This window comes from Actinomadura decatromicini, assembly GCF_008121305.1.
Classification (GTDB): Bacteria; Actinomycetota; Actinomycetes; order Streptosporangiales; family Streptosporangiaceae; genus Spirillospora; species Spirillospora syzygii.
Genome location: NZ_VSRQ01000004.1, coordinates 1 through 57229 on the forward strand (window position 1 = coordinate 1; position 57229 = coordinate 57229).

Annotated in this window: 54 protein-coding genes and 2 tRNA genes (1 of these 56 cut by a window edge); 18 read left to right on the top strand and 38 right to left on the bottom strand. The window is 72.5% G+C overall.

From position 1 onward, the window contains the following. The 5 genes from FXF68_RS44650 to FXF68_RS18485 all read right to left on the bottom strand — a co-directional run. On the bottom strand, positions 1-138 hold a 138-nt coding region (locus FXF68_RS44650), incomplete at its 3' end, for an acyl-CoA dehydrogenase family protein (RefSeq protein WP_187438005.1). 100 nt (positions 139-238) lie between these two features. Beyond that, positions 239-309: transfer RNA gene (locus tag FXF68_RS18475), tRNA-Gln, on the bottom strand. Positions 310-396: 87 nt separating this feature from the next. After that, positions 397-469: transfer RNA gene (locus tag FXF68_RS18480), tRNA-Gly, on the bottom strand. Positions 470-618: 149 nt separating this feature from the next. After that, positions 619-789, bottom strand: coding sequence for an LPFR motif small protein (locus tag FXF68_RS42420; RefSeq protein WP_187438006.1), 171 nt, complete (start codon positions 787-789; stop codon positions 619-621). Between the two features lie 52 nt (positions 790-841). Then, a complete protein-coding gene (locus FXF68_RS18485; protein WP_148760918.1) occupies positions 842-1627 on the bottom strand; it encodes a putative protein N(5)-glutamine methyltransferase in 786 nt (261 codons plus the stop codon). A gap of 61 nt (positions 1628-1688) precedes the next feature. Here FXF68_RS18485 and FXF68_RS18490 point away from each other — a divergent pair, with 61 nt between their 5' ends. The 4 genes from FXF68_RS18490 (at position 1689) to FXF68_RS18500 (ending at position 5166) form a co-directional block, all read left to right on the top strand. Further along, positions 1689-2399, top strand: a complete 711-nt coding sequence (locus tag FXF68_RS18490; protein WP_148760920.1) for a 2OG-Fe(II) oxygenase — start codon at positions 1689-1691, stop codon at positions 2397-2399. A gap of 120 nt (positions 2400-2519) precedes the next feature. Continuing rightward, a complete protein-coding gene (locus FXF68_RS18495; RefSeq protein ID WP_148760922.1) occupies positions 2520-3341 on the top strand; it encodes a pentapeptide repeat-containing protein in 822 nt (273 codons plus the stop codon). A gap of 107 nt (positions 3342-3448) precedes the next feature. Next, positions 3449-4012, top strand: coding sequence for a hypothetical protein (locus FXF68_RS42425; RefSeq protein ID WP_187438007.1), 564 nt, complete (start codon positions 3449-3451; stop codon positions 4010-4012). Positions 4013-4029: 17 nt separating this feature from the next. Further along, positions 4030-5166: a PrsW family intramembrane metalloprotease gene (locus tag FXF68_RS18500; RefSeq protein ID WP_187438008.1), complete on the top strand. Its 1137-nt coding sequence runs from the start codon at positions 4030-4032 to the stop codon at positions 5164-5166. On the opposite strand, the gene FXF68_RS18505 is transcribed toward FXF68_RS18500, so the two are convergent. Continuing rightward, complete coding sequence (locus tag FXF68_RS18505) at positions 5127-6545, bottom strand: MFS transporter (RefSeq protein ID WP_148760926.1); 1419 nt, start codon at positions 6543-6545, stop codon at positions 5127-5129. The two genes, FXF68_RS18500 and FXF68_RS18505, sit on opposite strands and share 40 nt — an antisense overlap. On the opposite strand from FXF68_RS18505, the gene FXF68_RS18510 reads away from it, so the two are divergent. Both FXF68_RS18510 and qcrB read left to right on the top strand, forming a co-directional pair. After that, complete coding sequence (locus FXF68_RS18510; RefSeq protein ID WP_246178793.1) at positions 6544-7521, top strand: LysR family transcriptional regulator; 978 nt, start codon at positions 6544-6546, stop codon at positions 7519-7521. The two genes, FXF68_RS18505 and FXF68_RS18510, sit on opposite strands and share 2 nt — an antisense overlap. Positions 7522-7601: 80 nt before the next feature. Beyond that, positions 7602-9221 (top strand): cytochrome bc1 complex cytochrome b subunit, encoded by a 1620-nt coding sequence (gene qcrB / locus FXF68_RS18515; RefSeq protein WP_148760928.1) that lies wholly within the window; start codon positions 7602-7604, stop codon positions 9219-9221. A gap of 7 nt (positions 9222-9228) precedes the next feature. Here the strand turns inward: qcrB and ctaD are convergent, their stop codons facing one another. Continuing rightward, positions 9229-10902 (bottom strand): aa3-type cytochrome oxidase subunit I, encoded by a 1674-nt coding sequence (gene ctaD, locus FXF68_RS18520; RefSeq protein ID WP_148760930.1) that lies wholly within the window; start codon positions 10900-10902, stop codon positions 9229-9231. Positions 10903-11090: 188 nt separating this feature from the next. Between ctaD and FXF68_RS18525 the strand changes: the two genes are divergently transcribed. Then, on the top strand, positions 11091-12278 hold the full coding sequence (locus FXF68_RS18525; protein ID WP_148760932.1) for a zinc-dependent alcohol dehydrogenase: 1188 nt from the start codon (positions 11091-11093) through the stop codon (positions 12276-12278). 58 nt (positions 12279-12336) lie between these two features. Here FXF68_RS18525 and FXF68_RS18530 read toward each other — a convergent pair whose 3' ends face one another. Continuing rightward, positions 12337-14439 carry a catalase gene (locus FXF68_RS18530; protein ID WP_148760934.1) on the bottom strand — a complete coding sequence of 701 codons (2103 nt, stop codon included), beginning with the start codon at positions 14437-14439 and terminating at the stop codon, positions 12337-12339. A gap of 244 nt (positions 14440-14683) precedes the next feature. Here FXF68_RS18530 and FXF68_RS18535 point away from each other — a divergent pair, with 244 nt between their 5' ends. The 3 genes from FXF68_RS18535 (at position 14684) to FXF68_RS18545 (ending at position 17529) form a co-directional block, all read left to right on the top strand. Beyond that, a complete protein-coding gene (locus FXF68_RS18535; protein ID WP_067885556.1) occupies positions 14684-15040 on the top strand; it encodes a histone-like nucleoid-structuring protein Lsr2 in 357 nt (118 codons plus the stop codon). Between the two features lie 17 nt (positions 15041-15057). Next, a complete protein-coding gene (locus FXF68_RS18540) occupies positions 15058-15387 on the top strand; it encodes a histone-like nucleoid-structuring protein Lsr2 (protein WP_067885554.1) in 330 nt (109 codons plus the stop codon). A gap of 300 nt (positions 15388-15687) precedes the next feature. Next, the gene (locus FXF68_RS18545) at positions 15688-17529 is read left to right on the top strand and encodes a CASTOR/POLLUX-related putative ion channel (RefSeq protein ID WP_148760936.1); all 1842 of its coding nucleotides are present in this window, start codon (positions 15688-15690) and stop codon (positions 17527-17529) included. A 10-nt stretch (positions 17530-17539) separates the two neighbouring features. Here the strand turns inward: FXF68_RS18545 and FXF68_RS18550 are convergent, their stop codons facing one another. After that, on the bottom strand, positions 17540-18544 hold the full coding sequence (locus tag FXF68_RS18550) for a hypothetical protein (protein ID WP_148760938.1): 1005 nt from the start codon (positions 18542-18544) through the stop codon (positions 17540-17542). A gap of 95 nt (positions 18545-18639) precedes the next feature. Then, entirely contained in the window at positions 18640-19599 is a 960-nt protein-coding gene (locus tag FXF68_RS18555) for an MBL fold metallo-hydrolase (RefSeq protein WP_148760940.1), read from the bottom strand. 201 nt (positions 19600-19800) lie between these two features. Here FXF68_RS18555 and FXF68_RS18560 point away from each other — a divergent pair, with 201 nt between their 5' ends. From FXF68_RS18560 to FXF68_RS18575, 4 genes are read left to right on the top strand one after another with little or no spacing between them, the layout of a single operon-like run. Beyond that, positions 19801-21147, top strand: a complete 1347-nt coding sequence (locus FXF68_RS18560) for a hemolysin family protein (protein WP_148760942.1) — start codon at positions 19801-19803, stop codon at positions 21145-21147. Next, entirely contained in the window at positions 21144-22163 is a 1020-nt protein-coding gene (locus FXF68_RS18565) for a CNNM domain-containing protein (protein ID WP_148760944.1), read from the top strand. Before FXF68_RS18560 ends, FXF68_RS18565 begins: the two co-directional genes overlap by 4 nt. A 59-nt stretch (positions 22164-22222) precedes the next feature. Next, complete coding sequence (locus tag FXF68_RS18570) at positions 22223-22459, top strand: helix-turn-helix domain-containing protein (RefSeq protein ID WP_148353329.1); 237 nt, start codon at positions 22223-22225, stop codon at positions 22457-22459. 4 nt (positions 22460-22463) lie between these two features. After that, the gene (locus FXF68_RS18575; protein WP_148760945.1) at positions 22464-23012 is read left to right on the top strand and encodes a Clp protease N-terminal domain-containing protein; all 549 of its coding nucleotides are present in this window, start codon (positions 22464-22466) and stop codon (positions 23010-23012) included. Positions 23013-23022: 10 nt separating this feature from the next. Here FXF68_RS18575 and FXF68_RS42430 read toward each other — a convergent pair whose 3' ends face one another. The 6 genes from FXF68_RS42430 to FXF68_RS18605 all read right to left on the bottom strand — a co-directional run bounded on the left by FXF68_RS42430 (position 23023) and on the right by FXF68_RS18605 (position 32904). After that, the gene (locus FXF68_RS42430; protein ID WP_187438009.1) at positions 23023-23532 is read right to left on the bottom strand and encodes a hypothetical protein; all 510 of its coding nucleotides are present in this window, start codon (positions 23530-23532) and stop codon (positions 23023-23025) included. Between the two features lie 92 nt (positions 23533-23624). Then, the gene (locus FXF68_RS18585) at positions 23625-24467 is read right to left on the bottom strand and encodes an LLM class flavin-dependent oxidoreductase (protein WP_148760949.1); all 843 of its coding nucleotides are present in this window, start codon (positions 24465-24467) and stop codon (positions 23625-23627) included. 75 nt (positions 24468-24542) lie between these two features. Next, positions 24543-25343: a carbon-nitrogen hydrolase family protein gene (locus tag FXF68_RS18590; RefSeq protein ID WP_148762302.1), complete on the bottom strand. Its 801-nt coding sequence runs from the start codon at positions 25341-25343 to the stop codon at positions 24543-24545. 17 nt (positions 25344-25360) lie between these two features. Then, positions 25361-27868: a DEAD/DEAH box helicase gene (locus FXF68_RS18595; protein ID WP_148760951.1), complete on the bottom strand. Its 2508-nt coding sequence runs from the start codon at positions 27866-27868 to the stop codon at positions 25361-25363. Between the two features lie 292 nt (positions 27869-28160). Further along, a complete protein-coding gene (locus FXF68_RS18600; RefSeq protein WP_148760953.1) occupies positions 28161-28751 on the bottom strand; it encodes an HD domain-containing protein in 591 nt (196 codons plus the stop codon). Between the two features lie 10 nt (positions 28752-28761). Then, a complete protein-coding gene (locus FXF68_RS18605) occupies positions 28762-32904 on the bottom strand; it encodes a wHTH domain-containing protein (protein WP_148760955.1) in 4143 nt (1380 codons plus the stop codon). Positions 32905-33044: 140 nt separating this feature from the next. On the opposite strand from FXF68_RS18605, the gene FXF68_RS42435 reads away from it, so the two are divergent. Continuing rightward, positions 33045-33221: a hypothetical protein gene (locus FXF68_RS42435; protein WP_187438010.1), complete on the top strand. Its 177-nt coding sequence runs from the start codon at positions 33045-33047 to the stop codon at positions 33219-33221. Positions 33222-33288: 67 nt separating this feature from the next. Here FXF68_RS42435 and gndA read toward each other — a convergent pair whose 3' ends face one another. Continuing rightward, on the bottom strand, positions 33289-34713 hold the full coding sequence (gene gndA, locus FXF68_RS18610) for an NADP-dependent phosphogluconate dehydrogenase (protein ID WP_148760957.1): 1425 nt from the start codon (positions 34711-34713) through the stop codon (positions 33289-33291). Positions 34714-34873: 160 nt separating this feature from the next. Here gndA and FXF68_RS18615 point away from each other — a divergent pair, with 160 nt between their 5' ends. Further along, a complete protein-coding gene (locus FXF68_RS18615; RefSeq protein ID WP_148760959.1) occupies positions 34874-35623 on the top strand; it encodes an HAD family hydrolase in 750 nt (249 codons plus the stop codon). Then, positions 35620-38022: a glycoside hydrolase family 65 protein gene (locus FXF68_RS18620; protein ID WP_148760961.1), complete on the top strand. Its 2403-nt coding sequence runs from the start codon at positions 35620-35622 to the stop codon at positions 38020-38022. Before FXF68_RS18615 ends, FXF68_RS18620 begins: the two co-directional genes overlap by 4 nt. Positions 38023-38047: 25 nt before the next feature. On the opposite strand, the gene soxR is transcribed toward FXF68_RS18620, so the two are convergent. The 8 genes from soxR to FXF68_RS42440 all read right to left on the bottom strand — a co-directional run bounded on the left by soxR (position 38048) and on the right by FXF68_RS42440 (position 45790). Continuing rightward, positions 38048-38596 (bottom strand): redox-sensitive transcriptional activator SoxR, encoded by a 549-nt coding sequence (soxR, locus tag FXF68_RS18625; protein ID WP_148760963.1) that lies wholly within the window; start codon positions 38594-38596, stop codon positions 38048-38050. A 39-nt stretch (positions 38597-38635) separates the two neighbouring features. Further along, positions 38636-39211 carry an HdeD family acid-resistance protein gene (locus FXF68_RS18630; protein WP_148760965.1) on the bottom strand — a complete coding sequence of 192 codons (576 nt, stop codon included), beginning with the start codon at positions 39209-39211 and terminating at the stop codon, positions 38636-38638. Between the two features lie 245 nt (positions 39212-39456). Next, a complete protein-coding gene (locus FXF68_RS18635) occupies positions 39457-41271 on the bottom strand; it encodes a phosphoenolpyruvate carboxykinase (GTP) (RefSeq protein WP_246178794.1) in 1815 nt (604 codons plus the stop codon). A gap of 178 nt (positions 41272-41449) precedes the next feature. Continuing rightward, positions 41450-42496, bottom strand: a complete 1047-nt coding sequence (locus FXF68_RS18640; protein ID WP_148760969.1) for an ABC transporter ATP-binding protein — start codon at positions 42494-42496, stop codon at positions 41450-41452. A gap of 10 nt (positions 42497-42506) precedes the next feature. Further along, entirely contained in the window at positions 42507-43307 is an 801-nt protein-coding gene (modB, locus tag FXF68_RS18645) for a molybdate ABC transporter permease subunit (protein WP_148760971.1), read from the bottom strand. Further along, a complete protein-coding gene (gene modA / locus FXF68_RS18650) occupies positions 43304-44092 on the bottom strand; it encodes a molybdate ABC transporter substrate-binding protein (protein WP_222870011.1) in 789 nt (262 codons plus the stop codon). Before modA ends, modB begins: the two co-directional genes overlap by 4 nt. A 40-nt stretch (positions 44093-44132) precedes the next feature. After that, on the bottom strand, positions 44133-44534 hold the full coding sequence (locus FXF68_RS18655; RefSeq protein ID WP_148760973.1) for a TOBE domain-containing protein: 402 nt from the start codon (positions 44532-44534) through the stop codon (positions 44133-44135). Between the two features lie 59 nt (positions 44535-44593). After that, the gene (locus FXF68_RS42440; protein WP_187438011.1) at positions 44594-45790 is read right to left on the bottom strand and encodes a nucleoside 2-deoxyribosyltransferase domain-containing protein; all 1197 of its coding nucleotides are present in this window, start codon (positions 45788-45790) and stop codon (positions 44594-44596) included. 95 nt (positions 45791-45885) lie between these two features. Between FXF68_RS42440 and FXF68_RS18665 the strand changes: the two genes are divergently transcribed. Next, positions 45886-46506, top strand: a complete 621-nt coding sequence (locus FXF68_RS18665) for a hypothetical protein (RefSeq protein ID WP_148760975.1) — start codon at positions 45886-45888, stop codon at positions 46504-46506. Between the two features lie 13 nt (positions 46507-46519). Here the strand turns inward: FXF68_RS18665 and FXF68_RS18670 are convergent, their stop codons facing one another. The 13 genes from FXF68_RS18670 to FXF68_RS18730 all read right to left on the bottom strand — a co-directional run. Continuing rightward, positions 46520-46720 (bottom strand): hypothetical protein, encoded by a 201-nt coding sequence (locus FXF68_RS18670; protein WP_148760977.1) that lies wholly within the window; start codon positions 46718-46720, stop codon positions 46520-46522. 174 nt (positions 46721-46894) lie between these two features. Continuing rightward, positions 46895-48280 carry a ribosome biogenesis GTPase Der gene (gene der / locus FXF68_RS18675; RefSeq protein WP_148760979.1) on the bottom strand — a complete coding sequence of 462 codons (1386 nt, stop codon included), beginning with the start codon at positions 48278-48280 and terminating at the stop codon, positions 46895-46897. A gap of 35 nt (positions 48281-48315) precedes the next feature. Further along, on the bottom strand, positions 48316-48978 hold the full coding sequence (gene cmk, locus FXF68_RS18680; protein ID WP_148760981.1) for a (d)CMP kinase: 663 nt from the start codon (positions 48976-48978) through the stop codon (positions 48316-48318). An 85-nt stretch (positions 48979-49063) separates the two neighbouring features. Beyond that, on the bottom strand, positions 49064-50167 hold the full coding sequence (locus FXF68_RS18685; RefSeq protein ID WP_281292220.1) for a prephenate dehydrogenase: 1104 nt from the start codon (positions 50165-50167) through the stop codon (positions 49064-49066). Between the two features lie 25 nt (positions 50168-50192). Then, the gene (gene aroH, locus FXF68_RS18690) at positions 50193-50555 is read right to left on the bottom strand and encodes a chorismate mutase (RefSeq protein WP_148760983.1); all 363 of its coding nucleotides are present in this window, start codon (positions 50553-50555) and stop codon (positions 50193-50195) included. Positions 50556-50627: 72 nt separating this feature from the next. Beyond that, positions 50628-51359, bottom strand: coding sequence for a pseudouridine synthase (locus tag FXF68_RS18695; RefSeq protein WP_148760985.1), 732 nt, complete (start codon positions 51357-51359; stop codon positions 50628-50630). Beyond that, positions 51356-52003, bottom strand: a complete 648-nt coding sequence (gene scpB / locus FXF68_RS18700; protein ID WP_148760987.1) for an SMC-Scp complex subunit ScpB — start codon at positions 52001-52003, stop codon at positions 51356-51358. The genes FXF68_RS18695 and scpB overlap by 4 nt, the downstream gene beginning before the upstream one ends. After that, complete coding sequence (locus FXF68_RS18705; protein ID WP_246178795.1) at positions 51996-52913, bottom strand: segregation and condensation protein A; 918 nt, start codon at positions 52911-52913, stop codon at positions 51996-51998. The genes scpB and FXF68_RS18705 overlap by 8 nt, the downstream gene beginning before the upstream one ends. A gap of 151 nt (positions 52914-53064) precedes the next feature. Then, a complete protein-coding gene (locus tag FXF68_RS18710) occupies positions 53065-53715 on the bottom strand; it encodes a hypothetical protein (RefSeq protein WP_148760991.1) in 651 nt (216 codons plus the stop codon). Positions 53716-53722: 7 nt separating this feature from the next. Next, entirely contained in the window at positions 53723-54589 is an 867-nt protein-coding gene (locus tag FXF68_RS18715) for a ParA family protein (protein WP_148762308.1), read from the bottom strand. Positions 54590-54790: 201 nt separating this feature from the next. Continuing rightward, positions 54791-55705 carry a site-specific tyrosine recombinase XerD gene (locus tag FXF68_RS18720; protein WP_246178796.1) on the bottom strand — a complete coding sequence of 305 codons (915 nt, stop codon included), beginning with the start codon at positions 55703-55705 and terminating at the stop codon, positions 54791-54793. Between the two features lie 194 nt (positions 55706-55899). Next, positions 55900-56529: an NUDIX domain-containing protein gene (locus tag FXF68_RS18725; protein WP_148760993.1), complete on the bottom strand. Its 630-nt coding sequence runs from the start codon at positions 56527-56529 to the stop codon at positions 55900-55902. Beyond that, positions 56526-57229 carry the 3' end of a CTP synthase gene (locus FXF68_RS18730; RefSeq protein ID WP_148353302.1) on the bottom strand. The gene runs 991 nt beyond the window's last position, so only the last 704 of its 1695 coding nucleotides appear in the window; its start codon lies off the right edge, out of view — the gene reads right to left on this strand; its stop codon occupies positions 56526-56528. The genes FXF68_RS18725 and FXF68_RS18730 overlap by 4 nt, the downstream gene beginning before the upstream one ends.

Genomic DNA, 57229 nt, shown 5'->3' on the forward strand with positions numbered 1-57229 from the left:
CAGCGCCTCGACCGGAAACCGCGACTCCTCATCCACCACCGCCGCGAAAGGAGCGATCTTGGCATCGGCCAGCTCACGCACCGTCCCCCGCAGCAGCTCATGCTCCTCCGACGGCGCGTACGCGGGATAGTCGCTCATCGTTCCCCATTTAGTTTGACGACCAATATTTGAACGCCAAAATAAAGGAGGGCGGCACGACGCGTCAAGGCCGCGCCGGTCGGCGCGGCCTGCGGACACGCTGCTGGAGCAGGGTTCGAACCTGCATGACGTGGTCCAGAGCCACGCATCCTGCCGTTGGATGATCCAGCACCGGGTGCCCGCCGACGGGCGGTGGCGTCCGCCCGCTCGGGCACGGCGGACCGGCCGGGGGTCGTTACTCCCGCCGGTCCAGTCCAGAGCCGCACCCGGGAATCGAACCCGGTCCGCCTGGTTGGAGGCCAGGAGTCTCAACCACTTCGACCTGTGCGGCGCAACGCAACACCGATAACGCGAATTCATGCCATTCGGTTTGCGTTACCCATATGGTGCGCGACAGGTGCGGAGGCGCGCAATCGAATTACGCCGCGGTGCCGCACCGGGGCCGTTCCCAGGGCGGCCCCGATGCGGCGGCGGCGGACGTCAGATGGCCCTGCGGCGGGTTCGCGCGAAGCGTCCGCGCCCAGGGATCAGCAAACGCTGAAGGACGCGGAACGGCAGTGTGACAACGGCGATGACCGCGCCCACGACGGCGCTGAGAACACCCGCGACGGTTCCGGCGACGGCGCTGAGCGCTGCACTGATGCGGCGCATGGGATTCACTCCTTCGAGTCGTCCTGACTCGCCCATACCCCGTTCCAGAGATTTACACGTTTTTTGCGCCGACGATGACCGTGGCGTGGAATTCGTCGGAGACCGCGACATCGGCGCGGAGGCCGCCGCGCTCCACGGCCGCGACCGCGTTCGGAACCTGGCGCTCGCTCGTCTCGAACAGCAGCCGCCCGCCCGGCGCGAGCCATTCCGGCGCCCCGGCGGTGACGCGGCGCAGCACGGCGAGGCCGTCCGCGCCGCCGTCGAGCGCGACGCGCGGCTCGTGCACCCGCGCCTCGACCGGCATCAGCGCGATCTCCCCCGCCGGGACGTAGGGCACGTTCGCGAGCAGCACGTCGACCCGGCCGCGCAGCGCGCCCGGGAGCGGCTCGAACAGGTCGCCCTCGTGGACGTGCCCGCCGAGCGGCGCGAGGTTGCGGCGCACGCAGCGCACCGCCGCCGGTTCCACGTCGGCGGCGTGCAGCTCGTACTCGTCCAATTGGGAGGCGAGGGCGGCGCCCAACGCGCCCGAGCCGCAGCACAGGTCGACGACGACGGGACGGACAGGCAGGTCCAGCGAGGCGGCCCGCCGGACGAGGAACTCGGTGCGCCGCCTCGGGACGAACACGCCGGGATCGACGGCGACGCGGAGCCCGCAGAACTCGGCCCAGCCGAGGACGTGTTCGAGCGGCAGCCCTTCGGCGCGCCGCTCCACCATCCCCGGCACGTCGGCGGGGGTCGCGGCCGTCTCCAGGATCAGGCGGGCCTCGTCCTCGGCGAAGACGCATCCGGCGGCGCGGAGCCTGGCGGCGACGGCGGATTCGGTGAGCGGCATAGTCATGATCGGCCAAAACGATAGCCGAGCGGCGCAACGCTCCGCCCGCCCGCGGTGTTTCGCGGACATGAGCATTTACGCGGACAGAGTCGCGGAGGCCGACTGGGCGGCGCTCGCCACGGAGATGGACGCCTACGGCAGCGCCCTGACGCCCCCGCTCCTCACCAAGGAGGAATGCGCGGACATCGCCGACCTCTACGACGAGGTGGAACGGTTCCGCTCGACCATCGACATGGAGCGGTACCGGTTCGGCTCCGGCCAGTACCGGTACTTCGCCGAGCCGTTCCCGGAGCCGGTCGGCGAGCTGCGCGCGGCGCTGTATCCGCGCCTGCTGCCGATCGCGCGGGAGTGGGCGGCGCGGCTCGGACGTCCCGCGCCCTGGCCGGACACGCTCGCCGAATGGCTCGACGAATGCCACGCGGCCGGGCAGACGAAGCCGACCCCGATCCTGCTGCGCTACGGCCCGGAGGGCTGGAACGCGCTGCACCGCGACCTGTACGGCGACCTGGTGTTCCCCATGCAGGTCGTGATCGGCCTGGACGAGCCCGGCGTCGACTACACCGGCGGCGAGTTCCTGATGGTCGAGCAGCGGGCCCGCGCCCAGTCCCGGGGGACGGCGACGCTCCTCCCCCGCGGGCACGGGCTGGTGTTCACGACGCGGGAGCGTCCCGTCCGGACGAAGCGCGGCTGGTCGGCGGGGCCGATGCGGCACGGGGTGAGCGTCGTCCGGTCGGGCCGCAGGCGGACGCTCGGCCTGGTCTTCCACGACGCGGCCTGACGGCCCGCGCGCGCCCGGTTCGCGGCGTCCGGTTCGCGGCGTCCGGTTCGCGGCGTCCAGTTCGCGGCATCCCCGAGGCGCGGCGACAATGGAGGGTCGCCCAAGACGAGGGGTTGCCGGTTGTCTCCGACGCTCGACCTCAAGGCCGACTGCGCGAACTGCTTCGGGCTGTGCTGCGTCGCACTGCCCTTCGCCCGGTCGGCCGATTTCGCCGTGGACAAGAAGGCGGGCGAACCGTGCCGGAACCTCCGCGCCGACTTCCGCTGCGGCGTCCACGCCGAACTGCGCGAGCGCGGGTTCGCGGGCTGCACGGTCTTCGACTGCTTCGGGGCCGGGCAGAAGGTGTCGCGGGAGACGTTCGGCGGACGCGACTGGCGGAGCGATCCGGGCCTCGCCCGCGAGATGTCCGCGGTGTTCCCGGTGATGCGGCAGCTCCACGAACTGCTGCGATACCTGGACGAGGCCGTCGCGATGCCCGCCGCCGAACCCGTCCGCGACGACCTGCGCGAGGCGTTGGACCGCGTCGTCCGCCTCACCGAGGGCGCACCGGCGGAACTCGCCGCGCTGGACGTCCGGGAGGTGCGGGGCGAGGTCAACGTCCTCCTCCTGCGCGTCAGCGAACTGGCCCGCGCCGACGTCCCGCGACGCGGAAAGGACCGGCGGGGCGCGGACCTCATCGGCGCGAAGCTGAAGGGCGCCGACCTGCGCGGGACCGACCTGCGCGGCGCCTATCTGATCGCCGCCGACCTGCGCGGCGCGGACCTGCGGGGCGCCGACCTGATCGGGGCGGACCTGCGGGACGCCGACCTGCGCGGCGCCGACCTCACCGGAGCGATCTTCCTCACCCGGCCCCAGCTCGACGCCGCCCGGGGCGACGCCGGCACGCGGCTCCCGGCGGCGCTCGGCCGCCCCGCCCACTGGCCGGGCCGTCCCGCCCGCTGACCCGACCGGCCCGCTGACCGGACCGACCGGACCACCCCTTGACCGACATGCCGGTTTAGCCCCGACGACCAGGGGAATTTCCGGGGCGCACGTCATCGGGGGGCTGCGTGACGCAGGTGAGATGGTGGGGCACGGGGACGGTGGCGCTCGCGCTGCTGGTCCTCTGCTCCGTGCCGCCCTTGCTGGACCGCGCGCTCGGCAGCGGCGGACGGCGCCTCGCGCCCGGCACGGTCGTGTCCATCGGCACGGCGCAGAACGGCGTCCGTCCGGTGACGGTGACCGTGCTTCGCGCCGGATGGGTGCTCAGCGAGGCGGACACGTCGCTGACCAGCAACGCCAAGCTGCTCAGCGACGACGTCGTGTTCAACCTCAGCGTGGTCGTCCCGCTGTCCTCGCTGGACGCGCGGAAGCTGTGGGACGGTCTCGGCCGCATCGTCGCCGCCGGGGGCCGCGCGCGGCTCGCGACCGCGCCCGTGCCCGTCATCACGGCGCACGGCATGACCGGACTGACCGGGCGCATCATCGGACGCGACCGCGCCGGAGTCGCCGCCGTCTTCGCCACCGACACGCTCGGCGCGACGGTCACGGCGGCCGGTCCGCCGCCCGCGTTCCGCGAGGCGGCCGCCGAGGTCGAGGCGATGGCGCGGACCGTCACGGTCACGGCGCCCTAGCCGTGACCCACGAGGCCGTGGACGACGAGTCCCAGACCACGCGTCCGGCGCGCGGCGGCGTGCCGCTGACGCGGCGCCCGGCGTTCTGGCTGTGGGCGGCGGTCTGCCTGATCGGCGGGTGGATCGCGATCACCGGACTGGACGCCGCCGTCCGCGCGTTCCCGGCGGGCGCCGTCGCGGGGGCCGCGCTGCTCACGCCGACGCTGATGATCGGGGTATGGGCCCTGCGGCGGCTGCATCCCGTCCGGACCCGTCCGATCGGGTACTCGCTGGTCGCCGTGGCGTGGGGCGCGTTCGCCGCGTTCGGGCTGGCGCTGCCCGCGAACGCGGCGTTCCAAGCGGTCCTGTCGAAGACGGCGGGGCCCGGCTTCAACTCGGAATGGGGCGCGGCGATCGCGGCCCCGGTGAACGAGGAGACCCTCAAGCTGCTCGGCGTGCTGACGCTGGCGCTGATGGCGCCGACCTCGATCCGCGGCCCGCTGGACGGCTGGGGCTACGGCGCGCTCACCGGGCTCGGCTTCCAGATCGCGGAGAACTTCCTCTACGTCCTGAACACGATCGTGCTGACCGGGGCGACGCAGGACCTGCACGCCGCGTTCTTCTCGTTCGGCGGCCGGGTGATCGGCGGCGCCTGGTGGAGCCACTGGGCGATGACGGCGGTCGCCGGGGCCGGGCTCGGCTGCCTGCTCGGCCGCGCGACCCGGACGACCGCCGTCCTCGCCGCCGGGGCGTTCGTGCTGGCGATGGCGCTGCACGCCTGGTGGGACGCGCCCATCCTGGTGGGCCTCGGGATGCTGGTCCTGAAGGGCCTGCCGATCCTGCTCGCCGCCGTCGTCACGTACCGGCTGGCGCGGCGGCGCTACCTGACGCACTTCCGGCGGACCGCGTACGCCGAGACGGTCCGCGGCGTGTTCGTCCCGGGTGAGGGCCACGTGCTCGCGCACCGCAAGTGGCGGCGGAAGGAGCGGTGGGACGTCCCGGCCGGCGAGCCGCGCCGCCTCCTCGCCCGGCTCCGCGCCACCGAGCTGGAGCTGATCGAGGACGGCCTCGGCGGCCTGGAGCACGACCCGCGGACGGCCGACCTGCTGCGCGACGACGTCCGCGACCTCCGCCGTCACCTCAACTCCTGCCCGTCCCCGCCGCGCGTCGCCTGAACCGGGAAGCGCCTGAACCGGGAGCGCCTGAACCGGGAGCGCGCCTGGACCAGGAGCACGGCGCCGCACACGGCGGCGGCGAGGAACGGCGCGACCGCCGACCCGCCGGACGCGAACGCGCCCATCGCGGCGACCCCCGCCGACGCGCCGAACTGCCGGACGGCGTTGAGCAGCCCTCCGGCCGCGCCCGCCGTCCCGTCCGGCGCGGCGGCGACCACCGTCGTGGCGAGCGCGGGCAGCGCGAACGACACCCCGAAACCCGTGCACAGCAGAGCGGGGATGAGCGCCGGGTAGCCCGCGCCGTCCAGCAGCGCGACGCCGAACAGCACGCCGCCGAGGGTCAGCAGCGCGAGCCCGCCGAGCACCGGCGGCCGGGCGCCCGTCCTCGCGACGATCCGGCCGGTGAGCAGCGGGTTGAACGCGAACGGCAGCGTCATCGGCAGGAACGCGAGGCCCGTCTGGAGCGCGCTCAGGCCGAACTCCCGCCGGAACACCAGCGGCAGGACGAACAGGATTCCCGTCATGGCGAAGTTGACCGCCGCGCCCGCCGCCAGCGCCGCGCGCATGCCGCGCGCCCGCAGGACGTCCGGGACGAGCACCGGCGCCGCGCTCCGCCGTTCCCGCGCCGCGAACGCCGCGCCCGCCAGCGCCGCGCCCGCCGCCGAGCACAGCGCGTGGCCGGCCGCCCCGGAGCCGAGGGCGATCAGCGCGTCCGTCAGCAGCCCGGCCACGGCGCACGCGAGGAGCTGCGCCACGGGATCGACGGTCCGCCGCCCGCGCGGGCACCGGACGGCCCGTCCGCCGACGAGGACGAGCACGGCCGCCGCGAGCGGCACGTTGATCAGGAAGATCGCGCGCCATCCGGCGAGCCCGACCAGCGCGCCGCCCGCGACGGGCCCGGCCGCGAGCGCCGCGCCGCTGGTCGCCGCCCACGCGGCGACGGCCCGCGCCCGCTCCGCCGGGTCCGGGTACAGCCGCGCGATCATCGCCATGGACGCGGGCACGCAGGCGGCGGCCGCGACGCCGAGCGCGGCGCGGAGCGCGACGAGCGTCCACAGGTCCGGCGCGGCGGCGCTGAGCAGCGACCCGGTTCCGAACGCGGCGACGCCCGCGCGGAACACGCGGTGTGCGCCGTACCGGTCGGCGACCGCGCCCGCCGAGAGGAGGAGGGCGCCGAACACGACGGTGTATCCGGTGACGGCCCATTGCAGGCCGGTGATCGTCCCGTGCAGGGAGCGGGCGAGGTCGGGTTCCGCGACCGACAGGACCGTCGTGTCGAGCAGGACCATGAAGTAGCCGAGCGAGACGCCGAGCAGCGCGCTGCGGCGGCTCGCGGCGGACGGCGGGCCCACGGGCGTGGGCGAGAGGACAGCGCTCATGACCGCCCAGTCTCGGAAGCGGCGCCGTCCCGCTCCACCGGCGACGCCGCATGCCGCGTTCGGAATAGCCGAACGCCCGGCCCGGGTTGGCACGGGCATGGACCTGCGCCAGCTCCGGACGTTCGAGGCCGTCATCGCCCACCGGACCGTGACGGCCGCCGCCGACGCGCTCGACCTCGCGCCATCGTCGGTGTCGGAGCAGGTCCGCGCGCTGGAGCGGTCGCTCGGCGTGGCGCTGTTCGAGCGCGGCCCGAAGGGCATGCGGCTCACCGCGGCGGGCGAGCGGATGCACGCCTGGGCCGGACGCCTGCTCCAGCAGGCCGAGCAGGCCCGCCGCGAGGTGACCGGGGAGCGTCCGGCGCTGCGGCTCGGCGCGCTGGAGACCATCGCGGCGACGCACGTCCCCGGCGTGCTGGCGCGGCTCGCCGAGCGGCGGCCCGGCCTGCGGGTGGACGTCCGGTCCGACGCGGCCCGCGACCAGCTCCTCGCCGCCGTCGCCGCCGGGGACCTGGACGCGGCGCTCCTCCTCGACACCGGCGACGCCGTCGGCGGGCTCGGCTTCCCGGCCCCGCCCGCCCCGCTGGACCACGTCGACCTGGAGGACGTCCCGCTCGCGCTCGTCGCCGCGCCCGGCCACCGGCTGGCCGCCTCCGCGCGCTTGGGGCCCGCCGACCTGGGCGACGAGAAGCTGCTGGTCAACGTCCCGGCGTGCTCGTTCTGGCTGGCCGGGGAACGGCTGTTCGGCGGCGCCGTCGAACGGGTCAGGGCCGGGAGCGTGACGGTCATGGCGGCGTGGGCGGAACAGGGGCTCGGCGTGGCGCTCGTGCCGGAGTTCGCCGTCCGCGACCGGATCGCCGCCGGGACGCTGGCGAGGCTCGCGCTGGACGCGCCCGCCCTGCGCCTCCGCCTCGTCTGGCGCGCCGACCGCGAGGCACTCCCCGGCCTGCGCGAGATGCTCTACGCCGCGAGCGCCTGACCCCGGGACGGCTCGCGTTTGCCCCAACCGGCCCCGGGTACCCGCCCAGCGTCGATCAGTGCTCGGCCAGGGGAGACGCGATGGGACGAAGGGGCGCGGCACGGGCCGAGCGGCTGGAGGACCTCGCCTGGGGCGTCAACGACCGCCTCGGCTCCACCGAGTTCCTCCGCCGGAACCTGCGGAAGGCGTTCCCGAAGCACTGGTCGTTCCTGCTCGGCGAGATCGCGCTGTACTCGTTCATCGTCCTGCTCATCACCGGCGTGTACCTGACGCTGTTCTTCCGGCCCGGCGGCATGACCGTCGTCTACGACGGCTCGTACGCGCCGCTCAAGGGCATCGAGATGAGCGAGGCGTACGAGTCCACCGTGCACCTGTCGTTCGACGTGCGGGGCGGGCTGCTGATGCGGCAGATCCACCACTGGGCGGCGATCCTGTTCCTCGCGGCGATCTCGATCCACCTGATGCGGATCTTCTTCACCGGCGCGTTCCGCAAGCCCCGCGAGATCAACTGGCTGATCGGCGTCACGCTGTTCGGGCTGGCGCTGGCCGAGGGGTTCGCGGGGTACTCCCTGCCCGACGACCTGCTGTCCGGCACCGGGCTGCGGATCATGCAGGGCATCGTGCTGTCGATCCCCCTGATCGGGACGTACGCGAGCCTGTGGGTCTTCGGCGGCGAGTTCCCGGCGAGCGAGACGTTCATCCCGCGCCTGTTCACGGTGCACATCCTGCTCGTCCCGGCCCTGCTGCTCGCGCTCATCACCGCGCACCTGATGATCCTCTGGCACCAGACGCACACGATCTGGCCCGCGCGGGGACGCCGCGAGCGTGCGGTCACCGGCGAGCCGACGTTCCCGAGCTTCGCCGCGCAGAGCGCCGCCTACTTCCTCTACACGTTCGGGGTGCTCGCGCTGCTGGCGACGGTCGCGCAGATCAACCCCATCTGGCTGTACGGGCCCTACGTGCCGGACCAGGTGTCCGTCGGCTCGCAGCCCGACTGGTACGTCGGGTTCCTCGAAGGGTCGCTGCGCATCATGCCCTCCGCGTCGACGACCCTGTTCGGGCACACGGTGTCGTGGAACGTGCTGCTGCCCGCCGTCGTCCTGCCGGCCGTGTTCCTGACGCTCATCGCGCTCTACCCGTTCTTCGAGCGCTGGGCGACGGGAGACGAGCGCCTGCACCACCTGCTGGACCGTCCGCGCAACGCCGCGACCCGGACGGCGATCGGCGCCGCCGTCATCGCCTGGTACGGGAACCTGTGGGCGGCGGGCGGCAACGACGTCATCTCCGAGGTGTTCCACATCCGCCTCTTCTGGACGACGTGGTTCTTCCGCGCCGGCTTCTTCGTCGCCCCGCTGCTGGCGTTCACCGTGACCCGACGGGTCTGCCTCAGCCTGCAACGCCGCGACCTGGACAAGCGCGAGGAGGGCGTGGAGAGCGGCCTCGTGTCGCTGACCCCGGACGGCGGCTTCACCGAGCGGCACGAGCGGCCGTCCGCCGACGAGGGGGCCCTGCTGCGGACGCGGCGGCCCGGCGAGCTCGTCGCCCCGTACCCGCACCACCTGATCCCGCTGCCCACGCCCGACCGCGCCCGCACCCAGGTCCGGACGCGCGTCAACCGCTTTTACCTCAACTACCAGAGCGAGGCGGACGGCGGCGGCCAGGGCGACCTGAGCCACGACTCCCGCGAGGACAGCCAGTAGGGGCGGGTCAGTCCGGGAGGGCGAGTTCGGCCTGCTCCGGCGACTGCTTCGGCGGGTAGTGCAGGTCGAACGCCGGGCGCAGCGACCGGATCCGCGGCATCGACGTGAAGTTGTGCCGCGGCGGCGGGCACGACGTCGCCCATTCCAGCGAGCCGCCCGCGCCCCACGGGTCGTCCACGGAGACCCTCTCGCCGCGCCGCCAGGTGAGCAGGACGTTCCACAGGAACGCGAACGTCGACGCGCCCAGGACGAACGACCCGACCGACGCAACGAAGTTCAGCGTGGCGAACTGGTCGGGGTAGTCGGCGTACCGGCGCGGCATGCCCTCCGCCCCCAGCCAGTGCTGGACGAGGAACGTCGTGTGGAAGCCGACGAACAGCGTCCAGAAGTGGATCTTCCCCCAGGTCTCGTTCAGCATCTTCCCGGTCATCTTCGGCCACCAGAAGTAGAAGCCGCCGAACATGGCGAACACCACCGTCCCGAACAGGACGTAGTGCAGGTGGCCGACGACGAAGAACGAGTCGGTGAGGTGGAAGTCCAGCGCCGGGGACGCGAGGATCACCCCGGTCAGCCCGCCGAACAGGAACGTCGTGAGGAACCCGAGCGCGAACAGCATCGGCGTCTCGAACGACAGCTGGCCCTTCCAGAGCGTCCCGACCCAGTTGAAGAACTTGATCCCGGTCGGAACGGCGATCATGAACGAGGTGATCGAGAAGAACGGCAGCAGCACCTGCCCGGTGGCGAACATGTGGTGCGCCCAGACCGTCATCGACAGCCCGCTGATCGCGATGGTCGCGGCGACCATGCCGAGGTAGCCGAACAGCGGCTTGCGCGCGAACACCGGGATGATCTCGGTGACGATCCCGAAGAACGGCACCGCGACGATGTAGACCTCGGGATGGCCGAAGAACCAGAACAGGTGCTGCCAGAGCAGGGCACCGCCCGTCGCGCCGTCGTAGATGTGCGCGCCGAGCCTCCGGTCCGCCTCCAGCGCGAACAGCGCCGCCGCCAGCACCGGGAACGCGATGATGATCATCAGTGCGGTGAGCAGGACGTTCCAGCAGAAGATCGGCAGCCGGAACATCACCATGCCGGGCGCCCGCATCGCGACGATCGTCGCGATCATGTTGACGCCGGTCAGCGTCGTGCTCACCCCGGACAGGATCAGCCCCATCACCCACAGGTCCTTGCCGTGGCCGGGCGAGAACGTCGCCGAGGTGAGCGGCGAGTAGGCGAACCAGCCGAACGACGCGGCGCCCTCCGGCATCAGGAACCCGGCGAGGACGAGGAGCGCGCCGAACAGGAACAGGTAGTAGCTGAGGGTGTTGAGCCGCGGGAACGCCACGTCCGGCGCGCCGATCTGGAGCGGGACGATCACGTTCGCGAACCCGGCGAACAGCGGCGTCGCGAACAGCAGCATCATGATCGTGCCGTGGACGGTGAACAGCTCGTTGTACCGCTCGGCGCCCATCAGCTGCGTGCCGGGCTCCAGCAGCTCCGCCCGCATCAGCATGGCCATCAGCCCGGCGATCAGGAACATCGCGAACGACGTGGCGAGGTAGAGGTAGCCGACGACCTTGTGGTCGGTCGTCGCGAGGACGTCCCCGATCCGGGTGCCCTTGCGGTGCCGCGCGAGCGCGTCGGCGGTGCTGGTGTCGGTCTCGTCCCGCACGGCCGTCATCGGGTCCCCTCCCTGCTCCCGAGCCCACCGGACCGGTTGCCGGGGAGACCCGTTTCAAACGCGGGCCCGCGCGGGCCGCGGGCGGCGCGGGCGGGCGCTGACGTTTCGCGCCGCCCCGCCGGGTAGGGGCCTGTTTCGGTCCTACTGTTCGCGTGTTTTTCTGCGTGTTCGGAGTCGGAGGAGGCTCGATGAAGGCTGTCACCTGGCACGGAAAGCGGGACGTCCGGGTCGAGAACGTGCCCGACCCGACGATCAAGGAACCGGACGACGCGATCATCAAGATCACCTCGTCCGGGATCTGTGGGTCGGACCTGCACCTGTACGAGGTGCTCGGCCCGTTCATGGGCGAGGGCGACATCCTCGGCCACGAGCCGATGGGGGTCGTCGAGGAGACCGGGCCCGAGGTCACCCACGTCAAGCCCGGCGACCGCGTCGTCATCCCGTTCAACATCTCGTGCGGCCGCTGCCACATGTGCGACATGCAGCTCTACGCGCAGTGCGAGACGACGCAGGTCCGCGAGCAGGGCATGGGCGCGGCGCTGTTCGGCTACACCCGGCTGTACGGGCAGGTGCCGGGCGCGCAGGCCGAGTACCTGCGGGTGCCGCAGGCGCAGTTCGGCCCGATCAAGGTGCCGGACGGCCCGCCCGACGAGCGCTTCGTCTACCTGTCGGACGTGCTGCCCACCGCGTGGCAGGCCGTCGACTGGGCCGACCTCCCCGAGCGCGGGACGCTCGCCGTCCTCGGCCTCGGCCCGATCGGCCAGATGGCGGCGCGCATCGCCCGGGTGCTCGGGCACCGGGTGATCGGGGTGGACCTCGTCCCGGAGCGGCTGGAGATGGCGCGGCGGCACGGCATCGAGGTGATCGACGCCGACGACGCGGACGACGTCCCGGACGCGGTCCGGCAGACCACCGGCGGCCGGGGCCCCGACTCGGTGATCGACGCGGTCGGGATGGAGGCGCACGGCTCGCCCGGCGCGAAGTTCGCGCAGACCGTCACCGGGCTGCTGCCGGGCAACTCCGCCGCGCCGCTGATGTCGCGTGTCGGGGTGGACCGGCTCGCCGCGCTGACCACCGCGATCGAGACCGTCCGCCGGGGCGGGACGATCTCCGTCATCGGCGTGTACGGCGGCATGACCGACCCGCTGCCGATGCTGCGCATGTTCGACAAGGGCATCGCTGTCCGGATGGGCCAGGCGCACGTCAAGAAGTGGATCGGCGACCTGCTCCCGCTGGTCAGCGACGACGCCGACCCGCTCGGCGTGATGGACCTCGCGACGCACCGGCTGCCGCTCGCGGACGCGCCGCGCGCCTACGAGATGTTCCAGAAGAAGCAGGACGGCGCGATCAAGATCCTGCTCCAGCCGAGCACCTGACACACGCGAGAGCCCGGGCGCGACGCGCCCGGGCTCTCATGCGTTCCCGTTCGACCGTTCAGGCGGGCACGTGGTCCTTCTTGCGGGTCCAGTGCCGGTGCTCCTTGACCGCGTCGATCAGCTTGGCCGCGAAGTCGCCGCTCGGCCCCGTCGCGGTGACGACGCCGCTGTCGCTGACCGTCCCGCCGCCGTCCGAGGCGACCTGCACGCCGTTGATCCCGGCGCGGTCCAGCAGCCCGATGCCCGCGTCGAGCGCACCGACCGCCTTGCAGTGGACGAACGCCTCCGCGACGAAGTGCACGGCGTCGCCGTCTGCGGAGAGCGTCCGGACGCTCTGGTCGCCGCCCGGCACGAGCACCGCGTCGTACAGGACGGACGCCACGGTCGGCATCGCCCGCGTCACCTCGACCTGGCCGCCGTTCGCGGCCTGGAGGAACCCGTCCTTCGCGGCGAGGACCTCGCACACGGCCCCGGCGTCGGTCAGCGCCTCGCCGACCGCCGCGACGGCCGCCGAGTCGACCCCGTCCGCGGCCAGGATCGCGATCTTGCGCCCGCGCACCGAGTCGGCGCGGGCGTGCGCCTGGCTGAGCGCGGGCGAACCGCGGCCGTGGTTGGCGCCCGCGGGCGCCTGCGGGGGTTCGACGCCGACGCCCTCGGCGACCGCGACGGCGAGGTCGTGGTCGACGTGGTTGAGCTGCTCCACGACGCCCTCTCGGACGTGCTTGCGCTCGCACTTGCCGAGCTCGAACCGGAACGCGCCGACGATGTGCTCCCGCTCCCAGTCGGCCATGCTGTTCCAGAACAGCGTCGCCTGCGAGTAGTGGTCGGCGAAGCTCTCGCTCCGCTTGCGGACGACGTCGCCGTCCACCCGCTCCTGGTAGTGGGTGAACGAGCCTTCGCCGCCGACCACCGGGCACCCGCCCGACAGCGAGTTCTTGTGGTAGCTGGCCTGGCCCTGGTGGATGTCCATCTGGTGGTAGCCGTCGCGGTGGTGGTTGCGGACGTCGGCCACCGGGCGGTTCACCGGGATCTGCGGGAAGTTCGGCCCGCCGAGCCGGATCAGCTGCGTGTCCAGGTAGGAGAACAGCCGGGCCTGGAGCAGCGGGTCGTTGGTGAAGTCGATGCCGGGCACGACGTTGCCGATGCAGAACGCGACCTGCTCGGTCTCGGCGAAGAAGTTGTCCGGGTTGCGGTCCAGGGTCAGCGTGCCGACCGGCCGCACCGGCACCTCCTCCTCCGGGATGATCTTGGTCGGGTCGAGCAGGTCGAACCCGAACCGGTGCTCGTCCTCGACCGGGACGAGCTGGACGCCGAACTCGTACTCCGGGAAGTCGCCCGCCGCGATCCGGTCCCACAGGTCGCGGCGGTTGAAGTCGGGGTCCTTGCCCGCGATCTTCTGCGTCTCGTCCCAGGCGAGCGAATGCGTGCCGAGCTTCGGCTTCCAGTGGAACTTCACGAACGTCGGACGCCCCTCGGCGTTCACCAGCCGGAACGTGTGGACGCCGAACCCCTCCATCATCGTGTAACTGCGCGGCAGGGCGCGGTCCGACATCAGCCACATCATCATGTGCATCGTCTCGGGCTGGAGCTGCACGAAGTCCCACAGCGTGTCGTGCGCGGACGACGCCTGCGGCATCTCGTTCGGCGGCTCCGGCTTCACCGCGTGCACGAAGTCGGGGAACTTGATGCCGTCCTGGATGAAGAACACCGGCATGTTGTTGCCGACGAGGTCGAAGTTCCCCTGCCGCGTGTAGAACTTCGTCGCGAAGCCGCGGACGTCGCGGACCGTGTCCGCCGACCCGCGCGAGCCCGCGACGGTTGAAAACCGCACGAACACCGGCGTCGACAAGGACGTGTCGCGCAGGAACTCGGCGGTCGTGTAGTCGGCGAGCGACTCGTGCAACTGGAAATGGCCGTAGGCCCCCGAGCCGCGCGCGTGCACGACCCGTTCCGGAATCCGCTCGTGGTCGAAATGGGTGATCTTCTCGCGGAGATGGAAGTCCTCGATCAGGGTCGGGCCGCGTTCGCCCACGGTCAGCGAGTTGTCGGTGTCGTCGACCCTGATTCCCTGGTCGGTGGTGAGCCGCGCGTCCTCCGGGCTCACCCGCCGACGCCGCAACTGCTCCTGCTTGGGGTCCTCGCGGCCGGCGGGGTTGGCCATTGTCAGCTCCCTCGGTGGTGAATGGACACTGGGGCGGCTACCCCGCCAAATCGGGGACATGCGGGCTTTGACCGGACTTTGATTTCCCCCGCCCGCGGGCCGGTCCGCCGCCGGCCCGGCGGCCGGACGCGCCCGGCGTCCACCCCGGACGACCCCGCCCACCGGCCCCTTCCCGCCCCCTTCCGCCGGAATCCGCTACGGTCGGGGCTGCCGCGCAGGCCAGGGGAAGGAAGACTGAGTACACATGGCCGAGAAGGTCATTAGGGTGGACGACATCGACGGCGCCGAAGGCGGCGATGTCGCAAAGCGGGACTTCCAAGTCCTGGGCCGGACGTTCACGATCGACTTGAGCGACGACAACTTCAGCCGCCTGAACGGGACGCTGGACGCGCTCGCGCCCTTCATCGAGAACGCCGTCGAGGTGAAGCCCGCGGGGAAGGGCCGCAAGTCGCCCGCCGCGAAGATCAAGGGCTACACGAACGGCGATGTCCGGGCCTGGGCATTGCGAAGTGACATCGAAGTCTCCGAACGTGGCAAGATATCGGATGAGGTCTATGCTGCATTCATCGAGGCACATCCGGACGCGAAGCCGGAGGCATAGCTAGAGGGAGTCCCCGCATGGCACAGAAGGTCGAAGTCCTTCTCGTGGATGACATCGACGGAGGAGAGGCCGACGAGACCGTCAGCTTTTCCATCGATGGCACCGCATACGAGATCGACCTGAGCAAGAAGAACGCCGCCAAGCTGCGCAACGGCCTGGAGCCGTTCGTCGCCGGCGCCCGCAAGGCGCGCAGGCCCGCCGGACGCGGTGGCCGCGCCACCCGCACCGCGGGCAGCCGCGAGCGCTCCGCCGAGATTCGAGAGTGGGCGAAGAGCCGCGGCATCAAGGTCAATGAGCGGGGCCGTATCCCCGCCAATGTGATCGAGCAGTACGAGGCCGCGCACTAGCGGTCGCGCGCGCCGCCGGGCGAAGTTCCGGCAGGGCCGCAGGGGCCGGGGTGGGGAATTTTCTCCGCACCCCGGCCCCTTACGTGCGCATCGGGCAAATCACCTTTTCGGTACCGCATTCCCCGCGCCGGGACCGCGCCGCGAACCGGCGGTGGCGCCGAACCGCTCCAGAAGGGGGAGAATGCCGGGAATGGTGCGAGACAACACAATAGGCTCGCCGCAGGGGAACGGCCGAGGGGGCAGACCGGCTTGAGAGGCGCGACGCGACGGGACCGTGTCCGTTACTGGTTCGACACCACGATGTCCAAGGGGACGCCGGCGCTGATCGGCTGGCTCGCCCTCGCGTCGGCGGGGCTCGTGCTCGTGGTGGCGACGGCGGCGGTGCTCGTCGCGCCGCGCGACAGCGACGAGAACGGGCACTGGCCCGGCATGGTGTGGCGCAGCCTGCTCCGCACGCTCGACCCGGGGACGATGGGCGGCGACAGCGGCACAGGACCGTTCCTCGCGCTGATGCTGGTGTCCACGATCGGCGGGATCTTCATCGTCAGCTCGCTGATCGGCGTCCTCACCACCGGCCTGGAAGCCAAGATCAGCGAGCTGCGCAAGGGCCGGTCGCGGATCGTCGAGCACGGGCACACCGTGCTGCTCGGCTGGTCGGAGCAGGTGTTCACGGTGGTCGCCGAGCTGGTGGAGGCGAACCAGAGCAAGCGCCGCTCGTGCGTGGCGATCCTCGCCGACCGCGACAAGGTCGAGATGGAGGACGCGATCCGCGCCCGCGTCGGCGACCTCGGCCGCACCCGCATCGTGTGCCGCACCGGCGACCCGCTGAAGGTCGCGGACGTGGAGCTCGTCTCCCCCGGCACCGCCCGCTCCATCATGATCGTCACGCCGGAGGCGGACGACGCCGACACGCGCGTCATCAAGGTGCTCCTGTCGCTCGGCGCCCGGACGTGGGGCCGGACCCGCCCGCACGTGGTCGCGGCCGTGCACGACTCGGCGAACCTGCCGGCGGCGCGGCTCGCGGGCGGGCCGTCCGCGCACGTGATCGACGCCGACGACGTGGCGATCCGGCTGATCGTCCAGTCGCACCGGCAGTCGGGGCTGTCGCAGGTGTGCACCGACCTGCTCGACTTCGCGGGCCACGAGTTCTACATGCGCGCCGAGCCCGCGCTGACCGGGTCGACGTTCGGCGAGTCGCTGTCGGCGTACGAGCTGGGCGTCCCGTCCGGGCTGCGCCGCGCCGACGGGACGGTCCTGCTGAACCCGCCGATGGACACGGTGATCCGGGCGGACGACGAGGTCATCGTCCTGGCCGAGGACGACCTGCTGATCCGGCTCGCCGCGACGCCCGCGCCGCCCGTCAGGGAGTCGGCGATCACGACGGCGACCGTCCGGCCGCCGGTGCCCGAGCGGACCCTGATGCTCGGCTGGAACCACCGCGCCCCGAAGATCATCGAGCTGCTGGACGAGTTCCTCGCGCCCGGCTCCGCCCTCGTCGTCGCCGCGCCGCGCGAGGACCCGACCGGCGGCCTGCGCCCGCCCGCGAACCTCAAGCTCGGCTTCACCCGCGCCGAGCCGACCGAGCGTCCGTCCCTGGAATCCCTGGACGTCGGCTCCTACCAGCGCGTGATCGTCCTGTCCGAGGAGGGCTACGACCGGGAGCACGCCGACGCCCGCACCCTGGTCACGCTGCTGCACCTGCGCGACATGGAGGACGCCCTCGGCGACCCGTCGTCCCCCGACCCGTTCGCGATCGTGAGCGAGATCAACGACGACGCGAACCGGGAGATAGCGCAGGTCACCAAGGCCGACGACTTCGTCGTCAGCGAGAAGCTGATCAGTCTGATGCTCACCCAGCTGAGCGAGAACCGGCACCTGTACGACGTGTTCGCCGACCTGCTCGACCCGGCCGGGTCCGAGATCTACCTCAAGCCCGCCTGCGACTACCTCGCGCCGGGCGCCGAGGCCGACTTCGCGACGCTGATCGAGTCGGCGCGGCGGCGCGGGGAGGTCGCGCTCGGGTACCGGCTGACCGCGCGGTTCCACGAGCCGCCCGGCTACGGCGTCGTCCTGAACCCGGACAAGACGGCCCCGCTGACGCTGTCCGCCGACGACCGGGTGATCGTGCTCGCTGAGAACTGACCGCGGCGCGTCACTCGCCGGGGAGGGTGAGGTCGTGGCCCGCGCGCAGGGCGCTCGTGACGCGGTCGCGCAGCGCCCGCTCGGCGTGGCGCGCGTCGTCGGCCATCCCGCGGATCTCCGCGCCCGCCATCTCGTCCCCGACCGTGCTGGCGAGCAGGTCGCGGTAGCGGGCGTTCTGCTCCGGCAGCCCTTGCAGGACGCACGACTCGTGGTAGGCGTCGTCGGCCTCCCCCGCCCGCCGCGCGTACGCCTCCAGCGCCTCGATCCGCCCGGTGACGGACCGGACGGACGCCGCGAGCGCCCGGTCCTGCGGTTCGAGCAGGGCGCGCACGCGCGGGGACAGCCGCTCGGGCTGCTGCGCGAGGCGTTCGCGGCGCAGCCGGGTGTGCTCGGCGAGCGCGCACGCGATCTCCCATTCCTGCCTCGGCAGGACGACGGTGTTGTTGACGTCGTCCAGCAGCCCGGCGCCGTGCGACCGCGACCCGAGGACGGCGTCGACGGCCCGCTGCGCCCGGACGAGCAGCCGCGCCGCGGGCCCGTCGAAGTCGCCCGGCAGGAGGTAGGACCCGTGGTGCTCGCGCGCGGCGCGGGCGGCGGCGGGCTCGCGGACGTACCGCAGCGCGCCGATCGTCCACCCGCTGAAGCTCGCGGCGGCGAGCAGGAAGGCCGCCTCGTCCTGCCCGAGGAGCAGCAGGAGGATCTGCAGGGCGGGCGTGACCATCATCGCGACGACGGGCGCCCTCCCCCACCGCGCGGCGCCGCCGACGAGGTCGTCCCCGTCGAGCGAGGCGAGCAGGAACAGCCGCAGCCACCCGCCGGGCAGCACGCCGTAGAAGAACGCGAACGCCGGTATCCACAGCAGCCGCGCGACGACCGTGGCGGGGCGGAGCCGCGGCGGGGGCGGCGCGGGCCGGCAGGCCGGGACGAGCCGCTCCGGCGCGGCGGCGAGGACGGCGCGGTCGTCGCCGGGCACGCCGGGGTCGAACACCGGACGGGGGCGGATCTCCTCATTCATGGGCACTCCCCACCGACCCTAGGCAGGCGGGCCGCCCGGCTCCACGAATGTCACGGGATCCGGACATCGGACGCTGCCGCGGGCCCATCGCCGGGTCAGTCCTGTAGCGCGGCCCAGACCTCGCGGTCGCGGTCGGCCGTCCAGATCCGGGGACGTTCGACGCCGTCCATCTCGTCCCAGAGGCGGGACACGTCGAACGGCAGGCAGTGCTCGAAGATCGGCCAGCGGCCGTAGGCGGGCGCGAGCGCGGCGTGGACGGCCTCGAAGGCATCCTTGAGCGTGCCGCCCGCGTCCCTGACGCGGCCGGTCTCGCGGATCATCGTGTCCAGGAAGTCGCGGGTCTGCGCGACGGCGGCGGCCGCCTCGTCCCGGCCGTGCGCGACGGCGCCGCGCCCGCCGACGAGCGTGTCCGCGCCGAACGAGGCGACGTGGTCGAGCGTGCCCGTCGCCCATTCGCGGTGGAAGGCGTCCCCGGTGTAGAGGGCGGCCTGCGTCTCTACGAGGTCTCCGGCGAACAGGATGCGGTGCCGGGGCAGCCAGGCGACGATGTCGCCCTCGGTGTGGCCGCGTCCGCAGTAGGCGAGGTCGAGGTCGCCGCGGTCGCCGCCGAGGTCGATGGTGAGCGTGCTGGAGAACGTCACGCTCGGCCAGGTAAGGCCGGGGATGCCGTCCGGGTCCTTGAACAGCCGGGGCATCCGGCCGAGCTCGGACTCCCAGTCCTGCTTGCCGCGCTCGGCGATCAGCGCGCGGGTGCGGTCGTGGGCGATGATGACGGGCGCGTTGAACGCGCCGGCGCCGAGCGTCCGGACGGCGTGGTAGTGCGACAGGACGAGGTACCGGATCGGCTTGTCGGTGTGCGCCCGCAGCACCGTGAGCCAGTCCCGGGCGGCGGCGGGCGTGGCGAGCGCCTCGAAGCAGACGAGGAAGTCCTCGCCCTCGACGGCGCCGATGTTCGGGTCGCCCTCGGCGGTGAGCGCGTACACGCCGTCGGCCAGGATCTCCAGGGTCGGGGTCTTGTCGCCCAGATCTGCGGACGACGCGAACGGCTTGGGCATGGGCGCCCCCTCGCATCCGGTGGCCGCGGCCTCTGCTCGTTCATGGTTCATTCCACGCAGAGCGGTAGATAACCGTATTGATCTTCCGATGGGAGAGGGACGCATGACGGGTAGGTAGATCTCGCACATCGACCGGAGACGGGTCGACCGGAGACGAAATCGACCGGGAACAAACTCGGCCGGGGACGAAGGGAGCGCAGGGTGATCGCGGGGCTGGGGCTGCTGGCCGTCCTCGTGCTGACCGCCGCGACGGGCTACTTCGTGGCGCAGGAGTTCGCGTTCGTCACGGCGGACCGTCCGGTGCTCGACGCCCGCGCGGCGGAGGGCGACCGGGCCGCCGCGCGGGCGGTGCGGGTGATGGGCCGGCTGTCGTTCATGCTGTCCGGGGCGCAGCTCGGCATCACGGTCACCGCCCTGGTCGTCGGGTTCATCGCGAAGCCCGCGCTGGGCGACCTGATCGGCCCGGCGCTGGACGCGGCCGGGGTCCCGGCGGCGCTGTCCGGCGGGCTCGCGGTGGCGCTCGGGTTCGGGTTCGCGACCGTCCTGCAGATGGTGCTGGGCGAGCTGTTCCCGAAGAACCTGGCGCTCGCGAAGGCGGAGCCGATGGCGCGGGCGCTGGCCGCGTCCACGCTCGCGTACCTGACGGTGGCGGGCCCGCTGATCAGGCTGTTCGACGCGGCGGCGAACCGGCTCGTCCGCGCGGTCGGCATCGAGCCGGTCGAGGAGCTGCACCACGGCGCGACGCTGGAGGAGCTCGGGCACATCATCGGCGAGTCCGGCGAGAAGCTCCAGGCGGGCCACGCCGACCTGCTGGAGCGCGCCCTCGTGTTCGCCGAGCTGGACGCCGAGGAGGTGATGATCCCGCGCGTGGACGTGGTGACCGTGCCCGCGTCCGCCCGCGCCGCCGAGCTGGACGACGTGATCTCGGCGAGCGGGCACTCCCGGTACCCGGTCGTCGGCGACAGCGTCGACGACCTCGTCGGCGTCGTCGGCCTCGCGGAGCTGATCCGGCTCGCCCCGGACGAGGCGGAGCGCACCGAGGTCCGCGCGATCGCGCGGGAGCCGCTGCTGCTGCCGTCCTCGCTGCCGCTGCCGGACGTCGTCCTGCGGCTGCAGGGCGCCGGCGCGCCGTTCGCCTGCGTGGTGGACGAGTACGGCGGCTTCGCCGGCATCGTGACCTGGGAGGACGTCTCCGAGGAGCTGGTCGGTGAGATCGCCGACGAGAACGAGCCGGACGAGGACGTCGCGATCCGCACCGGCGAGTGGTGGACGACCGACGCGGGCCTCCGGATGGACGAGGTCGCCCACGAGACGGGCATCGGGCTCCCCGAGGGCGACTACGAGACCGTCGCGGGCCTGCTGCTGAAGCGGCTCGGCCGGGTCGCGCGGCGGGGCGACATCGTGACGATCGACCTCCCGCCGGACCGGCTGGACGAGCCCGCCCGCACCGCCGTGATCGAGGTGCTGACCGTCCGGCGGCACGTGCCGGGGCTGATCCGTGTCCGCACCGTCGTGCAGGCCGCGGAGGACCAGGAGGTGGACCGGTGAACCTGGCTCTCGGCGCGCCCGTCACGCTCGCGCTGCTCGCCGCGAACGGCTTCTTCGTCGCCACCGAGTTCGCGCTGGTCGCGGCCCGGCGGCCGCGGCTGGAACGGGCCGCCGCGCGGGGCGGTCGGGCCGCCGCCGCGGCGGTCGCCGGGATCGACGAGCTGTCGCTCACGCTCGCCGGTGCGCAGCTCGGCATCACGATGTGCTCGCTCGGTCTCGGGCTCGTGTCCGAGCCGGTGTTCGCGGAGACGCTCCTCCCGCCGTTCCACGCGGTGGGGCTGCCGTCCGGCGCGGCGCACGCGGTGGCGTTCGTCATCGCGCTGGCGCTCGTGACGTTCCTGCACATGGTCGTCGGCGAGATGGCGCCGAAGTCGGTGGCGATCACCGACCCGGAGCGGTCGGCGGCGGTGCTCGGGCTGCCGTTCCGCGGGTTCGCGACCGTCGTCCGGCCGCTGCTCGCCGCGCTGAACGGGACGACGAACCTGCTGCTGCGGCTCGTCCGCGTCGAGCCGGTGAACGCGCGGGAGGTGTCGCGGACGCCGGAGCAGCTGCGCAGCATCGCGCAGGACTCGCGGCGCCTCGGGCTGATCGGCGACACCGAGCTGACCCTGCTCACCGCCGCGCTGGACGCGCCGCGCGCCCCGCTCGCCGACCTCGTCGTCCCGGTCTCGGACGTGGTGTCGGTGCCCGCGGCGGCGACCCCGCAGGAGGTGATCGACGCCTCCGTCGAGACCGGCAGCCTGCGGATCGTGCTGCGCGGCGCCGGCCGGTCCGGCGCGGCGCGGATGGTGCACGTCCGGGACGCCTACCTGGCCCGCGCGCGGGGCCAGGAGACTCCGGCGGACGAGCTGGCGCACCCGGTTCCCGCGATGCCGATCGGGACGCCGGTCGGCGAGGCGGTCGCGATCCTGAAGCGCCACCACAGCCACCTCGGCCTCGCCGTCACCCCGGACGGGCGTGCCGCCGGTCTCGTCAACCTCGACGATCTCCTGACGACCCTGATCGCCGTCCGCTGAGCGCCGCGTGCGTCAACGTGGGTTGACACCAGGGTGAATGTCAACCTACATTGACAGGCATGAGCGATGGAGTGACGCTCGCCCAGGAGGCGAGCAGCCGGGACCCCGCGGTGGGGCTGCGGGCCGTCCGGGCGCTGCGCGAGCTGTCCGAGCGCCTGGAGGCGCTGCAGGTCGCGAGCGCCCGCGAGCAGGGCTGGTCCTGGCAGGAGATCGCGGTGTGCCTCGGGGTGAGCAGGCAGGCCGTCCACAAGAAGCACGGCGGCGGCAGGCGCCGCATTCTGAAGAAGGAGGACTAGCGGGATGTTCGAGCGCTTCACCGCCGACGCGCGGGAGATCGTCGTCGGGGCGCAGGAGGAGGCCCGGCGGCTGCGGCACCACCACATCGGCACCGAGCACCTGCTGCTCTCCCTGCTCGCCTCGGACGGCCCGGAGGCGCGGGCCGCCGCCTCGCATGGGCTGACCGCCGACGGCGTGCGAGAACGCCTCGTCCACGGGGCGGGCGACCCGCTCGACCCCGAGGCGCTGAGCACGCTGGGCATCGACCTCGACGCCGTCCGGGAGGCGACGGAGCGGACGTTCGGCGAAGGCGCCCTGGACGCCCCGCCGGGCACGCGCAGGCCCGTCCGCAAGGGCCACATCCCGTTCACGCCGCAGGCGAAGAAGGCCCTGGAGTTGAGCCTGCGGCAGTCGATCCGGCTCAAGTCGGGGGACATCCGCGCGGGCCACCTCCTGCTCGGCCTCCTCCAGGACGAGAAGTCCCTGTCGGCGCGGCTCGCGGCCGAGGCCGGCGTCGACCTCCCCGCGCTCCGCGCCGAGGCCGAGCGGCTGACACGGTCGAAGGCCGCCTGACCGGGACCGCTCATCGTCCGCCGAACCGGCCGCCGAGGACGGCGACGCAGGCGGCCCGGCGGCGCGGGTCGTCCGGGAAGCGGCGGGCGCACTCGGACCGCACCCACGGCGGCACGCCCGGCCGCGGCCTGGCCTTCGGCCGCTTCGAGGGCCGCGAGCGCGGCCGCCGGTGGACGGCGCGACGCTTCCGCGGCGGAGCCGCCCGGGTACGGCGCGGTTTCGCGGACTCCGTTGGTTTCGGCTTGACGCTAGCGCGTCCCGGTTCCACCTCGCCGCCCTTCGGGGCGGGCGGCGGCGCCGGGGCCGACGACGGTGTGACCGCGTCCGGCGCGGCGGGACGGACGGGAGCCGGGCGGCCCGCCGCCCCGTGCACGGTGACGAGCACGGCGGCGAGCAGCCCCGCGCCCAGGACGGCCGCGACCGCCGCCGCCACGGCCGTCCGGAGCGGTGGACGGCGGCGCGGCGGCCTCGGCCCGGCCCGGGTGTACCCGGCGGGCGGAACCTTCGACGAAAGACGCACCCACCGATGGTCACGCTCCGCATCCGAGCGGACACGCAGAAACGCCGCGACCGTTGCCGCCTCGATACCTCCCGGGCGACCCGCCACGCCTCTCAGCGTCCGGTGAGCAACTCCACCACGGGCGCGAACTCCTCCATGAACGCCGACGAGACGGACACGTACGACACGCCCAGTTCGTCGCGCCGCCGGGCGAGCGTGTCGGCCATCTCCCGCGGCGTCCCGGAAAGCATCGCGATCGCCTTCGCCGACGCCAGATCCGCCGAGTCCACCCCCATCTGCCGCGCCATCCGCTCCGGGACGTCGTCGCCGACGACATGGACCTGGGTGCAGAGTTCCAGGTCGTCGAACCGCTCCCCCGCCGCCTCGCGGACGATGTCGACCAGCCCGCGCAGCCGCGCGTCGTCGGTGAGCGGCGGGACGCCGAACGCGACGGTGTCCGCCCGCCGCGCGGCGAGCCCCAGCATCCGGGGACGGGACCCGGCGACGAGCACGCGCGGCGGCAGTCCCGTCCCGGCGTAGAGGCCCTCCGGGGGGTGCGCGACCGTGTCGATCACCTGCTCCACGCGGGCGAGCCGCTCGGCGGGCGAGCCGTGGGGGACGCCGAACAGCTCCGCGTCCCGCTCACCGCCGGGACGTCCCGCGCCGATCCCGAGCTCGAACCGGTCGCCGGTGGCGAACGCCATCGAGGCGGCCTCCCAGGCGATCACGTTCGGCGGACGGGTCGCCGCGGACAGCACGAACGTGCCGAGGCGCAGCGTCGTCGTCGCGCCCGCCGCCGCGGCGAGCGCCGCCGCGGGCATCACCGAGCCGGACGTGTCGGGCGTCAGCAGCGTCGAGTAGCCGAGCTCCTCCGCGCGCCGCGCCTGCGCCGTCCACGCGGCGCCGTCCCGCGCGCCCCACGCCATCACCGCGAACCGGAACCGTCGATCCCCCATGGCCGTGCCCTCCGTCGCCGTCGGATGCTCCGGCTCCATTTGAGTGAGGGCTCACTCAAATGTCAAGGAAGCCCCTCAGCGGGTGGGCGCGACGGTGAAGCGGCGGAGGCTCAGGGCAGGGTTCGTCTTCCGGACGGCCGCGATCCGCTCGGGCGACACCTCGGCGGACGCCACGCCCGTCCCGTCGCCCAGCCCGGCCGCCACCACGCCCATCGGGTCGACGACCATGCTGTTCCCGGCGCCGGTCGGGGCGCACTGCCCGGCGGCGGCGACGTAGACGGTGTTCTCGATCGCGCGGGCCCGGACGAGCGTCCGCCAGTGGTCCTCCTTCAGCGGGCCCGGCACCCAGTCGGCGGGCAGCGCGAGGACGTCGGCGCCGGCGTCCACGATCCGCCGCGTCACCTCCGGGAACCGGACGTCGTAGCAGGTCTGCATGCCGAACGTGACGCCCTCGACCGCGAACGTCTCCGGCTCCCCGATCTCGCCGGGGCGGACCACCTCCGACTCCGTGTACCCGAACGCGTCGTACAGGTGGAGCTTGCGGTACTCGGCGACGACATCTCCGCCGGGGCCGATGGCGAGGAGCGTGTTGGAGATGCGGTCGGGGTCGTCCAACCGCTCGTTGACGCCCGCGACGAGGTGGACGCCGAGCCGGGTCGCCAGCTCCGCGAGCCCGGTGGTGAACGGGCCGTCGAGCGGCTCGGCCGAGTCCAGGAACCGCCGGTCGAGTTTCGGCGCGGTGAACATGGCGAACTCGGGCAACACGACGACCGCCGCGCCCCGTCCGGCCGCCTCGCCCGCGAGCTTGCCGATCGTCGCGAGGTTCTCGTCCTTGTTCACGCCCGGCGCGAACTGCGCCACCGCGACCTGCACCATGCGCATGCCTCCCTGTGTCAGAGCCGGTCGACGGCGGTCACGCGGACGACCGCCTCGCCCTCCTGGTCCGAGCCCGCGAGGTCGACCTCGGCGCTGATCCCCCAGTCGTGGTGGCCCTCGGGGTCGTCGAACACCTGCCGGACCCGCCACAGCGCGTCCTCGGGGACCTCCTCGATCTGGAGGAGCTTCGGGCCGCGCGCGTCGGGTCCGGTGAGCAGCTCGTCATGCTCGGCGAAGTACCCGTCCATGGCGTCCGCCCACCCGGCCGCGCCGAAGTCCGGGTCGAGGTCGCCGAGCTCCGCGTACTTCTCCAGCGCCGCCAGCTCCACGCGGCGGAACATCGCGTTGCGCACCAGCACCCGGAACGCCCGCGCGTTCGCCGTCACCTTCGTGACCCGCTCCTGGATCGGCTCGTCCAGTTCCTCGTCGGTGGGGTTCGCGAGCTGCTCCCACTCGTCCAGGAGGCTGGAGTCGACCTGCCGGACCAGCTCGCCCAGCCACTCGATCAGGTCGATCAGGTCGTCCGTCTTGATCGACTCCGGGACGGTCTGCTGCAGCGCCTTGTACGCGCCCGACAGGTACCGCAGGACGAGCCCCTCCGCCCGCGCCAGCTCGTAGAACGAGATGTACTCGGTGAACGTCATCGCGCGCTCGAACATGTCGCGCACCACCGACTTCGGGCGCAGCGGATGGTCGCCGACCCACGGATGGCCCGCCCGGTAGATCCCGTACGCGGCGTCGAGTTCCTCCTCCAGCGGCTTCGGGTGGTCGACCTCCTGGAGCAGTTCCATCCGCTCCTCGTACTCGATGCCCTCCGCCTTCATCTCCTGGACGGCCTCGCCCCGCGCCTTGTTGACCTGCGCCGCGAGGATCTGCCGCGGGTCCTCCAGGGTCGCCTCGATCACCGACAGGACGTCCAGCGCGTACGACGGCGACGCCGGGTCGAGGATCTCGAACGCCGCCAGCGCGAACGTCGACAGCGCCTGGTTGAGCGCGAAGTCCTCCTGGAGGTCGACGGTGATCCGCGCGTACCGGCCCAGCTCGTCGGGCTCGGCCAGCACCTCCACCACCCCGGCGGAGAGCAGCGACCGGTAGATCGCGATCGCCCGGGAGATGTGCCGGCGCCGCGCGGCCGGCTCCTCGTGGTTGTCGGTCAGCAGCCGCTTCATCGCCTGGAACGCGTTGCCCGGACGCGCGATCACCGACAGCAGCATCGCGTGGCTGACCTGGAACCGGGACCTCAGCATCTCCGGCTCGGCCTTCTGCAGCTTCGCGAAGACGTCCTCGTCCCAGCCGACGAACCCCTCCGGCGGCTTCTTCCGCTGCACCTTCCGGCGCTTCTTCGGGTCGTCGCCCGCCCGAGCCAGTGCTTTCTGGTTCTCGACGACGTGCTCGGGGGCCTGCGCGACGACGAAACCGACCGTGTCGAACCCGGCGCGTCCGGCGCGTCCGGCGATCTGGTGGAACTCGCGGGCGCGCAGCCGCCGCACCCGGTGCCCGTCGTACTTGCTCAGCGCGGTGAACACGACCGTGCGGATGGGGACGTTGACGCCGACTCCGAGGGTGTCCGTGCCGCAGATGACCTTGAGCAGCCCGGCCTGCGCGAGCCGCTCCACGAGGCGCCGGTACTTCGGCAGCATCCCCGCGTGGTGCACCCCGATCCCGTGCCGGACGAACCGCGACAGGTTCCGCCCGAACTTCGTCGTGAACCGGAAGCTCCCGATCAGCTCCGCGATCCGCGCCTTCTCCGCCTTGGTGCACACGTTGACGCTCATCAGCGACTGCGCCCGCTCGATCGCCGCCGCCTGCGTGAAGTGCACCAGGTAGATCGGCGCCTTCTGCTCGGCGAGCAACTCCTCGATCGTCTCGTGCAGCGGCGTCACCCGGTAGTCGTAGATCAGCGGGACGGGCCGCTCCGCCGACGTGACCAGCGCGGTCTGGCGTCCCGTCCGCCGCGTCAGGTCCTTCTGGAAGAACGAGACGTCGCCGAGCGTGGCCGACATCAGCAGGAACTGCGTCTGCGGCAGTTCGAGCAGCGGGATCTGCCACGCCCAGCCGCGCTCGGGCTCGGCGTAGAAGTGGAACTCGTCCATGACGACCACGCCGATGTCGGCGTCGGCGCCGTCCCTGAGCGCGATGTTGGCGAGCACCTCGGCGGTGCAGCACACGATGGGCGCGTCCGCGTTGACGCTGGCGTCGCCGGTCATCATGCCGACGTTGTCGCGCCCGAACATCTCGCAAAGGTCGAAGAACTTCTCCGACACCAGCGCCTTGATCGGCGCGGTGTAGAAGCCGACCTTGTCATGGCCCAGCGCCGCGAACAGCGCGCCCGCCGCCACCAGGCTCTTGCCCGACCCGGTCGGCGTGGACAGGATCACGTTCGCCCCGGATACGACCTCGATGAGTGCTTCCTCCTGTGCGGGATACAACGTGATCCCGCGTCCCGACACCCACCGTTCGAACGCCTCGAACAGCGAATCGGCGTCGGCGTCGTTTCCAGTGGGAAGCTCATCGATAAGGCTCACCCCTCCATCCTGCCCCCGTTCGCGCACTGCCGCGTCACCGCCTCCTCACGGTGAGCGCGGTGACGGCCCCGACAGCGGCCGCCACCACGTTCAGCACCCCGCCGATCACCGGCGCCAACTCCACGATCGTCTGCATGATCCCTGCTCCCGTCGTCGTGCTGACGAGAGCACCGTGCGCCGGACGCACGGCCGGTGGATGTGCGCTTGCGTGACGCGTGGTGTGCGCTCCGCGGAAGGTGCAGTTGACCTGGTGGTTCGCGGTGGGAGGCGGTACGCGGGCGCACGCTTCGGGTCACACCAGGGCGTGGCCGTACTCGGCTGCGAGGGGCGCGAGATCGGGCTCCCCGAACGTCTCGCGCATGGTTTGGAAGGCAGTGACCTTGTCCTCGCCGTACCGCCTCACATGCAGGGCGAACGAGTCAGCCGACACGAACCTCGGCGGGACGGTCTTGCTGTGGAACTTGTCCGCGTACATGACGATCCGCTCTTCGTCGGACTCGGCCACGTAGTCGCCCTTGGGGAGCGGAAGACGCTGACTCTCGATGTCGTCGGCGGTGAGGCCCATCCCGGTGTGATGGGAGCAGAACCGGCAGATCTCCTCGGGAAACCCTTCGTCGCTCAGGAGTTCGTGCCCCAGGACGCCATGCCGGACGTACCGCTTGTGGTCAAGCTCGCCGGTGATGTCGTACAGGCGGTAGACACCGATGTCGTGCAACAGGCACCCGGCCCGGACGAGGTCTTTGTTCACATTCAGCCCGTCGACGACCTGCTCGGCGATCCGGCACACGATGACGCAGTGCGTCCAGACGAGATCGAACGCCTGCGGGCTCGGCGCATACCGCTCATGCAAGGCCTGGACCTCGCCGTCCCCCGGAATCCACACCTGCGGCAGCCTACGCTCTGGGCAGCCTGCGCAGCGCTTGCGCGACCATCTCGTCCAGCGGCAGGCAATTCACCCCCAGCCATCTCAACCTCTCCGCAGCGTCCCGGACGCTCATGTCGAGTTTGTGCGCCACCCGGATCACCCGTTGCAGCGGGAGTGGGTGGTCATTCGCGGCCGGCCACAACCTGCCACAATTTTTCAGCAGGCCAGCGTCTTTGGTGACTTCAGATTCCAGGACGCCGTCGGGAACAGAGAACCCGCAGGCCGCGAGCCAGTCCACAGCCTCCTGCACCCCGATTTCGAGTTCTTCTGAGAACCTCACCACGTGTGCAGGCAAAAGCCGGGCATCGGCCGCCCGTTTCAACGAATTGCGAAGAAAACTCGAAAGAATGGCGAAACTAGGATGATCCGCTAGTTTCAGCTCCTCGGACGTCGGCACACCGAAGCCGTATTCGCGTAGGCGGCCGACCAATTCGGACGGCTCTATTTCCATTTCGGCGCTCAGAATATGCACGAAGTGCAGCGGAACGTCCTCCCCGGCCGAGCGCCAGGGCATCCCGCCATCGCCGCGACGGCTGAGCAGCTTCAGATCACCCAGGGCCCTACGGACTGGATAGACCGCAGGCAGCGGAACGCCGTAGCCCGCAAGCCGCGCGGCAACCTCCGACATTGGGAGATCGAGCTCGACGGCCGCGTTGAGCAAATGTGCCGGCGCCAACGGCGCGGTCGCGTCGAAATGGTCACGCTCCTCCGGACCAAGCCTCCAGCGAAACAATTCCCAATCCTTACGGGTCGGGAAATCAGGCAATGCGAGGGTGTCCACACGGAAGCCGTAGTCGATCAGTCTCGCGGAGACGTCGGGAACAGAGACACCCAGCAGGACGGCGCATTTGATCAGATGGCTCGCCGGGATCGAAGAGCCGTCCTCGATAGGGCTTTCGCTCACCCAGTACAGCAGTTGGAGGTCCGTCGGCTGAAGCGGGAGGGGCGGATCGAATCTCGGTCGCACGGGGAATCCGTAGTGGTCGAGACGCCGTCGCAATTCCGCCACACTGACGCCGTGCTGGAGGGCCACCGCCACGAGATGACCGATGGGAACGGTCTGCGTCCTCCTCCACCAAGCAGAGCCGCCGTCTCCGTCGAAGCTGAGCAATGCCAGATCCAGGCTGGAGTCGTCGCCGTGGTCCGGGAACCGGTCCGGGTCGATCTCATGGACGCCCAAGTCCACCGCACGGCGCGCGACCTCTCTCGGCGAGGCGCCGGTGAGCATGGCCGTCTCGACCACGTGGCCTGGAAACGACCGCACCTCCTCCCCATCCCACATCAGTCTTCCGCCTAGCTCCACCAGGCCTGTGGAGGGTCCGTTCGCGAATAGCAGGGCGTCGGACGGTCTCGCGCGACGCACGGCTCCGAGGTCGCCCAATCCCAGTTCGGCCAGCCGCGGCCGCAACCGATGGGCGGCCATGCGCCAAAGGAGCACATGATCGGGAACGTCCCCGTCGAAGTTTCGTCCCCACAGCCCATCGAACTGGAACTCGCGCGGCTCCGGCGTGGCGGGGATGTCGCCGTCCAGGACGAGATGGGAATCCTGCAGAAAGAACCCGACGCTCGCGGCGTCCAATTTGCCCGTCCTCATGGCGATGGACGCCCCGGATTCGGCGGCCGCCTCACTGACGAGGTCGGCCAGTCGCGGGTTCTCCTGGACGACGGCGCTCAACCAGCGCACGTTGAGCAGGCGGTGTCCCGCTGAAACCAGCTCGGCCGCCGCCGACCTCAGCAGTTCCTCGGCCTCCCCGGATACGTCGGAAAGGACGCTCCTGCGGTCGACGGACAGTCGCTCGGGCGCGTATCGACCGGCGAGATTGACGACGGCGCCGCGCAGGCTCCCCCCGCCGGGGCCCGCGAAGACCCCCCGGGCGAGGGTCGGCTTCACGAGGATTCCGTCGACCAGGAGTCCCCCGCCCTTCTCGCACCAGACGACGTGGCTGCCCCCCGCGCCCGTCCACGGCACGAGTTCGCCGTGGACGTCGAGCCCGTCGAACTCCCAAGACGGCCTCACGCGGGGCTTCAGAACGCCGGGCTTCCAAGTTTCGCGTGCGGTCCCGTGCTCGGCCACCGTGTGGAATTCGGCGATGCCGAGGAGGCGGCGGAGTTCCTCGACGCAGGACGGGGACTCCTCGCCATCGCGCAGGTAGAGCTTCACGGATGTGCCTGGAGAACGATCGCCCGGCACGTGCTCTATGCGGAACAGATGGCCGGGACCGAAGATCGACACCTTCAATGTCGGATGCGGGCGGTGGCCCCGGTCCAGGGGCCGGGTGACGACCTCGATCTCGTCGGCGATCATGAAGTAGCTGAGGACGCCGATGCCGAAACGGCTGTTGGCGTGGAACGGGATGGGTGGGTCGGCCTTCTTCCAGTCGGCCGACTCGACCAGGAACTCGGTGGTGTCGGTGAAGCGGGCACCGGCCTGCGAGAAGACCTCCGTGAGGACGGACTCCGTCATCCCGATGCCGTTGTCCCGGCATTCGAGGTAGGCACGGCCGTTCTCGTCCACGCCCTGGGTGAAGTGGATGCGGCCTTCCCACTCGTCCAGCCAGTCGCCTCGGCTTCGGTAGGCATGGCGGGCCCGGCGGTAGCGGCATGCGTCCAACGCGTTCTGGTACAGCTCGCGAATGGCGAGGCCGCGATCCTGGTAGAGCTGCTCGCCCATCAGCAGGTCTTGGACGCGGCGCTCGTTCAGGCGGAACCGGCTGACGCGCTGAAAGAGTAGGCGGCCCTCTTCGTCGGTTCCGGGCCGGACGTCGTCGGCGGACGCGCGGGACGGCAGCCGCGTGAGGACCTGCATTGTGGAATGGTCGCCGCACCCCTGCCGGATGGTGTGCAGAAGGGCGTCGACCTGGTTCGCGTATTGGCGCAGCCCTTCGAGTTCGGCGGCGTGATGGCAGTCGGCGCGCAGGACGAGGCAGTCCGACTGGAGCACCCATTTCGCCCGGGACGACGCCGTTTTCTCAAGCTCGCCCAGCTCCACCGGATGCGGGATGCCGAGGTGCCGCACCACGATGTCCGGGAGGCGGACGAGGTCGAGCGTCAGCGCGTAGGCGACCGTGAGGACCTGTCCGATCAGCAGTTCCCGCACACGCTGCTCATGCGGTTCCCCGGCGAACAGGACGGTCTCGAACTGCGGCGCGTTCTTCCGCTCGGTGTCGCCGAGTTCGGAGAGGTCAAGGCGCAGCGCGGCCAGGAATCGTTGGACGGTCTTCGCGTCGAGCACCTCGTCCCGCATGCGGTGGTCGGCGATCTCGATGCCGCTGAGCAGTTCGTGCACCGCGCCCAGGACGTAAGCCTGCGGAAACCGCGCTACCCAGCGATGGAACAGCCACCAGCCGATCTCCGTGGTGGCCGGGGCGCGGTCCGGCAAGGTCCGGGCATGCGCGCGGTCGACCAGTTCGCGCTGCCCTGCAAGAAAGGTCTCGTAGTCGCGCCGCGCTTCCTCGCCGCCCTCCACGCTGAGGTCGAGCGGGCCGATGTCGCGAAGTCCGGCGAGCGTCTTGACCATATGGGTGTGGTGCAGCAGCGGAACCAGCACCAGGAGCGCGGCCTCGGCCGGGGAGAGGTCGCGCAGGAAATCCGCGAGCGGGGTGCGCAGCAGCCAATCCGTCCGTTTGGCGAAACGGACGGCCAGTTCGGCATCGAGCCAGGGGTCGTCGTCCAATACCGCTTCGGCCGTGCCGCTCAGCCGTCCCAGGCGTTCGGCGATTTCGATGGTCGCGTCCCGGAAGGCGGAGGCGTCGCGCTGTGCGTCGACCAGTTCCCAGGCGATGTGCTCGGAGACGTGATCAGCCCACGGAGACGGCGTGACCGTTTTCGCGACAGGCACCTGGCCGTACAGTCCGACGGCCGCGCGTACGTCGTCCTCTCCCCCGCCTAACGCCCGGACCAGTAAGAACACCTGCTGGTCGTCGACCGGCCGTCGCCGTCCGCGGAGAAGGTCGTTGACCCGTGACGCCGAGGCCAGGTTCATGGCGGCGGCGATTTCACGGAGGCTCTTCCCGCCGTTGTCCCGGTGGACGCCGTCGAGGAGTTCCAGCAGCCGCCGGTACGGCCCGTCCTCCGGCCATGCCGTGCGATCGATCCGGTGCCCGCCCGCCACGTCCGCCTCCCGTCGCCGCCCCCGAAACGTATCTACACCGCCCGTAGAGCGACCCACCACCCGAATCACGCGACGGCCGGTTAGGGACGGGCTGCTCGGCAACAACCCGCTGGAACGCACAGACTGGGAAGGGGAACGGCATGAGCAAGAAGGACGAAGAACCCGGAGCCAGTTCAGGTCTGGAGGACCAGCCGCATGAGCGCGTCGTCCCCGGCACCGACAGCGCTGAGGAGGGCTACGAGTCGGACGCCGAGGGCGGCACCCGTGAAGGCAACCCGATCGCGGGCGTCGAGCGTGACCCCGACGACGAACCGTGACGCGATACGCCGACGTCGTGGCGGTTTCCGGGCGTCCGGGCGGAGCGGCGCCGGACGCCCGGAGCCGTCAGCCGGTCACTTCGGTGCGGTCGCCGCCCCAGAGGGTGTGGAACGAGCCGTCGCGGTCGACACGCCGGTACGTGTGGGCGCCGAAGTAGTCGCGTTGGGCCTGGGTGAGGGCCGCTGGGAGGCGGTCGGCGCGGAGCGAGTCGTAATAGGCCAGGGCCGTGGAGAAGCCGGGCACCGGGATGCCGAGCCGTGCGGCCGTGCCGACGACCTCGCGCCAGGCGTCCTGGGCGTCGCCGAGCGCCTCGGTGAAGTGGGCGTCGGTGAGCAGGGTGGGCGTCTCCGGGTCGGCCTGGTAGGCGGCGCGGATGCGGTCCAGGAAGCGGGCGCGGATGATGCAGCCGCCGCGCCAGATCGCGGCCATCGCGCCGAGGTCGATGTCCCAGCCGTACTCGGCGCTGCCCGCCTGGATCTGGTGGAAGCCCTGCGCGTACGCGACGATCTTGGAGGCGTAGAGCGCCTTCTCCACCGCGTCCGCGAGGCCGGAGCCCGCGACGGGGCCGCGTGCCGGACCCGGGAGGTTCTGGGCGGCCTCGCGCAGACCCGCGTGCCCCGAGACAGACCGCGCGAACACCGCCTCCGCGATGCCGCTCACCGGAACGCCCAGGTCGAGCGCGGTCTGGACGGTCCAGCGACCGGTCCCCTTCTGCTCGGCCTGGTCGAGGACGACGTCCACGAAGGGGCGTCCGGTGGCGACGTCGGTGTGCGCGAGGACCTCGGCGGTGATCTCGATCAGGTACGACTCCAGGCGGCCGGTGTTCCACGTCCGGAACACCTCGGCGATCTCGGCGGGCGCGAGCCCGGCGGCGTGCCGGAGCAGGTCGTACGACTCGGCGATCAGCTGCATGTCGGCGTACTCGATGCCGTTGTGCACCATCTTCACGAAGTGCCCGGCGCCGTCCGGGCCTACGTGGGTGCAGCAGGGCGTCCCGTCGACCTTGGCGGCGATGTCCTCCAGGAGGGGGCCGAGCGCGGTGTAGGACTCGGCGGACCCGCCCGGCATGATGCTCGGGCCGTGCAGCGCGCCCTCCTCGCCGCCGGAGATGCCGGTGCCGACGAAGTGGATGCCGCGCTCGCGCAGCGCTGCCTCCCGGCGGCGGGTGTCGGTGAAGTTGGCGTTGCCGCCGTCCACGATCATGTCGCCGGGGTCCAGCAGCGGCGCGAACTCGTCGATCACGGCGTCGGTCGGGCCGCCCGCCTTCACCATGATCACCAAACGGCGGGGCCGCTCCAGCGCGGCGACGAACGCCTCCGGCGTGTCGGCGGGTATGAAAGTTCCCTCGCCGCCGAACTCCTCCACCAGCGCCTTCGTCCTCGCGGAAGTGCGGTTGTGCAGGGCCACGGAGTGCCCGTGCCGAGCCAGGTTGCGGGCCAGGTTCCGCCCCATCACGGCGAGGCCCGTGACCCCGATACGCGCCATTTCCATTGGCTCGGTCCTCCTCGTATGCCACCCTGATCAAGGGGTTGTACGCATGGCATGATCCCCCCGTTCGAGCGGGCGACACCGCTGGTGTGCACGGTGCGGCCGAGTTGGGCGGGACGCGTTTGCGTGTCTCTTCGATGGTGACATTGGCCAGGGGGTTTGGATGCTGGGACTGCCGGACGAGGCGGCTGCGTGCCTCTTCGATCTGGACGGGGTACTGACCCGCACGGCTGCGGTCCACGCCGCCGCCTGGAAGGAGATGTTCGACGGCTACCTGCGTGAGCGCGCCCGGCGCACCGGCGAGCCCTTCACCGAGTTCGACGCGGTGAAGGACTACGGCCGGTACGTCGACGGCAAGAAGCGCGAGGACGGCACGCGCTCCTTCCTGGAATCGCGCGGCATCGAGCTGCCCGAGGGCGGTCCGGACGACCCGCCCGAGGCGGAGACCGTGCGGGGGCTCGGCAACCGCAAGAACGCGCTCGTCCTGAAGATCATCGAGGAGCGCGGCGTCGAGACCTTCGACGGCTCCATCGACTACGTGCGCGCGGCGCGCGCGGCGGGGCTGCGGACGGCGGTGGTGTCGTCCAGCGCCAACACCGTCCAGGTGCTGCGGACGGTCGGCATCACCGACCTGTTCGACGCGCGGGTCGACGGCGTCGTCGCGGCCGAGCGGCGGCTGCCGGGCAAACCGGCCCCCGACATGTTCATCGAGGGCGCCCGCGAGGTGGGCGTCCAGGCGGCGCAGGCCGTCGTGTTCGAGGACGCGCTCGCCGGCGTCCAGGCAGGCCGCGCGGGCGGCTTCGCCTACGTGGTCGGAGTCAACCGGGTCGACGGGGCGCACGCCGAGGCGCTCGCCGAGCACGGCGCCGACATCGTCGTCTCCGACCTGTCCGAGCTCCTGGAGGACAAGTGACCAACGCGGACGGGCAACTCGCGGCCGACAGGCCCGTGTTCACGGTGGAGCCGTGGTGCGTGCGGGAGCCCGAGCTCCGGCTCGACCGGCTGGCGCAGACCGAGTCGGTGTTCGCGCTGTCGAACGGGCACGTCGGGATGCGCGGCAACCTCGACGAGGGCGAGCCGCACGGGCTGCCGGGCACCTACCTGAACTCCTTCTACGAGCAGCGTCCGCTGCCGCACGCGGAGACGGCCTACGGCTACCCCGAGTCGGGGCAGACGGTCATCAACGTCACCAACGGCAAGGTGATCCGGCTGCTGGTGGACGACGAGCCGTTCGACGTCCGGTACGGGCGCGTCCACCACCACGAGCGGGTGCTGGACATGCGGGCGGGGACGCTCACCCGGCACGTGGAGTGGACGTCCCCCGCCGACAAGACCATCAGGGTGACGTCCGTCCGGATGGTGTCGCTGACGCAGCGCGCCGTCGCGGCGATCTGCTACGAGGTCGAGCCCGTCGATGGAGCGGTCCGGGTCGTCGCGCAGTCCGAGCTCGTGACCAACGAGGCGCTGCCCGGCGGCGGCAAGGACCCGCGCGCCTCCGCCATCCTGGACTGCCCCCTCGTCAGCGAGGAGCACGTCGCCAACGGCACGAAGGTGCTGCTCCTGCACCGGACGCGGCGCAGCGGCCTGCGGATGGCGGCGGGCATGTCGCACGACATCGAGGGCCCGAAGTCGATGGCGATCGACACCGAGAGCTCCGCCGACGTGGGACGGCTGACGGTCGCGACGCGGCTGGAGCCGGGGCAGAAGCTCCGGATCGTGAAGTACCTCTCCTACGGGTGGTCGAGCCGCAGGTCCCGTCCGGCGCTGCACGACCAGGTGGTCGGGGCGCTCGCGGGCGCGCGGCAGACCGGCTGGGACGGCCTGCTCACCGAGCAGCGCGAGTACCTGGACGACTTCTGGGAGGGCGCGGACGTCGAGGTCGAGGGCGACGCCGAGATCCAGCAGGCGGTCCGGTTCGGGCTGTTCCACGTCCTGCAGGCGGGCGCGCGCGCGGAGCGCCGGATGATCCCGGCCAAGGGTCTGACGGGCCCCGGCTACGACGGCCACACGTTCTGGGACACCGAGACCTTCGTCCTGCCGGTGCTGACCTACACGTCGCCGGGCGCGGCGGCGGACGCGCTGGCCTGGCGGCACATGACGCTGCCGCTCGCCGTGGAGCGCGCCACGCAGCTCGGCCTTGAGGGCGCGACGTTCCCGTGGCGGACGATCCGCGGCCACGAATGCTCGGGGTACTGGCCCGCGGGCACGGCGGCGTTCCACATCAACGCCGACATCTCCGACGCGGTCGTCCGGTACGTGGACGCCACCGAGGACGTGCAGTTCGAGCGCGAGATCGGGCTCGACATCCTGGTGCAGACGGCGCGGCTGTGGCGGAGCCTCGGCCACCACGACGTCGGCGGCGTGTTCCGCATCGACGGCGTCACCGGCCCGGACGAGTACAGCGCGGTCGTCGACAACAACGTCTACACGAACCTGATGGCGCGCCGGAACCTCCAGGAGGCCGCGGAGATGGCGATGCGCCATCCGGACGTGGCCGACCGCCTCGGCGTGGACGCCGAGGAGGCCGCGTCGTGGCGGGACGCGGCGGCCGCGATGCTGATCCCCTACGACGACCGGCTGGGCGTCCATCCGCAGAGTGAGGGGTTCACCAACCACGACCGGTGGGACTTCGCCGCCACCAAGCCCGACCACTACCCGCTGCTGCTGAACTTCCCGTACTTCGACCTGTACCGGAAGCAGGTGGTGAAGCAGGCCGACCTCGTCCTGGCGCTGCACCTGTGCGGGGACTCGTTCACCGACGAGCAGAAGGCCCGCGACTTCGCCTACTACGAGGGGCTGACCGTCCGCGACTCGTCGTTGTCGGCGCAGACGCAGGCGGTCGTGGCGGCGGAGGTCGGGCAGCTGGAGCTGGCGCACGACTACCTCGGCGAGACCGCCCTGATGGACCTGCACGACCTGAACCGCAACACCCGCGACGGGCTGCACATAGCGTCGATGGCGGGCGCGTGGAGCGGTCTCGTCGCCGGGTTCGGCGGGATGCGGGCGGGCTGCGGCGAGCTGCGGTTCGCGCCGCGGCTGCCGGGCGGCATCAGCCGGCTGGCGTTCCGGATGACGTACCGGGGCAGCCGGGTCCGGGTCAACGTCACCGGCGACTCGGCCCTCTACGAGCTGCTCGACGGCCCGTCGATCAAGCTGTCGCACCACGGCGAGGAGTTCACGCTCGCGGACGACCCCGTCGAGCTGCCGATCGAGCAGATCCCGGCGCGTCCGGCACCGGCGCAGCCCGCCGGGCGGGAGCCGCTGCCGCGCCGCATCGACCCGCACGGCCGCGACCCGCGCCGCCGCGGCTGAGGCTCGTCGCCGGGGGCGGTGGCGGTCAGCTCGCGCAGGCGCCGCAGCCGGGCGCGGACGCCGCCGCCCCCGCCGCCGGGCGGGACGCCGCCGGGCGGGACGAGGCGTCGTCCGCGCCGCGTCCGGCGAGGAGGCGGCGCGGCCCCGGCCCCTCGTCGCCGAGCCGGTCGTAGGGGTTGGCGAGCGCGCACTTGTTGATCGACAGGCAGCCGCAGCCGATGCAGTCGGTGAGGTCGTCGCGGAGCCGTTCGAGCTGGCGGATGCGGGCGTCGAGGTCGCCGCGCCAGTGCTCGGAGAGGCGCGCCCAGTCCTCGATGGTGGGCGTCCGCTCGCAGGGCAGGGTGGCGAGCGCGTCGCGGATCTCGCTGAGCGGGATCCCGACACGCTGCGCCACCTTGATGAACGACACGCGGCGCAGCGCGTCGCGGCTGAACCGCCGCTGGTTGCCCGCCGTGCGGCGGCTCGTGATCAGCCCCTTGGCCTCGTAGAAGTGCAGCGCCGAGACGGCCACGCCGCTGCGCTCGGCGAGCTGGCCGACGGTCAGTTCGTGCACCCGGTGCTCAAGCCGCGTCATGCCACGCACTTTATGCGAACCATGGCCCGTCCTGGGCTTTCAGTACTGGACGGCCGAGCCCGCCCCGCCGCGCCGCCCGGCCGTCCCGGCGAGCCGCCGCAGCCGGAACGCGGCGCCGACCATGGCCGCCCCGAACAGGATCGCGAACAGCCCGATCAGCCAGACGACCGCGAGCGCCCCGGACACCGGCCACACGAACAGCAGGATCCCGAACAGCACCGAGATCGCCCCGGTCAGCGCGTACGCCCATTCGCCCTGGAGTTCCCTGCGCAGCGCGATCGCCGCCACGATCTCCAGCACGCCGGTGGCGACCGCCCACGCGGCGATCAGCATCAGCAGGACGAACGCCGTGATGCCGGGCCAGACGAGCGCGGCGATGCCGAGCGCGATCCCGACCGCCCCCGCCACCAGCAGCACACCGCGCGGCGCGCCGGTCGTCCCCCGGACCGCCTGCGCCACCGCGATCACCCCGTCCACCAGCGCGTACGCGCCGAACAGGGCGACCAGCACAACCACCGTGATATCGGGCCACACCCACGCCACGATCCCGAACAGGATCGCGAACGCACCACGCACCGCGAGCACCCACCAGTGTCGCGCCATCAACTCGAACATGCGGCCTCCCCGAAACCGAGATTCCTCCCCATTTCAGCCGCTTTCCCCCACAAACAACGCCAAGCCCAAGGCCGGACTAGGCAAAACCGGGAACCCAAGCCCGGGCCACGGTTCGTGCGGCCTCCGGCGCTGGGGCGCCTCCGGCCGCACGAACCGCGGAGCGAGGGGCCGTTTTCCGAGAGCGAACGCGACTCGGGAAACGGCCCCTCGCGACCAACGGGGGTTCCAGGGGGTCGCCCCCTGGGCTAATCCAGACGGTGGACCAAGTCGTGGTACTCGTCCCAGAGGGCCTTCGGCATGTGGGTGCCGAACTTTTCGAAGTGTTCGGGGACGAGGGCTGCTTCCTGCTTCCAGACTTCGGTGTCGACGGAGAGCAGGGTGTCGAGGTCGGCGTCGTCGAGGGTGAGGCCGTCGGTGTCGAGGGCGTCCCTGGTCGGGAGGTGGCCGATCGGGGTCTTGACGGCGTCGGCGCGGCCGTTCAGGCGATCGACGATCCACTTCAGGACGCGGCTGTTCTCCCCGAAGCCGGGCCAGATGAACTTGCCGTCGGCGTTCTTGCGGAACCAGTTGACGTAGTAGATCCGCGGGAGTTTCTCCGGGTCGGTGGCCTTGCCGATGTCGAGCCAGTGGCCGAAGTAGTCGCCCATGTTGTAGCCGCAGAACGGCAGCATGGCGAACGGGTCGCGGCGCAGTTCGCCGACGGTGCCCTCGGCGGCGGCGGTCTTCTCGGACGCGACGTTCGCGCCGAGGAACACGCCCTGCTGCCAGTCGAAGGACTCGGTGACGAGCGGGACGGCCGACGCGCGCCGGCCGCCGAACAGGATCGCCGAGATCGGGACGCCCTTCGGGTCCTCCCACTCGTCCGCGATGATCGGGCACTGCCCGGCGGGAGTGGTGAAGCGGGCGTTCGGGTGCGCGGCCGGGGTGTCGGACGCGGGCGTCCAGTCGTCGCCCCGCCAGTCGGTGAGGTGCGCGGGCGGCTCGTCGGTGAGGCCCTCCCACCAGACGTCGCCGTCGTCGGTGAGCGCCACGTTCGTGAAGATGCTGTTGCCCCAGAGCGTCTTCACGGCGTTGGCGTTGGTGCTCTCGCCGGTGCCGGGCGCGACGCCGAAGAACCCGGCCTCGGGGTTGATCGCGTAGAGGCGGCCGTCGTCGCCGAACCGCATCCAGGCGATGTCGTCGCCGATCGTCTCGACCTTCCAGCCGGGGATGGTCGGCTCCAGCATGGCGAGGTTCGTCTTGCCGCAGGCGGACGGGAACGCGGCGGCGACGTAGCGGGTCGCGCCCTCCGGCGGCGTCAGCTTCAGGATGAGCATGTGCTCGGCCATCCAGCCCTCGTCGCGGGCCATGGTGGACGCGATCCGCAGCGCGTAGCACTTCTTGCCGAGCAGCGCGTTGCCGCCGTACCCGGACCCGTAGGACCAGATCTCCCGGGTCTCGGGGAAGTGGGTGATGTACTTGGTGGAGTTGCACGGCCACTTCACGTCGGCCTGGCCCGGCTCAAGCGGGGCGCCGACGGAGTGGACGGCCTTGACGAACGTCCCGCGCTCCTCGATGAGGCGCAGCGCGCCCGTGCCCATCCGCGTCATGATCCGCATCGACACCGCGACGTAGGCGGAGTCGGTGATCTCGACGCCGAGCTGGGAGATGTTGCCGCCCAGGGGGCCCATGCAGAAGGGCACCACGTACATGGTGCGGCCCTTCATGCAGCCGTCGAAGAGCCCGTCCAGGGTCGCGCGCATCTCGCCGGGAGCGACCCAGTTGTTGGTGGGACCGGCGTCCTCCTCCTTCTCGGAGCAGATGAACGTGCGGTCCTCGACGCGCGCCACGTCGGTCGGGTCGGACGCCGCGTGGAAGCTGTTCGGACGCTTGGCGGGGTCGAGCCGCGTGAGGGTGCCCTGGTCGACGAGGACGCCGGTCAGGCGCTCCCATTCCTCGTCCGAGCCGTCGCACCACTCGACGCGGTCGGGCTTCGTCAGCTCGGCGATCCCGCGTACCCACTCAGTAAGTTCGGTGTGGCCTGTAGGGGCCTGATCGAGGCCGGGGACCTGGTTGGACACGGGCAACTCCTTCAGCTGTTCGCAGGATGTTTGCATGATGAACAAGACCCGCTGTTTTTGCCATTTGGTCTGGACCAATCCCGTCCGCTTTTGGGGCATCGTGCCCGATTTTGTGACTGATATCACGCATGCCGGGAGATCGTCCGCACGGCCGGGTCACCCGTCTGCCAAGGCGTGCTCAAGCTGGGTAAACGTGGGTCTCCGTAGCCTTGACCGCGGCCCAAATCTCGCTGCCCTCCGACAATTGGAGTTCCGCGACGGCGGCCGGAGTGACTTCCGCGACGGCGTCGAAAGGCGGCCCGGACAGTTGCACCCGGACGCGGTCCCCCTGGCGTTCGATCGCGGCGACGCGGGCGCGCCACAGGTTGCGGGGGCTGCCGTCCGGGCGCGCCCGGTACAGCGCGACGGCGGCGGGCGCGAAGGCGAGGAACACCTCGCCGTCGAGCGGGTCGGCGGTGTCGAGGGTGGCGGCGCCGTCCGCGACCGCGACGCGGCCCGCGTCCGCGCGGCCCCGGTACAGGTTCAGGCCGACCAGGCGCGCGACGTAGCCGGTGCGGGGACGGCGCGCGACCTCGGCGGGCGTCCCCTGCTGGACGAGCCGCCCGCCCTCCACGACGACGATGCGGTCGGCGAGCACCATCGCGTCCAGCGGGTCGTGCGTGACGAGCACGGCCGCTCCGGAGAACCCGGCGAGGTGGCGGCGCAGCGCGGCGCGGATCTCCAGCCGGGTGTGCGCGTCGAGGGCGGCGAGCGGCTCGTCCAGGAGCAGCAGGCCCGGCTCGACGGCGAGCGCCCGCGCGAGGGCGACGCGCTGCGCCTGCCCGCCCGACAGCGCCCGCGGCCGGACCGACGCGAACTCAGCGAGCCCCACGCGGTCGAGCCATTCGGCGGCGATCCGGCGGGCGGCGCGGCGTCCGGCGCCCTGGCAGCGCGGGCCGAACGCGACGTTCTCCAGCGCGCTGAGGTGCGGGAACAGCAGGTAGTCCTGGAACACCATGCCGATGCCGCGCCGGTCGGGCGGCAGCGGGCGCAGGTCGTCGCCGTCCACCCGGACGTGCCCGCCCGCCATCGGGACGAGCCCGGCCAGCGCCCGCAGCGCGGTGCTCTTGCCCGCCCCGTTCGGGCCGAGCAGCGCGACCACCTCGCCGGGCGCGGCGGCGAGCGCGAGGTCGAGGTCGAACGCGGCGCGCCGCACGACGAGCCGCGCGTCCAGCCCCGTTCTCATGTGCCCGTGTTCATGTGGACGTGCTCACCCACCGGTCGCGGAGCGCGGCGAGGACGGCGACCGACACCGCCAGCAGGACGAGGCTCAGCACGATCGCGGCCTGCGGGTCGGTCTCCAGCGCGAGGTAGACGGCGAGCGGCATCGTCTGCGTCCGGCCGGGGAAGTTGCCCGCGAACGTGATCGTCGCGCCGAACTCGCCGAGCGCCCGCGCCCAGCACAGCACCGCCCCGGCCGCGACGCCGGGCGCGACGAGCGGCAGCGTGACCCGGCGGAAGATCGTCCAGCGGCTCGCGCCGAGGGTGGCGGCGGCCTCCTCGTAGCGCAGGTCCGCGGCGCGCAGCGCGCCCTCGACGCTGATCACCAGGAACGGCATGGCCACGAACGTCTCGGCGAGGACGACGCCGGCGGTGGTGAACGGGAGCGTGATCCCGAACCAGGCGTCCAGGTGCGCGCCGACGAGGCCGCGGCGGCCGAGCACGAGCAGCAGCGCCACGCCGCCGACCACCGGCGGCAGCACCAGCGGCACCGTCACCAGCGCCCGGACGATCCGCACGCCCGGGAACGGCGCCCGCGCGAGCGTCCACGCCAGCGGGACGCCGAACAGCACGCACAGGCAGGTCGCGAGGGTCGCGCTGAGCAGGGACAGGCGCAGCGCGTCCAGCACCTGGTCCTGCGCGAGGCGGGTGCCGAGCGTCGTCCACGGCGCGCGGACGAGCAGCCCCGCGAGCGGCAGCACCAGGAACGCGAGCCCGACCAGCGCGGGCGCCACCAGGACCAGCGGCGGCCGCGGGGACTCGGGCGCCCGCCTCACGGCGCCTCGAAGCCCGCCCGGGTCAGCGCGTCCCGGCCCCGGGGGCCGAGCACCAGCCCGATGAACTCCTTCGCCAGCGCGGAATGCGGCGCCTTCGCGACCTCCACGATCGGATAGTCGTTGATCGCCTGCGCGGACTCGGGGAACTCGATCCCCTTGACCTTGCCGCTCGCCGCCCTGGCGTCGGTGCGGTAGACGAGCCCGGCGTCGGCCTCGTCCAGGGACACCTTGGTCAGGACGGCCTTCACGTCCTGCTCCCGCGACGCGGGCTCGACCTCGACCCCGGCCGCGCCGAGCGCCTTCTCGGCCGCCGCCCCGCACGGCACCTGCACCGCGCACAGGACGACCTTGAGCCCCGGCCGCGACAGATCCGCGAGCTTGCGCACCTTGCCCGGGTCGTTCTCCGGGACGGCGATCACCAGGCGGTTCCTCGTGAAGACCTGGGGCGTCCCGGCGGCGTCGCCGCCGTCCGTCACCGTCTTCATCGTGGCGGGGCTCGCGGCGGCGAACACGTCCGCCGGGGCGCCCTGCGTGATCTGCTGCGCGAGCGTCGAACTCCCGCCGAAGCCGAACCTGACCTTCACGCCCGGATGCGCGGCCTCGAACACCTTGCCGAGCGCGCCGAACGTCTCGGTGAGCGAGGCGGCGGCGAACACCGTCAGCGTGCCGCCCCTCCCCGCCGTCCCGGTCTTCCCGGACGCCCCGCCGTCGTCGACGTCGCCGCAGCCCGCGGCGGCCGCGAGCAGCAGGGCGGCGGACGCCGCCGCCGTGATCGTCTTGAGCACGGTCCCTCCCTCGGTCCGGCAGCCCGTGGTTCGGCGGCCTTCAGTCCGGCAGCTCGACGACGACGTTCGTGGACTTCACGACGGCCTCGGCGACCACCCCGACGCGCAGGCCGAGGTCGTCCGCCGCCTCCCGGCTCATCAGCGACACGACGCGGAACGGGCCCGCCTGGATCTCCACCTGGGCCATCACGCCGTCGCGGACGACGTCCGTCACGATCCCCCGCAGCCGGTTCCGCGCCGAGGAGAACCGCGCGCCCTGGTCGGACGGGCCGCTCCCGCGCGCCTGGTCGCGGACGAACGCGGCCAGCTCGGCGCCCGGCACCCGGCGGTGCCCGAGCTCGTCGCGGGACGCGGGGAGGCGCCCGCCGTCCACCCAGCGCCGGACGGTGTCCGCGCTGACCCCGAGCAGCGCCGCCGCCTCACTGATCTTGAACGTCGTCACGCCGCCCAGCGTAACGAACCGCAGATACCAGGAGAAGACGGGTACAGGTGGAGAAACTGCTAGCCAACGGGATCGGTGTCTCTCGCAGCCGCGATAGTGCCGCCCGCGCCGTCGCCGTCGAGGAGCACCTCGGCGATCATGCCGAGGGCGGCGTGGTCGACGAGCCGCTCCCGCCTGATCCGGCCGAACGCCGACACCTCGACGTAGGTGCGCTCGCCGTCCGCCGCGACCCCCTGCGGTCCGGACGACCGCAGCGCCGCCAGCTCGGCGCCGGTGACCTCGGCGGAGAACAGGTGCGCCCGGTGCGCGGACAGCGTCGCGTTCACCTGCCGCGGCCCGTGCTCGCGCAGCCGCGCCGCGTCCAGCAGCAGGCCGGTCTCCTCCGCGACCTCGGCGAGCGCGACCTCGGACGGCGTGCCCGGCCCGGACCCGCCCGGCAGCTCGTGGACGAACCCGTTCACGCACGGGCTGCGGAACTCCCTGACGAGCACGACCTCCGTCTCGTCGAGCGTCCGGCCGGGGCGGTGCAGGACGACGGCGGAGACGTCCGCCCGGCCGATGACGACCTCGTTGTCCTTGACCCGGTCCTCGGAGGCGACGTGCATCCGGACGTGCAGGCCCCAGAGCATGCCGAACCGGAACACCACCCGCGCGCCGACCAGCGCGTTCCCCGCGCTCCGCTGGCCCGCGTACCAGCTCTGGAACGACGCGTCCCGCCACAGCAGCAGCGGGACCTCCCGCTCGCCGCCCGCCCGCGACGCACCGGCGCCGATCCGGTCGAGGGCCGCCGCGACCGTCCCGCCGATGTCGGACGCCGTCGGCACGCCCGACTTGGCCGCGTAGTGCAGCAGGTAGCGGTTCTTCGGCGCGTCCGGCGGGGCGCCGAAGACGGCGCGCCCGCTGTCGTGCCACATCCCCCACTCGACGTTCGTCGTGAACGCGGGCAACGTGTCCAGGTCGCGGGGGACATAGAACACCACCTCGTCGGACAGGTGCAGGCAGCGCTCCTCCCAGTCGACCTGGCCCGTGTAGTCGTCGTGGACGCCGTGCCGGTGCTCGGGCACGAACACGGCCAGCCGCCCCGGCCCGCGCCAGCGCTCGCGCAGCGCGGCGACCGCGTCCGGACGCCACGACGCCACGTCCGCCGAGCGGGGCGTCGGCCCGGCGAGGAAGACGGCGGCGTCCCAGCGGTCCGGGGGCTCCTCGCGCGCGTAGACGACGGTGACCTCGGCCCTCGCGCCGAATCCGGATTCCATGACGTGGCTCCTCTCGTCCGGCCCGTGTGGAGTGGTCCGGTGAGGGTAAAGGGGGACTCAAATCAGAATCACACGCCCGGTCAGGAGGAATGATCATGACTGGGACCATGCGCGCACCACGTACCCGGGGCGGTCTGTCCGGGACGCTACTGGTGCTGCTCGGTCTGTGGGGCGGCCTGCTGCCCTTCGTGGGCCCCTACTTCGACTTCGGCTTCGCCCCCGACGACACGTGGGTCTACGACACCGACCGGCTCCAGCTCAGCATCGCGCCCGCCGTGGCCGTCGTGCTCGGCGGGCTGATCGTGCTCGGCGCCGCGAACCGGGCCTTCGCGATGTTCGGCGGCTGGCTCGCCGCGCTCGGCGGCGCCTGGTTCGCCGTCGGGCCGTCCGTCGCCCAGCTGTGGGACGTCGACGGCGTCGGCGCCCCGCTCGGCACCGAGGACGGACGACGGCTCGCCGAACAGCTCTCCGGATTCACCGGACTCGGCGTCGTCGTCGTGTTCCTCGCCGCGCTGGCGCTCGGACGGTTCGCCGTCGTCGGCGCCCGCGAGGCGGACGCCGCGGCCGCGGAAGCTGAGGACGGGAAGTCTGAATCCGGCAAGACGCAGCCGCTCGTGTACGGGCGGTACGCCCGGGAGAACCAGCGGCCCCCCGCCAGCACGACCGGGGCGCCGGGCGACCGGCCCGTCGCCGGAGAGCGAGGCTACGACACCTAGCGGTACCAGCGGTCTAGCGGTGGCGGCGCATGTCGCGGACGGCCTTGGTCGTCTCGTGGCTGCGCCGCTCGTCGTCCAGCCGGACGTCGTCGCGGTCGGTGAACATCGCGACGAAGGCGACGAGCAGGCCGACGCCGCCGATCCACGGCTGCCGCCAGACGAAGCTGAGCACCACGCAGACCGCGGCACCGCAGATGAGCAGCAAGAGCTTCACGTCGCACCCCTCGACCGCACGCGCACCTGACCACCGGATCGACGAGTAATGGAAGACTTACTCGTGTCCGTAGGAAGCATCCTGACATGCCGCGGCCCGCCCGGGAAAGATCCCCGGCGGGCCGTGTGCCGGTCGATCCGGCCGGTCCGCGCGCTCGGCGGCGCCGCTTCTCCGCTACTTCTTCGCCTTGCCGCGCTTCTCGCGGATCTTCATCGTCACGTCCAGCGGGGTGCCGGGGAAGCCGAACTCCTCGCGCAGCCGCCGCTCGATGAACCGCCGGTACCCCTCCTCCAGGAACCCGGTGGTGAACAGCACGAACCGCGGCGGGCGCACGCCCGCCTGCGTCGCGAACAGCACGCGCGGCTGCTTGCCGCCCCGGATCGGATGCGGGTGCGAGCTGACCAGGTCGGCGAAGAACTGGTTGAGCTTGGACGTCGGGACGCGGGTGCCCCACCCGTCTAGCGCCGTCTCGATGGCGGGCACCAGCTTCTCCATGTGCCGCCCGGTCTTCGCCGAGACGTTCACCCGCGGCGCCCAGCGCGCGCTGTGCAGCTGCCGGTCGATCTCGCGGTCGAGGTAGTGGCGGCGCTCCTCGTCCAGCAGGTCCCACTTGTTGTAGGCGATGACCAGGGACCGGCCCGAGTCGATCACCATCGAGATGATCCGCAGGTCCTGCTCGGCGAGCGGCTGGGACGCGTCGACCAGCACCACCGCGACCTCCGCGCGCTCCAGCGCCGACTGGGTGCGCAGCGTCGCGTAGAAGTCGGCGCCCTGGTTCTCCCGGTGCCGCCGCCTGATGCCCGCCGTGTCGATGAACCGCCAGGTCTTCCCGCCGAGCTCGATCAGCTCGTCCACCGGGTCGCGGGTCGTGCCGGCCACCGCGTCGACGACGGCGCGGTTCTCCCCCGCCACCTTGTTCAGCAGGCTCGACTTGCCGACGTTCGGACGTCCGAGCAGCGCGATCCGGCGGGGGCCGCCGACCTCCCCGAACGTCTCCGGCGGGGCCTCGGCGGGCAGCGCCTCCAGCACCGCGTCGAGCAGGTCGCCGCTGCCGCGCCCGTGCAGGGCGCTGACCGGGTGCGGCTCGCCGATGCCGAGCGACCACAGCGTCGCCGCGTCGGCCTCGGTGCCCGCGTTGTCGACCTTGTTCGCGGTCAGCACCACCGGCTTGCCGGACCGGCGCAGGATCTCCACCACGGACTCGTCGACGTCGGTCGCGCCGACCGTCGCGTCGACCACGAACATCACCACGTCGGCGAGGTCGACCGCCAGCCGCGCCTGCTCGGCGATCGCCGCGGCCAGGCCGGACGAGTCCGGCAGCCAGCCGCCGGTGTCGACCACGGTGAACCGCCGTCCGCTCCAGGCGGCGTCGTAGGCGACCCGGTCGCGGGTCACGCCGGGGACGTCCTCGACGACCGCCTCGCGGCGCCCGAGGATCCGGTTCACCAGGGTGGACTTGCCGACGTTCGGACGCCCGACCACCGCCACCACCGGCGCGGGACCCTCGTCGGCGGCGACGCCGGGGTCGGCGTCCACCGTCTCGATCTCGTAATCGCTCACTGTCGTTTCCTCGCGGGGACCGTCAGGCCGCCCGCTCACTCATGCTCTTTGGCGAGGCGGACGACCGCCTCGATGACCTCGGCGAGGCTCAGCTCCGTCGAGTCGATCTCGTGCGCGCCGCCCGCCCGCGTCAGCGGGGACGCCGTCCGGGTCGAGTCGAGCCGGTCGCGGCGGGCCTGCTCGGCCCGCGTGACGGTCACCGACGCGCCCGGGTCGGCCGCGAGGTCCTTCGCGCGGCGCACGGCCCGCGCCTCCTCGCTCGCCGTCAGGAACACCTTGACCGGGGCGTCCGGGACGACGACCGTGCCGATGTCGCGGCCCTCCACCACGATCCCGCCCGCGCCGATGATCTCGCGCTGCAGCTCGACCATCCGGGCCCGCACCGCCGGGACGGAGCTGACCGCGCTGACCGCGTTCGTCACCTCGCGGGTGCGGATGGGGGCGGACACGTCCGTCCCGTCCACCGTGATCGTCGGCGCGTCGGGGTCGGTGCCCGACACGATCACCGGTTCCGCGGCCCGCGCCGCGACGGCCTCGGCGTCCTCGACCGGGACGCCGTGGCCGAGCATCCACCACGTCATGGCGCGGTACATCGCGCCCGTGTCCAGGTAGCGGAGCCCGAGCGCCCGGGCGACGCCCTTGGAGGCGCTGGACTTGCCCGACCCGGACGGTCCGTCCATGGCGATGACGAGCACGATCGGTCCCTCTCTCGTTGGGCGGGCGTCAGCCCAGGCTACCGGTCCCCCGGCACCCCGCGGACCGCCGAAGCGGGCGTGGACCGCCCTAGCCGGGGACGGACCAGCCGCGGGCGCGCAGCTCCGCCGCCAGCCGCTCGGCGGCCTCCGGCACGACCGCGAGCTCCAGTACGCCGAGCGGACGGCCCGGCGAGTGCTCGATCGTCACGTCCTCGATGTTGACGCCCGCGATCCCCGCCGCCTGGAAGATCATCGCAAGCTCGCCGGGACGGTCCGGGATGACGACCTGGACGGTCGCGTACGCGGGCTGGTCGCCGCCGTGCTTGCCGGGGATCCTGGACCGGCCCGCGTTCCCGCGCAGCAGCAGGTCGGCGACGTGCTGGGCGGCCTCGTCGCTGCCGTCGCGCAGCAGCGACGCGGCGACCGCGAGGTCGGTGGCGACGGCCTCCAGCACCTCCGCGACGGGCGCGGAGTTCGCCGACAGGATCCCGATCCACAGCCGGGGGTCGCTCGCCGCGATGCGGGTGACGTCCCGGACGCCCTGCCCGGACAGGCCGAGCGCCACGTCGTCCGCGCCGGTCAGCCGGGCCGCGACGGCGGCGGACACGACGTGCGGGGCGTGCGAGACGAGCGCGACGGCCCGGTCGTGCTCGGCCGCGTCCACCTCGACCGGCATCGCGCCGCACGCCCGCGCGAGGCCGCGGACGGCCGCGACCGTCTCCGGCGCCGCGTCCGGCGTCGCGCACAGCGCCCACGGGCGGCCGAGGAACAGGTCGGCGCGGGCCGCGCTCGGCCCGGACCGCTCGCTGCCCGCGAGCGGATGCCCGGCGACGAACGAGCTCAGGTCGCAGCCGAGGTCGGCGGCCTGCTGGAGCGGCAGCGCCTTCACGCTGGCCACGTCGGTGTAGGCGGTGGCGAGGCCGCGCTTCTGCGCGTCCAGCAGCGTCACCGCAACGGCGGCGGGCGGCACGGCGAGGACCGCGAGGTCTGCGGGCCGGGCGTTCGCGCCGTCCGGCAGCGCGTCGCCCGCGCCGAGTTCGACCGCGAGGCGCAGCGCCGCCGCGTCCCGGTCGGTCAGCAGCACCTCCGCGCCGCGCTCGCGCATGGCGAGGGCGATCGATGTGCCGATCAGGCCCGTGCCGACCACGATGATGCGCTGCGGCGCCGCGTCCCCGTCCACGTCCTCGTCCACGCCGGTCACCCTACTTGCACGATCGTCACTGGGCGATGTCGAGCCGGAGCGCGGTCGCTCCCCGCAGGTAGACGTGCTGGACGTCGCGCCGGGGCCGGTCGGTCTCGATGTGCGCCATCAGCCGGATCACCCGCGGCAGCGCGCCCGGCACGCCGATCTCCGTCGCGCACAGCAGCGGCACCTCGTGGAAGCCGAGCTTGCGGGCGGCGAGCGCCGGGAACTCCGCGGTCAGGTCCGGCGTCACCGTGAAGATCACGCTGATGACGTCGTCGGTGTGCAGCTCGTTGCGGGCCATCACCGCGGCGACGAGCTCCGCCGTCGCCTCCAGGATCTGGTCCCGGTCGTCGGCGTCCACCTGCGTCGCCCCGCGGACCGCGCGTACCGCCACAGCCAGCCCTCCTCGATGTCTCCGTGCCGTGCCTTCGTGCCGTGTCGCCGTGCCGTTCTCCGGCGGCTGCTTCTACAGCCCGACGGCCTTGTACAGCTCGCCGATCTCGCGGACGGTCAGCGCCCGCATCCCGCCCGGGCTCAGGTTGCCCAGCTTGATCGGGCCGAACTCGGTCCGGGCGAGCTGCTGGACGGGGAACCCGACCTCCTTCAGCAGCCGCCGGACAATGTGCTTGCGCCCCTCGTGCAGCGTGATCTCCACCAGGACGCGCTTGCCGACCTGGTCGAACACGCGGAACTTGTCGGCCTTGGCGGGGCCGTCGTCGAGCGTCACGCCCGCCCGGAGCCGCTTGCCGAGGTCGCGCGGGATCGGCCCGTGGATCTCCGCCAGGTACGTCTTCGCCACCCCGAAGGACGGGTGCGTCAGCCGGTGCGACAGCTCCCCGTCGTTGGTGAGGAGGATCAGCCCCTCGGTGTCGGTGTCGAGCCGTCCGACGTGGAACAGCCGCTCTGGCACCTCCACGTAGTCGGCGAGGGACTTGCGGCCCCGCTCGTCCGACATCGTGGACACCACGCCGCGCGGCTTGTTGATCGCGTAGTAGCGGGTCTCCGCGCGGGTCTCGACCCGCTTGCCGTCGACGTGGATGACCGCGCGCTCGGGGTCGACGCGCTCGCCGAAGCGGAACACCCGCTTGCCGTCGACGGTGACGCGGCCCTCGCCGATCAGTTCCTCGCAGTGCCGGCGGCTGCCGATCCCGGCGTCGGCCAGGACCTTCTGCAGCCGCACGCCTTCGTTGTCGCTCACGTGTCCTCAACTATCTCGTCTGGCAGGTCGTCTGGGAGGTAGGGGGCGAGCTCGGGGAGCTCGTCGAGGTCGCGCAGGCCGAGCCGCTCCAGAAAGTACCCGGTGGTGCGGTACAGGTGCGCCTGGGACTCCGGGTCCTGGCCGGCGGTCTCGATGAGGCCGCGCAGCGTCAGGGTGCGGATCACGCCGTCGCTGTTCACGCCGCGGATCGCCGACACGCGGGCCCGGCTCACCGGCTGCCGGTACGCGACGACGGCGAGCGTCTCCAGCGCGGCCTGGGTGAGCCGCGCCTGCTGCCCGTCGGTGACGAACCGCTCCACGACCGGGGCGCACACGTCCCGGGTGTAGAACCGCCAGCCGCCGGCGACCTCTCTGAGGTCGAACCCGCGGCCCTGCTCGGTGTATTCCACGGCCAGCTCGCGCAGCGTCCCCGCGACCTCGCCGCGGGGACGCTCCAGCAGCTGCGCGAGCGTCATCTCGGTGACCGGCTCGTCCACCACCAGCAGGATCGCCTCGATCGAGGCGCGCAGACCCGGAAGCTCCGGAGTCTCCGCTGCGTCCGGAGCCTCCGCCGGGCGCGGGACCTCCGCGGCGTCCGGGGCGGCGGGGGCGTCCGTGGCCTCGGGGGCGGGGTCGTCAGTCATCGTCTCCCTCGTCCTTCTCGGGCTTCTGGGCGGCGGGCTTCTGGGCGGTGTCGGGCTTCTGCGGGGCGTCGGGCTTCTGGGGGGCGCCGTCGTAGTCGTCGCCGACCTCGACGTCGCCGTCGTCGGCGCCGGTCCAGGTGACGTGCAGCTCGGCGAGGGGCTGCTCCTGCTCGAACGTGACGTTCCGGTCGCGGTACAGCTCAAGAAGGGCCAGGAACCGCGCGACGACCTCGTAGGTGCCCTGCGCATCGGACGCGAGGACCCGGAACGTCGTCTGGCGCAGCCGCCGCAGCCGCTCCACCACGATCGACGCCTGCTCCTTGACGCTCGCCTTCGGCTGGTAGATGTGCTCGACGGAGACCGACGGCGGCTCCTTCGGGGTGAGCGCCTTCGCGGCGAGCCGGGCGAACTGGTCCGGGCCGAGGCCGAGCAGCACCTCCGGCAGGACGTTGGCGAACCGCGGCTCCATCGGCACGATCCGGGGGAACCGGCGGCTCGCGTCGGCGATCCGCGCGGCGATCACCCGCGCGACCTCCTTGTAGGCGCGGTACTGCAGCAGCCGCGCGAACAGCAGGTCGCGGGCCTCCAGGAGGGCGAGGTCGTCCTCGTCGTCGACCTCGCCGGACGGCAGCAGCCGCGCCGCCTTCAGGTCGAGCAGGGTCGCGGCGACGAGCAGGAAGTGGCTGGCCTGGTCGAGGTCCCAGTCCTGGCCGTGGGCGTGGATGTGCGCGATGAAGTCGTCGGTGACCTTGTGCAGCGACACCTCGGTGATGTCGAGCTTGTGCTTGGAGATCAGGCCGAGCAGCAGGTCGAACGGGCCTTCGAAGTTGTCCAGGTGGACGCGGAAGCCGTGCTCGTCGCCGGCCTTCTCCTCGGTTCCCCGCTCGGAGTCGGGCGGCGTCTCGTCCACGTCGCTCACGGTAGCGGAGGACGGCTCCCGCGCTGTGCTCACCGGCCACATCGTCCCACGCGGCGCGGCGTGCTCGCACCACGGCCACGGTCGGTGACGGGTCGCCGGTCCGGGGGCGTGGGGGGCGTCCCCCGCAAGGGACACGTATGGGTCAGCGGCCTGTCATGCGGTGGACGACGCCCTCCACGTACGCGCGGGTGAACCGCTCCGACGGCCCGTTGATCTCCACCTCGCCGCCGGTGATCGGCTGGAGCACCTGCGCGGGCTCGGACACGAGCGCCCCGCCGACGAGCATCGCCATCCGCCCGGAGGGCAGCTGGGCGGTGCTGGCCTGCGCGGCCTTGCCGGTGAGGGCGGCGAAGCCGGACGCGTCGCGGGACGTCAGCGTCATACCGAGGCCCCAGGCCAGGCGGCCGGTCGCCGGGTCCGGCGGGACGGCCCGCACCTCGTCCAGGCGGTGGACGGTCAGCGCGTCCGCGCCGAGGGTGAAGCAGGCGGAGCCGCCGGGCGCGGGCAGCGCGCCGTTCTGGCAGGGCGGGCGGCTCTCCGCCGCGACGAGCCGGAACGTCAGCGGCTCGCGCAGGTCGACGGGGCCTGACGACGACGCCGCCGAGGCGCCGTGGCCGCCGTCCCGCAGCAGCCAGGCCGCCAGCCCGCCGATGGCGACGAGCACGGCGACGACCGCCGCGATCAGCACGAACACGAGCGGCCCGGCGCCGCCGCCGCGCGGCGGCGGTGCGGCGGGCGGCGGCGGGAAGGGCGGCGGCGGAGGCCCGTACGGGGTCTCGGGGGGACGGCTCACCGCGGCCTTACTCCATCTCGGCCCACCTGACGAGCACCTCCCGCGCGAGGCTGCGGTAGGCGTTCGCGCCCATCGAGTTGGGGTCGAAGAACGTGATCGGCTCGCCGGCGACGGTCGCGTCCGGGAACCGCACCGTGCGGTTGATGACGGTGTGGAACACCTTCTCGCCGAACGCCTCGACGATGCGTCCGAGGACCTCGCGGGTGTGCAGCGTGCGCGAGTCGTACATGGTGCCGAGGACGCCGTCGATGACGAGGTCCGGGTTGATCCGGCCCTGCACCTTCTCGATGGTCTCCATCAGCAGCGCGACGCCGCGCATCGCGAAGTACTCGCACTCCAGCGGGATCAGCACGCCCTCGGCGGCGGCCAGCGCGTTGATCGTGAGCAGGCCGAGCGACGGCTGGCAGTCGATCAGGATGTAGTCGTAGTGCGCGACGGCCGACTTCAGCGCGCTCTGCAGGATGTACTCGCGTCCGACCTCGTGGACGAGCTGGACCTCCGCGCCGGACAGGTCGATGTTGCTCGGCAGCAGGTCCATCCCGTCGACACCGGTCTCGATGACGATGTCCTCCCACTCGGTGTCGCGTTCGAGCAGCAGGTTGTGGATCGTCAGGTCGAGCTGGCGCGGGTCGCCCTTGCCGAGGCCCACCGACAGGGCGCCCTGCGGGTCGAAGTCGACGAGCAGGACGCGGCGGCCGCACTCGGCGAGCGCGGCGCCCAGGTTGATCGTCGTGGTGGTCTTGCCGACGCCGCCCTTCTGGTTGCAGACGGCCACGATCCGTGCGGGCCCGTGCTCGGCCAGCGGCTCCGGCTCCGGAAACTCCGGAACGGGACGCTGAGTAGGCCCGAGGGCGCGGCTCGGGTCGGTCTCTATGGTGGCGGAGGAAAGAACCCCTCCTCCACCGTTAGTGCTGGTCACCAGATCCCTCCCCGGCGGCCCGGAAATGCCATCCAGAACGGGGACTCTAGGGCCGTCCCTTCCATGGCTCAAGCCGACGCGCGCCGATCGTAGCGATTTGTCAGCCCCCGCGGGCGGGTCCTGTCAGGTTCGGTCAACCCCGCGGCGGCGGGCCGGTCAGCTCCGCGCGCGGGGATGGGACGTCGCGTACACCTCGCGCAGCAACTGCACGGTGACCAGCGTGTACACCTGCGTCGTGGTCACCGACGCGTGCCCGAGCAGCTCCTGCACGACGCGGACGTCGGCGCCGCCGTCCAGCAGGTGCGTCGCGAACGAGTGCCGCAGCGTGTGCGGGGACACCTCGGAGAGCCGCGCGCGGTCGGCGGCGGCGCGCAGCACCATCCACGCGCCCTGCCGCGACAGCCGCCCGCCGCGCGCGTTCAGGAACAGGGCGGGGCCGCCGCGCCCGGCGGCGGCGAGTTCGGGACGGGCCCGCACCAGGTAGGCGTCCACGGCCTCGCGGGCGTAGTCGCCGATCGGCACGACCCTGGCCTTGCCGCCCTTCCCGGCGACGCGGGCGAACCCGTCGCGCAGGTCGAGGTCGTCGACGTCCAGGCCGACGGCCTCGGAGATCCGCGCGCCCGACCCGTACAAGAGTTCGAGCAGCGCCCGGTCGCGCAGGGCGCGGGCGGCGCCGGGCCCGTCGCCGGACGGCGCCGCGGCGGCGAGCAGGCGCTCGACCTCGTCCAGGGAGATCGCCTTCGGCAGGCGGCGCGGCGGCGTCGGCGGCTTGACGTCGTGCGCGGGGTCGGCGGGCGCGTGGCCCTCGCGGAGCGCGAACCGGTGCAGCCCGCGGACGGCGACCAGCGCCCGCGCCGCCGACCCGGCCGACAGCGGCGGATGGTCGTCGTCGCCCTCCCGCAGGCCGACGAGGAACGCGCGGACGTCGTCCTCGGTGATGTCGGCGACCGCCGCGCGGCCCCGGCCGTCCTGGACCTCGACGTAGCGGCGCAGGTCGCGGTGGTAGGAGCTGAGCGTGTTGGCGGCGAGGCCCCGTTCGACGGCGAGGTGCCCCAGGTAGGCGCGGACCACGGAGGCGAGCGCGGAACCGGCGGCGGCGCCCGGCGGCGCGGCGGTCCGGGGGGTCGGGGACAGTGCGGCACCTCTTCCGGCGGCGGTCGGGCCTCCGGCCGGGCGGCGGCCCCGGCCGGTGCGGACCCGCCCATCATGCCCCCTCCCGCCGGGGAGGGGGACATCATCCGCGCCGCCCCGGCGCGTCGGGGCGGTCAGTCCTCGGGGGCGTCCACCGGGCGCAGGTCGGCGAAGCCGGAGTCGCGGGCCGCGCGCACGGCGAGGACGCCCACGCAGGCGATCATGTTGTGCACCTCGCCCGCCAGGACCTTGCGGACCGCGTCGTCCAGCGGCACCCACACGACCGGCATGTCGGCCTCCTCGTGGACGCGCTCGAAGTCGATCTCGTCGGCGGGCACCTCGGTGAGGCCGCGGGCGAGGAAGATCCGGACGCGCTCGTCGGCCATCCCCGGCGAGGGGTACACGTCGACGAGGGTGTCCCAGCGCTCGGCGCGGTACCCGGCCTCCTCCAGCAGCTCCCGCTCGGCGAGCTTGTGGAGCGGCTCGCCGGACACGTCCCGCAGCCCGGCGGGCGGCTCCCACAGCAGCCGCGACACCGGGTGCCGGTACTGCCGCAGCAGCAGGACGCGGTCGCGGTCGTCGAGGGCGAGGACGCCGACCGAGCCGATGTGCTGGATCACGTCCCGGGCGACGAGCTCGGTGCCGTCGCCGCGCGGCATCTCGACCCGGTCGGTGCGGACGCCGAACACCCGCCCCTCGTACACGGTGGTGCGCTCCGCGACCGGCCACCGCTCCGGGCGGTCGCGGACGTCGTCCGGCGTCATGACGCGGTCACGTTCCCGGCGTCGGCGCCGCCCGCGCGGGCGGCGGCGTAGTCGAGCGCGGCGGAGACGAGCCCGGTGAACAGCGGGTGCGGGCGCGTCGGCCGGGACCGGAACTCCGGGTGCGCCTGCGTCCCGACGAAGAACGGGTGCTGGTCGACGGGCAGCTCGACGTACTCGACCAGCCGTCCGTCCGGGGACAGGCCGGAGAACCGCAGGCCCGCCTGCTCCAGCCGGTCGCGGTAGGCGTTGTTGACCTCGTACCGGTGCCGGTGCCGCTCGGACACCTTCGCCTCCCCGTACAGCCCCCGGACGACCGAGCCGTCGGCCAGGTCGGCGGGGTAGAGGCCGAGGCGCATCGTGCCGCCCATGTCCCGCTCCCCGGCGACGACGTCGACCTGGTCGGCCATCGTCGCGATCACGGGGTCGGCGGCGGTCGCGTCGAACTCGGCGCTGTCGGCGCCGTCGAGCCCGCCGAGCGTCCGCGCCGCCTCGATGACCATGCACTGGAGGCCGAGGCAGATGCCGAGCAGCGGCAGCCGGTTCTGCCGGGCGTGCCGGACCGCGCCGACCTTCCCCTCGATGCCGCGGACGCCGAACCCGCCGGGGATCAGCACGCCGTCGACGCCGTCCAGCTCCCGCTTGGCGCCCTCCGGCGACTCGCAGTCGTCGGACTTCACCCAGCGGATGTGGACCTTGGCGT

What these genes read in the sequence shown, in the direction of transcription:
- FXF68_RS18665 (WP_148760975.1), top strand. Translation starts at nt 45,886, where the DNA reads ATGACTGGGACCATGCGCGCACCACGTACCCGGGGCGGTCTGTCCGGG.
- soxR (WP_148760963.1), bottom strand. Translation starts at nt 38,596, where the DNA reads ATGACGCGGCTTGAGCACCGGGTGCACGAACTGACCGTCGGCCAGCTC.
- FXF68_RS18545 (WP_148760936.1), top strand. Translation starts at nt 15,688, where the DNA reads ATGTCCAAGGGGACGCCGGCGCTGATCGGCTGGCTCGCCCTCGCGTCG.
- ctaD (WP_148760930.1), bottom strand. Translation starts at nt 10,902, where the DNA reads ATGACGGCCGTGCGGGACGAGACCGACACCAGCACCGCCGACGCGCTC.
- FXF68_RS18570 (WP_148353329.1), top strand. Translation starts at nt 22,223, where the DNA reads ATGAGCGATGGAGTGACGCTCGCCCAGGAGGCGAGCAGCCGGGACCCC.
- scpB (WP_148760987.1), bottom strand. Translation starts at nt 52,003, where the DNA reads ATGACTGACGACCCCGCCCCCGAGGCCACGGACGCCCCCGCCGCCCCG.
- FXF68_RS18640 (WP_148760969.1), bottom strand. Translation starts at nt 42,496, where the DNA reads ATGAGAACGGGGCTGGACGCGCGGCTCGTCGTGCGGCGCGCCGCGTTC.
- FXF68_RS18725 (WP_148760993.1), bottom strand. Translation starts at nt 56,529, where the DNA reads ATGACGCCGGACGACGTCCGCGACCGCCCGGAGCGGTGGCCGGTCGCG.
- FXF68_RS18490 (WP_148760920.1), top strand. Translation starts at nt 1,689, where the DNA reads ATGAGCATTTACGCGGACAGAGTCGCGGAGGCCGACTGGGCGGCGCTC.
- FXF68_RS18550 (WP_148760938.1), bottom strand. Translation starts at nt 18,544, where the DNA reads ATGAATGAGGAGATCCGCCCCCGTCCGGTGTTCGACCCCGGCGTGCCC.
- FXF68_RS18540 (WP_067885554.1), top strand. Translation starts at nt 15,058, where the DNA reads ATGGCACAGAAGGTCGAAGTCCTTCTCGTGGATGACATCGACGGAGGA.
- qcrB (WP_148760928.1), top strand. Translation starts at nt 7,602, where the DNA reads ATGGGACGAAGGGGCGCGGCACGGGCCGAGCGGCTGGAGGACCTCGCC.
- FXF68_RS18530 (WP_148760934.1), bottom strand. Translation starts at nt 14,439, where the DNA reads ATGGCCAACCCCGCCGGCCGCGAGGACCCCAAGCAGGAGCAGTTGCGG.
- FXF68_RS18630 (WP_148760965.1), bottom strand. Translation starts at nt 39,211, where the DNA reads ATGTTCGAGTTGATGGCGCGACACTGGTGGGTGCTCGCGGTGCGTGGT.
- FXF68_RS18555 (WP_148760940.1), bottom strand. Translation starts at nt 19,599, where the DNA reads ATGCCCAAGCCGTTCGCGTCGTCCGCAGATCTGGGCGACAAGACCCCG.
- FXF68_RS18505 (WP_148760926.1), bottom strand. Translation starts at nt 6,545, where the DNA reads ATGAGCGCTGTCCTCTCGCCCACGCCCGTGGGCCCGCCGTCCGCCGCG.
- FXF68_RS18535 (WP_067885556.1), top strand. Translation starts at nt 14,684, where the DNA reads ATGGCCGAGAAGGTCATTAGGGTGGACGACATCGACGGCGCCGAAGGC.
- FXF68_RS18525 (WP_148760932.1), top strand. Translation starts at nt 11,091, where the DNA reads ATGAAGGCTGTCACCTGGCACGGAAAGCGGGACGTCCGGGTCGAGAAC.
- FXF68_RS18585 (WP_148760949.1), bottom strand. Translation starts at nt 24,467, where the DNA reads ATGGGGGATCGACGGTTCCGGTTCGCGGTGATGGCGTGGGGCGCGCGG.
- gndA (WP_148760957.1), bottom strand. Translation starts at nt 34,713, where the DNA reads ATGGAAATGGCGCGTATCGGGGTCACGGGCCTCGCCGTGATGGGGCGG.
- FXF68_RS18615 (WP_148760959.1), top strand. Translation starts at nt 34,874, where the DNA reads ATGCTGGGACTGCCGGACGAGGCGGCTGCGTGCCTCTTCGATCTGGAC.
- FXF68_RS18590 (WP_148762302.1), bottom strand. Translation starts at nt 25,343, where the DNA reads ATGGTGCAGGTCGCGGTGGCGCAGTTCGCGCCGGGCGTGAACAAGGAC.
- FXF68_RS42435 (WP_187438010.1), top strand. Translation starts at nt 33,045, where the DNA reads ATGAGCAAGAAGGACGAAGAACCCGGAGCCAGTTCAGGTCTGGAGGAC.
- FXF68_RS18510 (WP_246178793.1), top strand. Translation starts at nt 6,544, where the DNA reads ATGACCGCCCAGTCTCGGAAGCGGCGCCGTCCCGCTCCACCGGCGACG.
- FXF68_RS18575 (WP_148760945.1), top strand. Translation starts at nt 22,464, where the DNA reads ATGTTCGAGCGCTTCACCGCCGACGCGCGGGAGATCGTCGTCGGGGCG.
- FXF68_RS18485 (WP_148760918.1), bottom strand. Translation starts at nt 1,627, where the DNA reads ATGACTATGCCGCTCACCGAATCCGCCGTCGCCGCCAGGCTCCGCGCC.
- FXF68_RS42440 (WP_187438011.1), bottom strand. Translation starts at nt 45,790, where the DNA reads ATGGAATCCGGATTCGGCGCGAGGGCCGAGGTCACCGTCGTCTACGCG.
- FXF68_RS42420 (WP_187438006.1), bottom strand. Translation starts at nt 789, where the DNA reads ATGCGCCGCATCAGTGCAGCGCTCAGCGCCGTCGCCGGAACCGTCGCG.